Genomic DNA, 56,114 nt, shown 5'->3' on the forward strand with positions numbered 1-56,114 from the left:
AGCAGGCCAGCGACCTGGTCGCCGGTTTCCCGCTCTACCCCACCGTCGACCTGGGCTGACGACCGGCCGGTCGGGGTGACGCCGGAGCACGGCGTCACCCCGACCGGGTCAGATCGTCATCGGCCGCTTGAGGTGGTAGCGGTGCACCTCGGTGCTGCCCTGGACGTTGTTGACGTCCTCGGCCGCGGAGACCAGTTCCCACCCCTCCCGGCCGACCCGGTTGAGGTGGGCGATGGCGGTGTCGCCGTAGGGGGTGACGTCCCGGCGTGAACCGTCCGGGCCGTACCAGGTGAACGTGACCTCGAAACTGCGCCCCTGCCCTTGGTAGCGGCGGACCAGTAGTGCGTACTCCCAGGCGACCATCGTTCCATTATCGCCGTCCACAGCGGAGCGTGTCGCGGCGAGGCGGAGCGTGTCGCGGCGCACGCGTCAGGTGACCGCGCGCCGGTCGAGGACGTCGGCGAGCAGCGCCGCCAGCCGGTCCAGTCCGAGGTCGATCTGCTCGGCGGTGACCGCGCTGACCGACAGCCGCAGGGCCCCGACCGGGACGGTGTCGTCGTAGAAGTGGGCCATCGGCGTCCAGAGCACGCCGTACTCCTGCGCCGACCGGGCCAGCAGCGCGTCGTCGACCGGGAACGGAACGGTCACCACCGCGAAGAAGCCGCCGGCCGGGACGTTCCACCGCACCGGGGACGGCGGCGGGAACCGCCGGGCCAGTCCGGCGACGAGGTGCCGCAGGTTGCCGGCGTAGACCGCCCGTTCCCGCTCGTTGGCCCGGGCCAGGCTGCACCCGTGCGCCAGCAGCCGGCCGCCGACCACGGCCTGGGCGATCGGCGAGGTGTTCACGGTGACCATGCTCTTGATCTTGGCGAGCTGGTCGGCGAGCAGCCCGACGCTCCCGTCCGCGCCCCGGACCCGCTGGTCGGCCAGGACGTAACCGACCCGCGCGCCGGGCAGCACGGTCTTGGCGAACGAGCCGAGGTAGACCACCCGGCCCCGCTCGTCGAGCGCCTTCAGGGTGGGCAGCCGGGCCGTGCCGTCGGCCGGGAAGAGGCCGTACGGGTTGTCCTCGATCAGCAGCAGGTCCTCCGCCTCGGCCAGGTCGAGCAGCCGGCGACGGTCGGCGAGGCTGATGCGCGCCCCGGACGGGTTGGCGAAGTCCGGCATCACGTAGCAGGCCCGGGGACGTTCCCCGGCGGCGCGGGCCTCGTCCAAGCGGCTCCGCAGGTCGGCCAGGTCGATGCCGTCCGGCCCGCCCCGGACCGGCCGGACCGGAAAGTCCAGCAGCCGGGCCGCCCCGGTGAGCCCGACGTAGGTGGGCGAGACCGCGAGCAGGACGTCCCGGGCGTCGGCGCGCAACGCGCGCAGCACCAGGAACATCGCCTCCTGACAACCGACGGTCACCACCACCGCCTCCGGGTCGACGGTGACGCCCTCGTCCACGGCCAGGTTGCGGGCGATCAGCTCGTGCAGGACGCCCTTGGTGCGACCGTACTGGAACAGGGTGCGCCGGACACCCGCCTCGTCCTGGCCGAGCTCGTCGGTCAGGTACCGGCGGAACCGGTCCAGGTGGCGGGGCAGGTCGTCGGCGTCGAAGAACTCCTCGTACGGCCGGCCGGCGGCCAGGCTGACCGCGTCCGGATACCGCTGGGCCACCTCGTTGAGGAAGTTCATCGAGTTCAGCGCGGGATCGTCCACCGCCGGATGCAGCGCGGCGACGTCGATCTCCACCGGCGCGTTCATCGGTGCCCCCCGGTCAGCGCGCGCAGCTCACGGGCCTCGGCCGGATCGGCGCAGCCGGCCAGGACCAGCGCGTCGCGCAACTCCTCGGCCAGCAACGACAGGGCACGTTCCGCGCCGGAGCGTCCGCCCACCGCCAGCGCCCAGAGCATCGGCCGGCCGACCAGCACGCCGCTCGCGCCGAGCGCCAGGGCGCGCAGCACGTCGGTCCCGCCGCGCACCCCGCTGTCCAGCAGCACCTCACCGCGCCCGTCGACGGCCGCGAGGACCTCGGGCAGCATGGTGACGGCGGCCGGCGCCCCGTCGAACTGCCGGCCACCGTGGTTGGAGACCACCACCGCGTCCGCGCCGACCGAGGTGGCGAGGGCGGCGTCACGGGGGTCGAGGATGCCCTTCACCAGCAACGGCAGCCGGGTCTCCAACCGCAGCCACTCCAGGTCCGACCAGGTCAGGGCGGGAGCGAACACCGCGTCGGTGTGCGCCGCCACCGCCGACACCCCGGGCGTGCCCTGGTGGGCGAGGTCGTTCCGACCGCCGGGCAGGTTCGCGGCCACCACCTCGGCCGGCAGGCGGAACGCGTTACGCAGGTCCCGCAGCCGGCGGCCGAGCACCGGCACGTCGACGGTCACCATCAGCGCCGAGCAGCCGGCCTCCTCGGCCCGGGCCAGCAGGTCGACGACCAGAGCCCGGTCCCGCAGCCAGTACAGCTGGAACCAGACGTCCGCGCCGGTCGCGGCGACCTCCTCGATCGGGCAGCTGCCCAGGGTGCTGGCCACGTAGGGCACGCCGGCCCCCCGGGCCGCCGCGGCCAGGGCCAGCTCCCCGTCCGGGTGCACCAGCTTCTGGTACGCCATCGGCGCCACCGCCACCGGCAGCGCCGCCGGCCGACCGGCGAGCACGGCGTCCAGTCGGGGGGCACCGGAGCCACGCAGCACCCGGGGCAGCACGGCGACCCGGTCCAGGGCCGCCCGGTTGGCGGCGAGGGTGGTCTCCGCGCCGCTGCCACCCGAGACGAAGTCCCACACGTCGGCGGGCAGCACCGCACGGGCCGCCGCCGCGAAGTCGGCCAGGCACACCGGCGGCGCCCCGGTGGTGGTCCCGGGTCCGACCGGCGCGTCGGCGGGGGTCACGACGGGCTCAGCCATCGGCCCGCCTCGCGCCCACCGGTCCCCGGTCCGGGCCGACCGACTCCGCTCCGGCCGCCGGGGCGTGCAGGCGGGCCCGCAGCCAGCCGGCCGCCCGGTCGAGGGCGTGCCGGCCCCCGTCGAGGACACCGGACATCGCGAAGAACCCGTGGATCATGCCGCTGTAGCGGGCCAGCTCGGTCGGCACGCCCGCCTCGCGGAGCCGTTCGGCGTACCGCTCCCCCTCGTCGCGCAGCGGGTCGTACTCGGCGGTGATCACCAGTGCCGGGGGCAGGCCGCCGAGGTCCTCGGCGAGCAACGGCGAGGCGAGCGGGTTCCGCCCGTCCGCCGGGTCGGCCAGGTAGTGCCCCCAGTACCAGTCGACCGAGGTCCGGTTGAACAGGTACGGGTCCTCCGACTCGCGCATCGAGTCGGTCTCGCCCCGGTGCAGGGTGTTCGGGTAGACCAGCAGCTGCCCGGCGAGCGCCGGCACGCCGTCGCGGCGGGCGAGCAGGGTGACCGCCGCGGCGAGGTTCCCGCCGGCGCTGTCCCCGCCGACGGCCAGCCGGGCCGGATCGACGCGCAGTTCGTCGGCGTGCGCGGCGATCCAGGCGGTGGCGGCGTGGCAGTCCAGCACCGCCGCCGGGAACCTGTTCTCCGGGGCGAGCCGGTAGCCGACGGTGATCACCTGGCAGGGCACGGCGTTGGCCAGTCGACGGCAGATGCCGTCGGCGGTGTCGATGCTGCCGAGGGTCCAGCCGCCGCCGAAGAAGTAGACCAGGGTGGGCAGCGGCCCGTCGCCGGCCGGGCGGTAGATCCGGATCGGCAGGTCCCCGCCCGGGCCGGGGACGGTCCGGTCGCGTACCTCGTGCACCGGCTCGGCGTCGCCGCCACCGGCCCGGATCGCGGCCAGGTCGGCGGCGCGGGCCTCGGCGAGGGTCTGGGTGTAGAGCTGGGGCGTACCGGCCGCCGCCCGGCGGGCGCGGTACGCCAGGACCTGCGGGTCCAGTGGCATGTCGGTCTCCTAACCGCCGGTGGTGACGAGCAGCTTGTCGATGCCGCGCAGGAAGAGGCTGCCGCTGTAGGTCGGCTCCTCGGTGACGGCCATCCGGGGGAACCGGGCGAGCAGCCGGGGCAGCGCGAGCCGCCCCTCCAGCCGGGACACGGCGGCACCGAGACAGAAGTGCAGGCCGAGGCCGAAGGCGAGCGACGCCGGTCCGGCCCGGCGCGGGTCGAAGCGGTCCGGGTCGGGGAACCGCGCCGGGTCCCGGTTCGCCCCGGCGAGCAGCAACAGGACGTTCTCGTCCCGGGCGACCGGGACGCCGTCCAGGTCGAGGGCGCGCGGCGCGGCGCGGGCCAGGAAGTGCACCGGGTTCTGCATCCGCAGGATCTCGTCGACGCAGCCGGCCGCCAGGGTGTCGTCACCGGGCAGCGCGGCGACCGTGTCGGGATGGTCCAGCAGGATCGGCAGCCCGTTGCTGAGCAGGTAGACCGTGGTCACGAAGCTGGCGTTGAACAGGACGACCAGGTTGCTGATCAGCTCGTCCTCGGTGAGCCCGACGTCGCCGGCGTCGACCGCCTCGACCAGTCCGCTGATCAGGTCGTCGGCCGGGGTGGCCCGCCGGTGGGCGATCAGGTCACGGTAGAACTCGCGCAGCTCGGCGGCGGCGGTGTTCGCGGCGGCCAGCCGTTCCGGGGTCTTCCCGGCCACGTCGAGGAACGCGTCGATCGACTCCACCCGGTCCCGGTACCAGGACAGGTCCCGCGCCGGAATGCCGATGAACTCCGCCATCACCAGGGCGGGCACCGGATGGGCGAAGTCGCCGACGAAGTCCACCACCGTGCCGCCCGCGCCGGCCTCGGCCATCCGGTCCAGAAGCGTGTCGACGACCCGCACCACCACCGGTTCCAGCGCGCCGAGGCGACGCGGGGTGAACGCCTTCGCGAAGACCTGCCGCATCCGGGTGTGGTCCGGCGGGTTGACGAACATCATCGAGGTCTGGAGCGTCCGCAGCACCTCGTGGTCCCGCCAGTTCGGTGGCGGCTGCTTGACGAACTCCGGGTCGCGCAGGATGCGGGCGACGGCGTCGTAGCCGACCGCGACGGCGGTCACCGTGCGGTGTTCGCCCCGGTCCGGCACGGCGGCCACCGGCCCCAACTCGTGCAGGGCGGCGTAGTACGGGTACGGGTCCTGGCGGCCCTGTTCGCTGTAGAGGCCGGTCAGGATTGTGTGGACGTCCACGTGTGGTGCTTCCTCCCCAGGAATGACGGCAGGAAGCGGCGGGGGATCGCCCCGCCGCTTCCGACGCGCTGTTACAGGTCGAGCAGCCGCAGGTTGACGGCGTCGGCCATGGCCTTGTTGCCCAGGTCGTTCGGGTGGATGTGGTCCCCCGAGTCGTACGCGGGCAGCAGCCGGCTCGGCTGTGCCGGGTCGCGGAGCACCTTGTCGAAGTCGAGCACCCCGTCGAACTCGGTGCTACCGCGCAGGTACGCGTTGACCGCCTGCCGGGTCGCCTCCTTCTCCGGCGTCCAGACGCCCTCGGCGCCGTGCCCCTCGTACGGGGTCAGCGTCGCGACCAGGCTGGTCAGCCCGCGCTGCTTCACCTGCTGGTTGATCTGCCGCAGGCTGGCGATGATGCTCTCGGCGGAGTCACCCGACATCCAGATGTCGTTGATGCCCAGGTGGGTGACGACGGTCCGCACGCCGGTCTGGGCGAAGACGTCCTCGTTGAGTCGGGCCACCGCGTTCGGGCCCAGCTCGTGGTAGCCGGGGAAGCCACCCGCGCCGGGCTCGGTGCCCTCGTGGTTGAGCCGGTTGCCGGCAAGACTGGCGTTGAGCACGCCCGGCGTGCGGACCTCGGAGCGGGTGTCGATCAGCCGGTCGGCGAGGAAGTCCGGCCAGCGCTTGTTGGCGTTGACCGTGGCCTTGTTGCCGTCGCCGATCGAGTCGCCGAGGACCACCACCGCGCCCGGGCTCTTGCGCCGCTCAACGTCCACGCCGGAGAGGAAGAACCAGCAGCAGTCCGGGCGGATGGTGAAACCCGCGCCGCCGGCCGCGCCGGTCAGGTCGGTGGCCCCGATGTACGTGGTCTGCCGCGACTGGCCGTGGAAGGTGACCGGCCCGGTCGAGGTCGGGAAGTGCAGGGTCACCACCAGGTCCTGCTGCTCGCCGACGGGCAGATCGACCGGGTCGCTGAGCAGTTCGCCGCCACGGTTCATGGTCGCGGTGGCCGAACCGCCGAAGGTCAGCTCGCGCAGCGTGGTGGTGTCGATGTCGGACAGGTCGTCCGGGGTGCTGGTGTTCGGCTTGGCGACGGTGGCCCGGCCGAGCTTGACTGCCTGCTCACCGAAGATGTTGCTGAGCCGGATGCGCAGCCGGTCACCACCGACGGTGGTGTGCACGACCATCCGGACACTCTGGTTGTTCAGCCCGGTGTTGGTCAGCCCGACCGAGTTGCCCCGGGTGACCGCGGCGGCCCAGGTGCCCGCCCACACGTCGCGCGATCGGTCGTTGCGGTTGACCTCAGCCGACGGGCCGGCGCTGGCCACGACGGCGGGTGTGCCCGTGACCAGCAGCGCCGTGGCGGCAGCCACGACGTGCCATCTTTTCGGGGTCGACATTGAACCTCCATTATCGGCAGCCCGGGGCCGTCCGCTGGTCGGCGGCGCCCGGACGATGGTCCAGAAACCTAACGGCGCTGCTGACAGGGGTCAATCAACCGGAACGACATGATCAAATACTGCCCGGACGGCGCCCTCCGACGATCGGCTCTGGTCCGTGCCGACACCGTCCACCTAGGCTCGACGAGCGGCGGTGCGGGTGGTCGGCGGTGTCGGCCGGGGTCCCGCCACCGGCCGACACCCTTCCCCGGACGCGTCCACATCAGGTTCCGTGTGGACCTCGCGTCCGGCGATCAACCCCACACGGATGGGAGCTGCCGCATGGCCGACGGGTCCACGCACCGGACGAGCTACGTACACGACGCCCTGGCCCTCTTCGCCGGGTTCGGCGACCGGGAGGCGCTGGTCGCCGACGGACGACGGCTCTCCTACCGGGACGTCGCCGACGCGGTCCGCTCCCTCGCCGGCAACCTGCACCGGCACGGGGTGCGGCCGGGCGCGGCCGTGCTGGTGATGGCCGGCAACGTGGCCGAGGCGCCGCTGCTCCAGCTCGCGCTGCACCTGCTCGGCTGCCGGTCGATGTGGATCGCCCCGGTCACCTCCCGCCGGGAGGTCGAGGAGTTCGCCCGGCGTTCCCGACCGGACGTCTTCGTCCACGACGCCCGCGACGGGGAGCGGGCCGCGGAGGTCGCCGCCGTGCTGCCCGGCGTACCGGTGCTCTGCCTGGGCACCGGGGCCGGGCCCGACCTGACCGCGCCCGCCGACCCGGCCGACGTCGCCGCGCTGCCCACGTCGGCGCCGGAGCCGGAGTCGTTCCTCCAGACCAGCGGCAGCACCGGCCTGCCGAAGCTGGTGCACCACCGGGAGAGCTTCTACCGGCAGGTCCTCGCCATCGCCGGAGCGATCCGGGACAGCGGCGCGCCGCTGCTGCGGCACCTGTCGCACTCCCCCATGTGGATCGCCAGCGGGCAGGTCACCACGCTGGTGAACCTCTTCACCGGCGGGGTGCTCTTCCCCGCCGAGGGATGGGATCCGGCCCGGTTCATCGCCACCGTGCACGCCGAAAAGATCAACTCGACCTTCCTCACCCCGCCCATGCTCTACGAGGTGCTCGACCACCCGGCACTGGCGGACGCGGACTTCTCCGCCATGTTCATGTTCAACGTGGGCGGCGGTCCGGCCGCCCCCGCGCGGCTGCGCCAGGCCATCGCCCGGTTCGGCCCGGTGATGCGCATCGTGTACGGGCTCAGCGAGGCCGTGATCGTCACGGCGCTGCCGCAGTTGACCGAGGACCCGGCGCACCCGGACCGGCTGCGCTCCTGCGGCCGGCCGTACGGGGACGTCGCCGTGGAGATCCGCGACAGCGACGGACAGGTGCGTCCCTGCGGCGACCGGGGCGAGGTGTGGGTACGCACGAAGCTCAGCTTCGTCGGGTACTTCGGCCAGCCGGAGCTGACCGCCGACACGCTGGTCGACGGCTGGGTACGCACCCGCGACATCGGGTACCTCGACGCCGACGGGTACCTCTACCTCGTCGACCGGTGGTCCGACCGGATCCTCACCCAACGGCGGGCCTGGCCGATCTACAGCCGCCCGATCGAGGACGTGCTCGCCGGGCATCCGCAGGTCGCCGCCGCGGCGGTGGTCGGGGTGCCGGCCGGCGACGGTGCCGAGGCCCCGCACGCGTACGTGGTGCGGACCCCGGGAGCGACCGTCACCGGGACCGACCTGGTCGACCTGGTCACCCGGGAGCTCTCCGACCTGTGGGCGCCGCAGGGGGTGGAGTTCGTCGACCGGCTGCCGGTGAACCGGTCCAACAAGGTGGACAAGCGTGCCCTGCGCGACCGGCACGCCGCCGGTCGAGGCGTGTCCGGCACCGGAGACCACCGTCGGTGACGGGTAGGGTGGTGGGCCCGCGCCGCCTGCTCCGGAGGGTCCGATGACCACGTCCACCGCCGACCTGCCCGACCTGTTGGTCGCCGGGGCGGTCACCGGAGCGGACGCTCCACTGCTCACCTTCTACGACGACGCGACCGGCGAGCGGACGGCGCTGAGCGCCGCACAGCTCGGCGGATGGGCCGCCCGCACGACGGGGCTGCTGCGCGACGGCTGCGGGCTGGGCCCGGGGAGCCGGGCCGCCGTCCTGCTTCCCCCGCACTGGCAGACCGCCGCCGTGCTGCTCGGCGCCTGGGCGGCGGGGGTGTCGGTGTCCTTCCGGGGCTGGGCCACCGCCGGACTGCCCCGGTTCGGACCGGGCGCGGACGAACCGCTGGACGCCAGCTTCGTCGCCCGGCACCGGGTCGACAACTGGTTGGACAACCCGCCCGAGGCCACCCACCGTTTCGTCCTCGGCCTCGGGCCGGTCGGCGTGCCACCGGCCGAGCCGCCCGCCGGCTACCGCGACTTCCTCACCGAGGTGGGCCGGTACCCGGACAGCCTCCCGCCGTACGCGGCGGTCCGCCGGTCGGACGCGGCCAGCGTCGACGGCACCAGCTACCGGCAGTGGGGGGAGGTGGCCCGGGGCGTCGCCGAGGCGTGCGGCCTTCGTCGGGGCGACCGCATCCTGGTCGACGCGGCCACGCACGAGGAGCCGGTGACGTGGCTGCTGGCCCCGCTCGCGGTCGGCGCGTCGGTGGTCGTCTGCGCCGACCTCGACCCCGACCGGGTCGACGAGCGTATCGCCGCCGAGCAGATCACCCGCGTGCTCTAGCCGACGCCCCGAACGTCACCCACGGTGGCGACGCTCTCGCGTCACGGAACGTGTCGCTCGCAGCCGGACCGACCGCTGCTCCCGGGCAGCGGTGGACGGTCCGGCGCGGCCGGGAAGGTCTCCGGCGCCAGCGGCGACAGTGGACCGAGGTCGGCCGTCCGGACGCTGGTCCGCACGGCCGGGGTCCACTACGGTGCCGAGCATGCCGTCGACGCTGACCGAGTCCACCGATCCGTACTGCCTGCGCGACGGGGAGAGCGTCGCCCTGCTCACCGGTCACCCGTGGCGACGCTTCGTGGTGCTCGGCGACAGCGTGGCCGAGGGACTCTGCGAGCCCGTGGAGGGCTACAGCACCCTCCAGTGGGCCGACCGGATCGCCGCCGAACTGCGGGCGGTCCGCCCCGAACTGGTCTACCTGAACCTCGGGCGGCGCGGGCTGCGGGCCCACGAGGTGCGTGCCGAGCAACTGGGTCCGGCGGTGGACTTCCGGCCGGACCTGGCGCTGGTGGTCTGCGGCGGCAACGACGCGTTCCGCCCCGCGTACGACCCGGAGGCGGTCGACGCCGAGCTGGACGTCGTGGTGACCGCGTTGCAGCGGGTCGGCGCGGACGTGATCACGGTCGGCATGTTCGACGTGTCGCACAGCCCGGCCGTGCCGGACAAGGTCCGCGCCGGACTGGGTGAGCGGATGCGCCGCCTCTCGGCGCACACCGCCCGGCTCGCCGACCGGCTCGGCACGCTGCACGTGGCGCTGACCGACCATCCGCTCACCGCCGACCCGTCGATCTACAGCAGCGACGGCCGGCACGGCAGCGCCCGCAGCGACGCCATCGCCACCGCCGAGACCCTGCGCCGTCTGGCGGCGTACCTGAACGCCCCCGCGTCGGACGGACGGACCGCGTGACGGGGCACTTCCGCAACGGCCACCGCGTGGTCGGCAGCATCTCCCCCGACGTCGTCGAGCGGTACGGGACGATCGTGCCGTTCGCGATGGAGCGGGCCTGGCGCGACGAGGGCGCCCTGATGACGGCGGACGGCTTCGTCCGGCTCATCGACCCGGCACTGCTGCTGCCGGTGATGGACCTGGTCCTGCCCTCACACCCCGGCGCGTTGCCGGTCTTCGCCACCGCCTGGGGCGACCTGGTCGTGCAGCACCGGGGCCGCTTCCTGCTCGTACGGTACGCGCACGGCTTCCACCGCGAGTACGTCGACGTCGTCTCGGATCTCGTCTTCGACCATCTGGAGCATCCGTACTCCAGAGCGCTTCCCCGCCTGTGCTACGCCGACGCGGTGGCCCGGCTGGGTGTGCCGGACATCGACGAGTGCTTCGGGTTCACGCTCCCGCTGGCGATGGGCGGCAGCGAGGACGCGACCAACGTGAGCCGCCGGAAACTCAGGGAGCACCTCGTGTTCCTGGTACAGGCCGCCGGGCCGCCGTACGCCCTGCCGAAGCCGGCCCCGCTGTCCGATCCCCCGATGAACCAGTCGGTCCTGACCGAACGCGAACAGCAACTCGCCGAGCGGGGCAAGCAGCAGCTGGCCATGATCCAGCCGAGCGACCGGTACGGCGTGGCGCCCTATCCGCAGGACCGGGCCGTCTACGTGTGGCAACTCCGCAAGGGTGGCGTCCAGATGTTCGTCGGCCACGACGGGACACTGCTCCTCGGCGCCGCGGAGTTCGCCGACGAATCCATCCTCGACCTGTGGCGGTCCGGCCGGCGCTCGTCGGCCGCTGACCTGGAGGCGGAGGCCGCCCGTCGCCGCCCCCGGTCGTAGCGCCGGCTCGTGGGGCACGACGGCGGACCGGCGTGCCCCACGAGTACTCAGTCGACCAGCAGGATGCCGGAGAGCAGGACGCCCCGGGAGAGGTTCAGCACGCCCTCGCAGCCCGGGAAGCCGGACCGGACACACGCGTTCGCCAGTTCCCGCCCGAACAGGTACGGCGCGATGCTGTACGGCACCTCCTCGGTCACCGTCTCCCCGGTCTCGATGTGCACGAAGTCCATCGGGACCACGTCGGCGTGGGCGTACTCCTGGAGGATGTAGCCGCCCCGGTCGACGCCCCGACGCAGCGCCGCACGCCAGGTGTCCGCGTCGGACTCCCGGCCGATGACCACGTCCACGCCGGCCGAACCGTCGGCGGGCTTGGAGACCAGGTCGTGCTGGCCGGCCACGGCCGCGTCGTACCGGTCGGCGGTGAGCAGTTCGGTACGGGGCAGGTGCCGACGGACGATCGCCTGGTCGTTCGCGTCCAGACCGTCCAGGTCGGACCAGAGCCAGGCGAGCAGTTGCTTGTTGCCGAGCAGCCAGGCCGCGCCGGAGGTGAACGCCGGCAGCCGTCCGGAGAGCACCAGGGTCTCCAACGCGTCCAGGCCGGGACCACGGGTGACCCGGTTGAGCACGAAGAGCCGGAAGACCCCGTCGACCGGTCGGCCGGCGACCAGCGGGCCGCCGTCGTCGGCGACGCTGACCGAGGTGACCGCCTCGATCGGCATCACCAGGCCGAACCGCGCGGCCCGCTCGGTGACCGGGGCGAGCACCCGCCGCATCAGGTCCGGGTCGTCCAGGCCCGGGTAGTCGGCCTCGAAGTCCAGCAGCAGCGGCACGACCGCCCCCTCGGGCAGCCCGAGCGTGGAGCGGATCGCCGCGAACCGGGTGTCCATCGCGGACGGGGCCGGCCGCATCGGGGCCGCGTCGAGCAGGCCCCGCTCCCGGTAGACCCGGGTGAACCGGTCGAGCACGGTGTCGGCGTCCAGGACCCCGCCGATGCTGCTGTCGATGTTGAACTCGACGACCCGGGGCACCCCGCCGCTGAGCAGCACGTCGGGGCGGACGGCGGCGAGCAGGTGCGCGCCGAGCGGCTCCTCGGTGGGCAGCATCCGGGTGTCGACCGGGTCGACGCCGAGCAGCCCGGCCAGCTCACCGGCGGTGCGGGCCCGCCGCTGGGCGGCCTCCAGGAGCAACTGGGCAAGCCGGTCGACCACCGCGACCATCACCCGGTAGCTCTCCGCGGTCAGGACCGGCGGCCGGGCCATCCGCCACTGCTTGTTGTACGTGGCCCGGCCGTGGAAGATCTCCGCCCAGTTCTCGGCGCCGGCGGCCACCATGCCGGCACGGACGGACTCCGGCAGGTCGAACCACGCCTGCCCGGCGGCGGGCCAGTCGTACGTCGCGTCGATCATCATGCGTCCTTCGTGACGTGGTGGATGGCGGCGGTGAGCTGTTCCCGGCTGGGCTGCACGGCCCGGTCCAGGACCTGCGCGAACGGCAGCACCGCGCCGTCCGGGCGGGTGACCCGGGCCGGGGGCGCGACCATCGGGACGCGTTCGGCCATGGTCGCGATGATCTCCCCGGCGATGCCGCAGGAGCGGTTCGAGTCGTCGACGACGACCAGCCGGCCGGTCCGAGCCACGGACGCGGCCAGCCCGTCCCAGTCGAACGGGTAGAGGGTGCGCGGGTCGAACACCTCCACCGACACCTGGCCGGCGAGGTCCTCGGCGACGGCGAGCGCGTCGTGCACCAGGTGACCGACGGCGACCACGGTGACGTCGGTGCCGGGACGGCGTACCGTGCCCACGCCGAGCGGCACCGGGGCGAGGGCGGCGAAGTCCACGTCGGCGCGGACGCCGAGCGCCCCGGCCGGGGCGAACACCACCACCGGGTCGTCGTGCCGGATCGCCGAGACCAGCAGCCCGTACGCGTCGGCCGGGGTGGCCGGGACGACGGTGGTGATCCCGACGTGCGCGAAGAGACTGTACGGGTGGTCGGAGTGCTGCCCCGCCCAGCCGGTCCGGGACCCGGAGCCGGGCACCAGGTAGGTGACCGGTGCGGCGCACTGCCCGCCGGTCATCAGCGGGAACTTGTGCGCGTGGTTGACGATCTGCTCGAAGACCAGGAACAGCAGGGACGGGATCTGGAACTCGATCACCGGGCGCATCCCGGCCAGGGCCGCGCCGGTGGCGAAGCTGGTGAACGCCTGCTCCGAGAGCGGGGTGTCGAGCACCCGGTCCGGGCCGAACCGCCTGAGCAGTCCGGCGGTGACGTTCGACGCGCCGACGCGGATGTCCTCGCCGAGCAGGAACACGTCCTCGTCGCGGGCCAGTTCGTCGCCGAGCGCCCGGTTGAGCGCCTTGAGGTACGACAGCCGTGGCATCAGTGGCTCCCCGCCCGGGCGACCAGCCCGCTCGCGTACAGGTGGTCCAGCGCCCCGGCCGGGTCCGGTTCGGGGCCGGCGAGGGCGACCTCCACCGCCCCGGCAAGCAGCGCCTCGACCTCGGCGTCGACCCGGTCCCGCACGTCGGCGGCGAGCCGGTCGCCCTGGATGGTGACCGGGTCGCGGGAGCGGCCCCGGGCCACCTCGCCCGCGTCGCGGTAGTCGAGGCGTACCGCGTGTTCGAAGGTGTGGTGGGCGTCGAACCGGTAGGTGCGGGCCTCGATCAGCTCCGGTCCACCGCCGGCGCGGGCCCGGGCCACGGCGGCGGCGGTGACGTCGCGGACCGCCTCCGGGTCCTGGCCGTCCACCACGGACGCCCGGATGCCGAACGCCTCCGCCCGGCCGGTGATGGTGCCGGCCACCGCGCCGTCGACCGGCATGGTGGTGGCGTAGCCGTTGTTCTCGCAGACGAACAGCACCGGCACCCGCCAGAGGGCGGCCAGGTTGAACGCCTCCAGCAGCATGCCCTCGTTGACCGCGCCGTCGCCGAAGAAGCTCACCCCGACCTGGTCGCCGCCGCGTCGGCGCAGCGCCCAGACCGCCCCGGTGACGATCGCCCCGGAGGCGCCGACGATGGCGTTGGCGCCGTAGACGCCGACGCCGAAGTCGGCGGCGTGCATCGAGCCGCCCCGGCCCCGGTTGAGGCCGTTCTCCCGACCGCACAGCTCGGCGAGCATCCGGGCCGGGTCGGCGCCCTTGGCGAGCACGTGTCCGTGGCCGCGATGGGTGCCGGCGACGATGTCGTCCGCCCGGAGGGCGCCGCAGACACCGGCCGCGACGCCCTCCTGCCCGAGGTACGGATGGATGCCGCCGACGATCGCGCCGGAGCGGACGAGGTCGATCGCCCGCTCCTCGAAGCGTCGGATCAGCCGTACGGTCCGGTAGAGCCGGACCGCCTCGGGCTCGGCCACTATCCCCGTCCCTCCTTGACGGCGGCGAGGATGTCGTCCCAGAGCCGGGCCCGGGCGGCGAGCGCGGTGTTGACCGTGTCGGCGCACTCCTGCCACTTGGTGTCGTCGTCGCCGCACAGGTCGGCGAGCATCTGCATGGCCATCGGGGTGTGCTGCTCCCCGTCGACCTCGATGTGCCGCTCCAGGTAGTCGACGAACTTGTTGAGCTTCTGGCTGCGCTCGTTCACCGCGACGACCTGGGTGAACATCTCCGGGATGAGGTCCTCCCGGCCGAACGCGAAGGCCGCCGCCTGGCAGTGCACCGGGGTGTTCTCGATGATGTTCCAGGTGGTCCCGGCGAACGCCGCCGACGGGGCGGGCACGCCCGCCTCGGCCAGCGCCTCGGTCACGCCCCGTCCGGCGCGCAGCAGGTCGACCAGGTTGTCGACGGCGGTGGTGTCCGCGCCGGCCTCCCGCATGCCCTGCACGTACAGCTCGAAGTGGCTGATGTAGCCGTCGCCGAGCTCGTCGCTCTCCTCCACCATCACGATGTCGTTGATCAGGCGGCGGCTGCCGGTCGGCCCGGTGGGGATCCACGGGACCGTCACGCAGGTGAGCTGCCGCTGGAGCGACTTCAGCAGGGACATGAAGTCCCAGACGGCGAAGACGTGGTGCTCCATGAAGGTGACCAGCGCGGCGTGGGTGTCCAGGTTGGCGTAGAGCGGGTGCTGGACCACCACGTCCCGGCGCGCGGTGACCGCCTGCTCCAGCCGTTCGATCCCCGGGTGGGTCTTACCCCAGTCGTACCGTGACATTGTCAGCCTCCTTGCTGGGCGCCAGCGCGCCAGATGACCGGGCAGAATTCGGGGTCGGCGTAGTCCGGCCGCCCGTCGGCGGTGCGGCGGACCAGCACGTCGTGGTTGTACGCGGCGAGCGTGCCGTCGGAGAGCGGGTACTCCCGCCAGCCGTTGTCGCCGTCCTGCAGATGCAGCGAGACCGCCCGGCGCGGGCGTCCGCTGACGTTCGCACCGCTGCCGTGGTAGGTGCGGCAGTGGTGGAAGCTCACGTGTCCTTTAGGGATGACCACGGGGACCTTGCGGATCTCCGCGCCGTTGTGGGCCGCGTTCTCGGCCAGCATCACCTCGAGCTGGCTGCGGTCGCGGTCGGCGAAGTGGCGCACCACGGTGTCGTCGGCGCCGATCTCCCGCCAGCGGTGCGAGCCGTCGACCATGGTGATGGTGCCCATCTCCTCGCCGCAGTCGTGGAACGGGATGAACGCGGTGAGCATGTTCTCCGACGACGAGGACGCCCAGTAGTGCTTGTCGAAGTGCCAGGGCACGATGTTGCTCGGCTCGCCGGAGATCGGCGGCTTGTAGATCAGCGTGGACTGGAACACCCGGATCTCGTCGGCCCGGGCGAGCCGGGCGGCGACCGCGCCGAGCAGCGGCTTGCGCAGGATCCGGCTGAGGGCGTCGTGCTCGTGGTGGACGTAGTCGTTGTGCCGCTGCACGTCGCCCCTGGCCGGCTCCCAGTAGGCGAGCTTCGGCGGGCGCACCGGCAGCCGCCGGTCCCGCTCGCCGGCGTAGTACCGGTCGGAGGCGGCGACGAGCTCGTCGACCTCGGCGTCGGTGAAGAGCTTCTTCGACAGGTACCAGCCGTGTTCGGCGTAGAAGGCGACGTCGTCGTCCGAGGGGAGCAGTGCCTCCTCCTCGGCGGTCAACGCCGGGGTGATGTCGGTCGTGGTCGTGGTCATGCCCCCACCTCCTGGGGAGCTGCCGCAGTGGCGGCCAGCTCCCGTTCCTTTGCCTCGTAGAGCGCCTTGATGTTGCCGCTGCCGAAGGTGAGCGCCCCCCGGCGCTCGATCAGCTCCAGGAAGAGCGTCCGGCGGACGTGCATCGACTCGGTGAAGATCTGCATCAGCTGGCCGGCGTGGTCCCGGTCGACCAGCACCCCCAGGTCCCGCAGCCGGTCGATCGGGGCCTGGAGCCGGCCCACCCGCTCCTCCAGGGCGTCGTAGTAGCTGCCCGGGGTGCCGGCGAAGCGGACGCCCCGGGCGGACAGCTCCTCGACGGCGGCGATGATGTCGTCGGTGCGCAGCCCGAGGTGCTGCACCCCGGCGCCGGCGTGCTGGGTGAGGAAGGTGTCGATCTGCCCCGGGCGGCGGGTCACGTCCGGCTCGATGATCACCAGGGTGACCTGTCCGGACGGGCTCTGCACCACGCGGGAGTGCATGCCCTGGCCGGCGACCTCGATGTACTCCTCGAAGATCTCGGCGAAGCCGAAGACCTCCCGGTAGCGCCGGATGGTGTCGTCGAGCTGGCCGGGCGGCACGCAGATCGCCAGGTGGTCGATGTCGGTGAGCGGCCCGCCGTCCGTCCCGGCCGGGACGGGCAGCATCTCGACCGCGCCGGGCAGGAACTCGCTCCGGTCGCCGTCGCGCTGCACCAGGCGGTGCCGTACGTCACCGAAGCCGCCGACCTCGGCGACGACCACCGTGGCGTCCGTGCCGGTGAAGGCGCGCGGCGCGCTCACCCCGGTCGCGCCCCGGGCCAGCAGCTCCGCGTACGCCCCGGCGGCGTCGTCGACCTCCAGGGCCACCACGGCGATGCCGTCACCGTGCCGCTGCACGTACGTCGCGGCGGGGTGCTCGGCGGTCAGCCCGGAGGTGAGCACCATCCGGACGTCGGCCTGACGCAGCAGCAGCGACCGCTGGCCGGTCAGCCCGGTCTCCGGACCGCCCTGCCCGCAAAGGTGGAAGCCGACCGCCGTGCCGAAGTAGAAAGCCGCCTGTCGGGCATCCCCCACGAACATCTCGATGTGGTCAATTCCACGGATCTCCATTGCTCAACCTCTCCACAGATCCCCCGTGAGGTTCGGACCGGGCGTCTCGCCCGGGTGCTGCGTCGATCACCTCCCCGGCCCCGCCCGGCCGATCAGCAGGCTGACGTTCTGCCCGCCGAAGCCGAAGGAGTTGGACAGCGCGTACTCCGGCGCGGCCACCCGGGCCTCGGCGCGGACGTGGTCGGCCGGGCAGTCCGGGTCCGGGTCGTCCAGGTGGTACGTCGGCGGCAGCAGCCCCCGCCCGAGCGCCAGCGCGGTCACCGCCGCCTCCAGCGCCCCGGAGGCGCCGAGCAGATGCCCGGTGAGCCCCTTGGTGGAGCTGACCGGCACCGCGCCGGCACCGAAGACCGCAGCCAGCGCGGTGGTCTCGGCGACGTCGCCGAGTTTCGTGCCGGTGCCGTGCGCGTTGACGTAGCCGACGGCCGTCGCGTCGACGCCGCCGCTGGCCAGGGCGCGGCGCATGCTCTCCGCCGCGCCGGCGCCGTCCGGGCGGGGCGCGGTCGGGTGGTGGGCGTCGGTGGTGACGCCGTACCCGGCGAGCGTGGCGTAGCCGGTTACCCCCCGGGCGGCGGCGTGGTCGGCGCGTTCCAGCACCAGCAGCGCCGCCCCCTCGGCGAGGACGAACCCGTTGCGTCGCCGGTCGAACGGACGGCTCGCCTCGGTCGGGTCGGCCCAGCCCCGGGCCAGGGCACGGGCGTTGCCGAAGGTGTCGGCGAAGGTCGGGAAGAGCGGCGCCTCGCTCGCCCCGCAGAGCACCACGTCGGCCTCGCCGGAGCGGATCAGCCGGACCCCGTCGGCGACGGCCTGCGCGCCGGACGCGCAGGCGGTGCCGACCGACGAGGCGTAGCCACGGATGCCGTGGGCGATGGCGATCCGGGCCGCCGGCATGTTCGGCAGGATCCCGGTGAGCAGGTACGGGCTCACCGCCGCCCGGCCCCGTTCGGCACGGGCGACGGCCTGCGTCTCCAGGGTGGCCATACCGCCGACCCCGCCGACGATCACCCCGATCCGGCCCGGGTCGACGTTTCGTCCGACCTCGATGCCGGCGTCGGCGAGCGCCTCGGCGGCGGTGAGCAGCGCCAGCACCACGGTCCGGTCCAGCACCCGGGTCTCCGGGCCGGAGGCGACGGTACGCGGGTCGACCTCCGGCAGGAACCCACCGACCTCCACCGACGCCTCGGCGGGGTGTCCCGCCGGGGGCCGGCCCAGCCCGGAGCGCCCGGTGGTCAACGCGTCGAAGGTCTCGGCGACGCCCCGCCCGGCGGGGGTGAACAGCCCCATCCCGGTGATCAGCACCGTCATGACGGTGTCTCCGTCAGGTACCGCTCGCGCAGCACCACCTTGCGGACCTTGCCGGTGACGGTGACCGGGATGTCCTCGGCGCCGACCGGCACCACCCGCCGCAGGGTGGGCCCGACGTCCGGGCCGAGCGCGGCGCGCACCGCCTCGGTGCGGTCGGCCGTCGGGTCCGCCCCGGCGGCCAGTTCCAGCAGCACGTCGGTGACCACGCCGTCCGGCTCGCGGACGATGACCGCGGTGCAGTCGACCACGTCGGGGCAGGCGGCGAGGATCCGTTCCTCGCTGAGCGCGGTGAAGAACCGCCGCCCGTCGCCGGCGTCGACCGAGTCGACCGCCCGGTCCAGGTGGTAGTAGCGGCCCTCGTCGTCGGCGTACACCAGGTCGCCGGTCAGGTACCAGCCGCGCAGCCGGGACCGGTAGGTGGTCACCGAGTCGTTCCAGTAGCCCCGGAACAGCGACGGCGAGTCGATGCCGAGCCAGCCGACCTGGCCGGGCGGGAGCGGGTTGCCCTCGGCGTCGAGGACGGCCACCTTCGTGAACTGGTACGGGCGGCCGACGCAGCGGCCGTACCGGTCGGTGTCGGCGCGGTGGGTGACGTGGAACATCGAGTGTCCCATCTCGCTGGAGCCGAGCCCGTCGATGAAGACCGAGCCGGGCACCCGCCGCACGCCCTCGCGGGTGACGGTGTCCCGGGAACCGACCGCGACCAGTTTGCGCACGTGCGGCTCGTGGGAGCAGTCGCCGGTGTTGAACCAGAGCCGCACCGAGTCCAGGTCGTACCCGGTCAGGTCGAAGCGGGCCAGCTCCGCCCAGGTCACCGAGAAGCCGAACACGCCGTCGGGCCGCCAGCGCTGGATCGCGTCGAGCACCCGTTCGCCGTTCTGGTCGGAGAGCAGGAACATCTCCGCGCAGTTGCCGAGGGCCTGGTTGACCATCAGCACGGTGGCGGTGTGCGGGGCGGGCAGCGCGTTGAGGATCCGGCTGGTGCCCTGCGCCTGCGGCATGGTGAGCAGGTGCCGGGTGGCGGCGAAGAGACTGGCGTGCGAGTGCAGCACCGCCTTGGGGATGCCGGTGGTGCCGGAGGTGTGGGTGATCACGACCGGGTCGTCCGGGTGGTGCCGGTACGGCGTCCCGACGGCGTCCGGGTCGCCGGCGCCGGCCTCGGCAGGCTCGCCGATCAGCGGCGCGCCCAGGTCGTGCCCGGCGAGCAGGGCGGTGTGCTCGGCGTCGGCGAGCACCCCGGCGGCCCGCAGCCGACGGATGTACTCGGCGGCGATCTCCGGGCGCAGCTTGCCGTTGATCAGCGCCGGGATCGCCCCGACGCGGGTCAGCGCGAGGTAGCTGAGCACCATGTCGGCGGCGGTGCCGGCCCAGACCGCGATCGGGTCGCGGGGGCCGACGCCGTGGGCGCGCAGCCAGGCCGCGCGGGCGTCGACCATCCGGTCGAGCTGGCCGAGGGTGAGCGGTGCTTCGGCCGGGTGGCCGTCGACCGGCGTGTCGAAGGTGAGGCCCGGCCCGTCCGGGTCGGCGCCGTGCGCCAGCACCCGGGCCAGCACGTTGCCGGCGCCGATCAGGTCGTCGGCGGCGAGCCGTCCGCGAAGTCCCCTGGAACGCATTCCGTTTCTCCTTGCCCCAGCAGCACCGCGACCGCGTGGTCGCCGTCCGCCGTCTGTTCGATGAGGACCAGCAACGCCTCGTCCGCGTCGCCGTCGTGCAGCAGCAGGTCCGCCTCGGCGGTCGCGTCGGCGCGGGGGTCGCCGGTGGGGCTCAGGCACACCACCGGCCCGCCGAGTCCCCAGCGCGCGGCCACGTGCCCGGCGACGCTGTTCGGCACGGACTGGAAGAAGAACAGCGGGCCCGGCCGGCCGCCGGCGGCCACGGTGTCGTGCACGTGCGCCGCGCTGGCCCGGTCGCCGCTGGCGCTGACCAGCAGCACCGCGGTCCGCGCGCCGACCGGCGGCGGGGCCGGCGCGTCGCCGTGCCGTCGGGTCAGACAGCGGTCGGCGACCGCGACGACCAGCGGCGGGAACGTGGAGTGCACGAACCCGGGCACGGTCGGTGGAGTGGCGTCGCCCGGCTCGGGCCAGCAGGCCTCGGCGAGCACCCGCAGCCGGCCGGGCCCGCCCGCGGCCTGCCGTCCGCCCGGCCCGTCGCCGGCCGGTCGCCCGGCGGTCGGGCCGGCGGCCGTCGCGGTCGTGCCAATGGTCGTCGCGGTCGCGCCGGTGCTCGTCGCGCTCATGCCGCACCGACCAGCAGGGCGGTGTTCGCGCCGCCGAAGGCCGCGTTCAGGCTGAGCGCGTACGGGGTCGCCGCCGGGCGGGGCGCGTCCAGGACCACGTCCAGGGGGCACGCCTCGTCCGGGCCGAGGAAGCCGGCGTTGACCGGCAGCTTCCCGTGCCGTACGGCGAGCACGGTGACCACCAGTTCGAGCAGGCCGGACGCCTCCAGGGCGTGCCCGTGCAGCGCCTTGGTGGAGCTGACCGGCACCCGGTCGGCCGCCGGGCCCAGCGCCAGCCGCAACGCGTTCGCCTCGGAGGCGTCGCTGAAGCCGGTGCCGGTGGCGTTGGCGTTGACGTACCCGACCGCCTCGGCGGGCAGGTCGGCGCGGCGCAGCGCCGCGTCCACCGCGCGGGCCAGGCCGCGCCCCTGCGGGTCGGGCCGGCAGGCGTGGAACGCGTCCCCGGCCCGTCCCCAGCCGAGCAGGTCGGCGAGGGGTCGCCGGGCGAGGGTGGCGGACTCCAGCACCACCGCCGCCACCCCGTCGCCGAGCAGCAGCCCGGTGCGGCCGGCGCTGAACGGCCGGACCGTCCCGTCGGTGGCGAGCGCCCGGCCGGCGTCGAAGAGCGCGTACTGGTCCGGTTCGACCAGGTAGCCGGCGGCGACCACGACCCGGTCGACGTCGCCCCGCCGGATCAGCGCGGCGGCGTCGGCGACCGCCGTACTGGCCGACACGCAGGCGGTGGTGTAGACCCGTCGCCCTCCACCGATCCCGGTGCGCCGGGCCAGGCCGGCGGCGAGCGGGCCGGCGGCCGGTCCGCCGTGCACGGCCAGCAGCAGGGCGGCGGCGGCCCGGTCGGCGGCGGTCAGGCCGGCGTCGGCGCAGGCGGCGTCGACCGCCTCGGCCAACTCGTCGGCGAGCGGACCGACGTCGGTCCGGGTCGCCGCCCGGTCCACCCGCCGGGCGGTGGTGTCGAAACGGGACACCGGCCCGAACGCGGGTTCCCCGGCGAGCACGCCGGCGAGCTGCGCCTCGGCTCCCCGGCCGAGGGCGCTGGTCGCGTGGACACCGGTGATGCGGGCGACGGCACGCCGGTCAGCCATCTGCGGGGGCGGTCAGCCAGGCGCGGAAGACCTCCTGGGCGTCGTCGACGGTGCGGATCCCGGCGAGCTGGTCGTCGGTGAGGTCGAGGCGGGTGTCGTAGCGTTGCTCGACGAGGTGCACCAGCCAGGCCAGCTCCATCGAGCCGAGCCGCTCGGGCACCTCGGACGCCGGCCGGTTGGTCAGTTCGGCGAGCATCTCGACCAGTTCCGCCCGTTCGGGGCCGGGGCGGGCGGTCATCAGGCGACGTCGCTTGTTGTGGCCTTGGCGGAAACCCGGTCGGCCACCATGCGGGTGAACTCGCCGACCGTCATCAGGGCCAGTTTCTCGTTCTCGTCGTCGGCGAACTTCAGGCCGTACCGGTCCTCGACGCGCACGGCCAGGTCGGCCAGGGCCAGGGACTCCAGGTCGACGCCGGCGGGGCCCAGCGTGGTGTCGTCGTCGATGTCCTCGACGTCGTAGTTCATGTCCGTCAACTGCTCGATGACGAAGGTGCGGACCTCGTCGGACATGGGGTTAACCTCTTTTCCGTGAACCAGTTACCGGTGCCCGGTCGGGACGCCGTGTACGTGTGGATCAGCCGTGCCTTCGACGGTCAGCCGGAGGTGACGCGGCGGCTGCTGGTGAGTGCGGGGGTGGCGCTGCTCGGCCGCGACGGGGCGGAGATCTCGGTGGAGCGGGACGTCCGGGGTCGTCCCCGGGTCCGGGGCGGCGGCGTGGAGCTGCCGGTGAGCGTGAGCAACGTCGACGGGGTGGTGGCCGTGGCCGCCTGCCGGGACGCCCCGGTCGGGGTGGACGTGGAGCGCCGCCGGCCGGTCCCGGCGGTGGCGCTGGCGCGACGGTGGTTCGAGCCGGCCGCCGTGGCGTGGCTGCGCGGTCGGCCGGACGCCGACCGGTCGGCGGGTTTCCTGCTGCTCTGGACGGCCAAGGAGGCGGTGGGCAAGGCCCTCGGCGTCGGCCTGCGCGACGGCGGGCTGACCCGCCCGGTGCCCCGGCCGGACGGGGCGGGGCCACTGCTGCGTCCGGTGCCCGGCGTCGGTGGCCTGTGGGTGGGTCACCCGCCGGCCGGGCCGGAGCTGGTGCTCGCCGTGGCGGTCGGCGGGGCACCGCGCGAGGTCGTCGTGGTCGACGCCGGGGCCGCCGGTCACGGGGTGGCCGCCCGCAGCACCTCGGTGGCCCGGACCAGCTTGCCGGTGGTGGTGCGGGGCAGTTGGTCCAGCAGGTGCAGGGTGCGCGGACGCTTGTAGCCGGCGAGCCGCTCGGCGAGTTGCTTGTCCAGGGCGTCCTCGGTGAGGGGGCCGTCCGGTTGGACGTAGGCGGTGATGCCGTTGTCGTACACGACGACGGCGGCGGCCACCCCCGGCAGGGCGGCGACGGTCGCCTCGACCTCGGTGAGGTCGACCTTCAGGCCACCGACGCTGACCTGTGAGTCGAGCCGTCCCCGCACGGTGACCAGCCCGGTGACCGGGTCGACGGTGCCGGCGTCGCGGGTGCGCAGCCAGCCGTCGGCCCACCGGGTCGGGTCGGACGGTCCGACGTACGGCGAGGCCGGGCAGCTGATCAGCAGCTCACCGTCGACCGCGCGCACCTCGATGCCGGGGGCCGGCGTGATCGACGGGCGGTGCCGGCCGTACAGGTCGGTGCCGATGACGCCGACCTCGGTCATTCCGTACATGTTGCCCAGCGGCACACCGTGCCGGTCGGCGAAGGCCTGCGCGACGGCGGCCGGCACCAGCTCGCCGCCGGTGGTCATCCGCCTGAACTGCGGCAGCGGGGCCGGCGGTCGGGTGGAGGCGAGCAGACCGATGTGGAACGGCACACCCAGGACGGTGGCCGGTGAGTCCTGTGCGGCGATGGCGGCGAGCACGGCGTCGCCGCTGAGCCGCTCCGGCGGCACCAGCTCGACCCGGGCGTGCAGCCCGTAGAGCAGGCCGCCGACCAGCCCGAGCACGTGCACCATGGACGGCAGCAGGATGATCCGCTCACCGGGCCGGGCGACGCCGTCGATCTCGGTGTAGCGGCGTACCTCGGCCACGAGGTCCTCGGCGGTGCGTCCGATGACCTTGGACGGTCCGGTGGAGCCGGAGCTGAGCTGGACGACCGCGTGCGCGCTGCCGGCCGGGCGGTCCGAGTAGGCGGTCAGCCCGGCGGTGACGTCGACGAAGACCCGCAGCGCGCCGCCACCGACACGCACCGGCGCGACGACCACCTGCGGGTGGAGGCGTTCCAGCGCGCGGTCGACCTCGTGGTCGGTGAGCCGGTGGTCGAGCAGGACGGCCTGGCCGCCGCTGCGCCAGACCGCCAGCAGGTGGACCACGTAGGACAGTGACGGCGGCAGGCGCAGCGCGACGGCGCCCCCGGGGCGCAGCCCGGTCCCGGCGAGGCGGGCCTGCGCGTCGGCGACCAGCCGGCGCAGGGCGCCCCGCTCGACCGGTTCGGGCAGTCGCAGACAGACGTCCGTGGCGGGGCCGGCGAGCAGGACGTCGTCCACCCAGCCCGCATCCGTCGCCGCAGGATCTTCCGCCGAACGCATCATCGTCACCGCCGTCCAGCGCGCAGCACAAAACAGGGCGTATACGCCCATCCAGTGCGTCTGATTGGTTGTTGCCGGGAACCCTACGACAGCCGTCCGAGGCGTGACCAGATGCGAATGGCTAGATCAATTAGAGCGCCGGACCCTATTGCCGGAAGCCGGTCGGCACGGCAGGATCGTCCAGCTGAGCACCCCTGGGGCGGCCGTCCCTTGTGACCGTCCGATCAGGCAGGCGGCACCGATCGCACGACTGATCGGCATGCATCGTTGTCCTGCCGGTCGACGGACGACGCCGGACGGATGCCGGCGGACGACGCCGCGTCGGAGCGCGGTGGACCGGTTCGGGCACACGGACGGGCCCGGCGGTGCCCGCCTCACCAGTGGGCGACGTCCACCTCCGCCGGCACCGCGCAGACCGCCTCCGGCGCGGGGGTCTGCGCGTGCACCAGGAACCGCAACGACCGCGCCTCGGTGAAACACTCCCGCATCGGCCGCAGCAACTCACGGTGCCCGGCACTGCGCTCCCACGCCTCGAAATCGGCCAGGGTCGCCCACTCGCTGGTCACCAACCACTGCTCCGGATCGACGGCCGACCGGCAGACCTGGTCGACCAGGTGCCCCGGCACCCCGTTGACCTGGTGCCGCACCAGCTCGTACGCCTGGAGGAAATCGGCGGTCCGCTCCACCGCCACCCGCACCAGGAACAGCACACGTGCCCGTCGTTCGATCATGGTCCCCCGCTCCCTTCCCCAGATGGCTGCGCCCCGCGCAGCACCAGTGCGCTGTTGAACCCGTCGAAGCCGCGGGCGCACACCACCGCGACCCCGGCCTCCGGCCGCCGTGGCCGGCGCAGGAAGTCCAGCTCGCAGCCGTCCGCCGGGCGCGCCGGCCCGGCGGAGGCGGGCAGCTGGTCATGATGCAGGGCGAGCAGCGCGGTCGCCACGTCCAACGCCGACCCGCCCTGGTGGGCCCGCCCGGTGAGCGGCTTCTGCGTGCTGACCGGGGGTGGCCGGGTGCCGAACACCGCCCGCAGCGCCTCGGCCTCGGCCCGGTCGTGACGCGGCGTGCCGAGGGCGTCCGGCAGCACCACGTCCACCTCTTCCGGACGCGCGCCGGCCCGACCGAGGGCCAGCCGGACGGCCCGGGCGTACTGGACCGGGTCGCCGCCGCTCTCCGCCGTGGTGTGCGCCGCGTCGTGGGTGGCGCCCCAGCCGCTCACCTCGCCGTAGATCCGCGCGCCCCGGGCCAGGGCGTGCCCGTGCTCCTCGACCACGAAGACCGCGCCGCCCTCGGCCGGCACGTACCCGCTGGCGTCGACGTCGAACGGGAGGTAGGCGCGCTCCGGGTCACCGACCGGACTGAGCAGTCCGGAACGGAGCTGACAGGCCAACGCGTACGGGCTCAGTGGACACTCGGTGGCCCCGGCGATCACCACCGGGGTGCCCCGGCGCACGGTACGCACCGCGTGCGCCAGACTGTCCAGCCCACCGGCGGACTCGGTGACCAGCACCCCGCTCGGTCCCTTGAACTGGTGGTGGATGGAGAGCTGCCCGACGCTGGCCGCGTAGAACCAGGCGATCGACTGGTACGCCCCGACCGTGCGGGACGACCCGCCCCAGAGCCGTTGCAGTTCCCGCTGCCCGAACAGGTTGCCCCCGGAGGAGCTGGCCAGGGTGACCGCGTAGCCGTACGGGTCGGGGGCCCGCGCCGGCAACCCGGCGTCGGCGAGCGCGAGCGCCGTGGCGGCGAACCCGAGGTGCGTCCAACGGTCGGTCTGCACCAGCCGACGGTTGTCGGCGTACCGGGCGGCGTCGAAGCCGGACACCTCACCGGCGATCCGGGTCGGGTACCGGCCGTCCGGGTCGAAGAGGGTGATCGGCCCGGTCACCCGGGTGCCGGCGGTCACCGCGCGCCAGTGCGCGTCCACGCCGATGCCGCTCGGGGCGACCACCCCGATACCGGTGACCACCGCCCGGGGGCTCACTCCCGCACCGACCCGGAGAGCCGGCGGAACACCAACGCGGACTGGAAGCCACCGAACCCGCTGCCCACCGAGAGCGCCACGTCGACCGGCAGTTCCCGGGCCACGTTCGGCACGTAGTCCAGGTCGCACTCCGGGTCCCGGGTGCTCCAGTTCGCCGTCGGGGGCACCACCCCGTACTCGATGGCCAGGGCGCACGCGGCCATCTCGATCGAGCCGATCGCGCCGAGCGAGTGCCCCACCATCGACTTGATCGAGCTGACCGGCACCCGGTACGCGGCCTCACCGAGCGCCCGCTTGAACGCGGCGGTCTCGTGCCGGTCGTTCTGCCGGGTTCCGGAGCCGTGCGCGCTGACGTACGACACGTCGGCCGGGTCGATCCGGGCCTGCCGCAACGCGTCGGTGATGGCCAGCGCCATCTCCACCCCGTCCGGGCGCAGCCCGGTCATGTGGTAGCCGTTGCTGCGGCTGGCGTACCCGGCCACCTCGCAGTAGACGTGCGCGCCGCGCCGCCGGGCGTGCCCGGCCTCCTCCAGCACCAGCACGGCCGCCCCCTCGGCGAGGACGAACCCGCGCCGGTCGTTGTCGAAGGGCCGGGAGGCGTGCGCCGGGTCGTCGTTGTCCGGGCTGGTCGCCTGGATCGCGTCGAACGAGGCCACGGTGACCGGGGAGATCGGCGAGTCGGAGGCCCCGGCGAGCACCACGTCGGCCTCGCCGTCGACGATGAGCTGGTGGGCGTAGCCGATCGCGTCGATGCCGGAGGTGCAGCCGGTGGAGACCACCTGGGCCGGACCGTGCAGCCCGTGCCGGCACGCCACGTCCGCGGCCAGGCTGCTGGGCACCAGCGCCTGGTAGAGGTACGGCCCGGCCCGGCCCGGGTCGACCAGCCAGTGCGCGCCGTGGTCGCTGATGCGAACGTACTCCTGTTCCAGGGCGGTGGTGCCGCCCACCGCCGAGCCGAGCACGACCCCGGCGGCGTCCCGGAGCGCGTCGGTCAGCTCCAGCCCACTGTCGGCGAGCGCCTCGGCGGAGCAGGCGAGCGCGAACTGGACATACCGGTCGGCGCGGCGGCGTTCGTCGAGCGTGATCCCGGCGGCGTCCGGGTCGAAGTCGCACTCCGCGGCGATCCGGGAGCGGAACGGGGACGGGTCGAAGAAGGTGATCCTTCGGGTGGCGGTGCGCCCCTCGGTGATCGTCTTCCAGAACCGGTCCCGGGTGGCGCCGCCCGGAGCGACCACCCCGACACCGGTCACCACCGTGCGGCGCCCGGTCATGGCGTCGCCTCCACGACCTCGGTGTCGACGTGCCCCAGCTCCGGTCGGGGCGCCAGCGGCCCGAGGTGGAACACCACCTCGGCCGGTTCGTCGCCGGTGTTGCGCAACCGGTGCCGCACGTTGACCGGCACGAACAGGGCCTCCCCGGCGGCGAGCGGCACCGGCCGGTCGTCGAGGTCGACGGTGATCGCGCCCCGGGTGACGTAGAGGAACTCCTCGCTGTAGGGGTGGTAGTGCTCGGCGATGCGCTCGCCCGGCAGCAACGCCGCCACCCCCATGAACCCCGAGGTGGAGCCGACGGTCTTCGGTCCGAGCAGCACCCGCAGCTCCGCGCCACGCCGCCGGTCGGCGGGAACGTCGTGGGCCGCGACGACCCGGTCGGCGGTCTCACTCATCGTCGTCCCCCTCCAGTCCCCGACGCCGGGCGATCAGCTCGACCTTGTCGCGGATGATCGCCATCTGCTCCCGGGTGCCGGCGTTGAGCCGGTCCTCCATGCCACGGTCGTCGACGGGCGCGTCGGGCCGCAGGTGGAAGTCCTGGACCCAGGTCATCCGGGTGCCCCCGTCCGGCGTGGTGTCGTAGCGCCAGTGCAGGCGCATGTACTCGAACGGTCCGGTCTCCACCCGGCGCGCGTGCACCTGCCAGGTGTCCGGGTCGGCGGTGCGTTCGCTGACCCAGCTCCACACCGTGCCGTCCGGGTCGGGATGCATGGTCAGCCGGAACCGCACCGTGTTCCCGTCCCGGTGGAGCACCTCCACCGAGGCGTACTCGGTGAACAGGTCGGTCCAGTTCGCCACGTCGTTGGTGAGGTCCCAGACCAGCCGCCGGGGCGCGTCGATCACGATGCTGTTCTCCGTGTGGCCGGGCGGGTCGACCGGCTCCGGGGAGTCGGGCGGGTCGCCCTGCTCGGCGACCAGGTCGGCGACGGCGGGAATGCTCAGGTGGCCCGTCTCGGTGGGGATCCGCGCCCCGTACCGGTCGGCGACCACGGCCTGCAACTCCAGCAGGGCCAGGGAGTCCATGCCGAGTTCGGCCAGGGAGGCGTCGGGGGCGCGGGACGCGGTGTCGGGATCGAGCCCGCAGTGCGCGACCAGGATGTCGGTGATCTCGGTGGCCAGGGCCGCTCCGGCCGGTCCTCGGGTGACGGTCATGGTGATCCTCTCAGCTGTGGGCCGCAGCCACGGCGACGTTCGCGCCGGGCCGGTACGGGTGCGGGGTCGTGCCGTCGGGCACGCGGGCCGGGGCACTCGCGGGTCACCCCGACGCGGGTCGGCCGGTCGCGGTCACGGCCGCCGCCCGTCCCCGTTGGCGTCCCAGCGGTAGAAGCAGCGCGCCATCGCGTCGCGGGGAGACCGCCAGGTCGGCAGGTACGGCGAGACGTACGGCCGCAACCGGTCGCTGATCCGGGTGAACTCGGGGTGCCGCCGGGCGGTCTCCACCGCGCCCTCCCCCGCCTGCTCGGTCTCGAGCAGGTGCACGTAGAGGTCGTGCAGGCGGTACAGCGACCGGTGCCGGACCCCGGCCAGGCGCGGCAGTTCCGTCGCGTCCGACTCGGCGAAGATCTCGGCGACCCGCGGCTCCGCGGTCGGCAGCACCTTCGCGACGATCAACGAGCGGTCCATGGACACCCCTCCCGGTGGCGGACGCCGGGCCGCACGACGACCGGGCGGCTGCCGACACGATGCCGAGGGCAGCGTCATCGGAGCGTCACCACAGACCGTCCACTCGCACCCCACCTCAGTGACGCTGGGTTGACGATGGACGAGCAGGATGCGTCCCGGACCCACCGGCCAATCGGGAGCGGCTATCGCATAACCCCAGGTCAGAGACGGTTTCGGGAACGCTTCCAAGGAGGTCGGAATGACGACCGTCAGGTTGACCCAGCGTAACCGCTATTGATAATCTTCGTCGCTACCAGCCCGGCGGCGGCGCTCGCCCCGACGTGCGCGACCGGACACCGTCGTCGCGGGCGGCCGGCGGGCACCGTGAACGACGGAACGAGAGTTCCGCTGCAGGGGGTGCGGCCGTGGGCTCTGACACCAGCACGCCGGCGACCACTCCCCGGGTACGTCTGCTGCTGCTCGGCGGCTTCCGCCTGCTGCACGACGACCGGCCGGTGGTCGTACCCCGTGGACTACAACGGATCATCGCGCTGATCGGGCTGCGCCCCGGAGCCACCCGCAGCCACCTCGCCGGCCTGCTCTGGCCCGACGCGCCCGAGGACCGCGCCCTGTCCTCGCTGCGCACCGCCCTGTGGCGACTGCGACAGGACCCCTGCTGTCCCATGCTGACCACCGGCGACACCGTACGGCTCGACCCGGCCGTCCACCTCGACGTGGACGAACTGGTCCGCACCGCCGCCCGGGTCGGCGACAACGGCGACCCGGGCGCCGCCGCCGCGGCCCTCGCCGCCGGCCGCCACGACCTGCTGCCCGGCTGGTACGACGACTGGGTGCTGCTGGAACGCGAACGCCTACGCCAACTCCGCCTGCACATGCTGGAACACCTCGCCCGCACCCACCTGGCCGCCGGCCGGCACGGCGAGGCCCTCCAGGCGGCCCTGGAGGCGATGGCCGCCGAACCCCTGCGTGAGACCCCACACCGGCTGGTGGTGCAGATCCACCTCGCCGAGGGCAACGCCTTCGAGGCGCTGCACGCCTTCTACGTCTACCGCGACCTGATCCTGCGGGAACTGGACCTGGAACCCTCGGCGGCCATGTGCGCCCTGCTCGACGACACCCTCGCCCCGATCCGCCGCCGCCCCGCGCCGCCCAACGCCCGACGCCCCACCCGCCCCGCGCCCGGCCCGTCACCGCCGTCGACATCCGGGTGACGGCACGGTGACAGCCCGGCCGGCAGGGTGGGCCCACCAGGCTCCCCACAGGCCCGCGGGACGCCGGTCGCGAAAGGGGAACCGATGACTCGGCTACTGATCGTCAGCAGGATCGTCCCGGGGACGGAGGACCAGGTGGCGGAGATCTTCGCCGAGTCCGACGCCACCGGACTGCCCGCCCTGACCGGCGTCCGGCACCGCTCCCTGTACTGCCTGCACGACGTCTGCATCCACCTGATGGAGACCGACGTGGACCCCGGCTCGGTCGGCGAAGCCCGCACCAACCCGCTCTACCTGCGGGTCAACGAACGGCTCGCCGAACACACCTCCCCGTACCTGCCGACCTGGCGCTCCCCCCGGGACGCGATCGCCGGGTGCTTCTACCGCTGGGACGCCGCCCCCGCGCCGTCCGTCGGCACCCTCGACTGACCCGCGCAAGGAGCTGCCATGTCCTCCAGCCGCCCACACGTCCTGGTGATCGGTGCCGGCACCGGCGGGATGTGCCTGGCCCACGGCCTGCGCCGGGCCGGGATCAGCGTCGCCGTCTACGAACGCCACCGCACCCGCACCGACGGCCTGCTCGGCTACCGGGTCGGCATCGGCCCCACCGGCAGCCGGGCCCTACGCGAGTGCCTGCCGCCGGACCTCTTCGACACCTTCGTCGCCACCTGCGCCCGCTCCCCGCGCTACTTCAACGTCATCACGCAGCGGCTGCGCCAGACCGCCTCCTTCGAGCTGCGGCCGGACACCGACCCGGTGAACACCGACCGCTCGGTCTCCCGGATGACACTGCGGCAGGTCCTGCTCACCGGCATGGAGGACGTCGTCCACTTCGACAAGACCTTCACCCGGTACGAGCAGCACGACGACGGCACGGTCACCGCGTACTTCGCCGACGGCAGCTCCGCCGTCGGTGACCTCCTGGTCGCCGCTGACGGCACCCACTCCGCCGTCCGCCGGCAGTACCTGCCGCACGCGGTGACCCGGGACGCCGGCAGCATCAACATCGCGGTGAAGATCCCGCTCACCGAACACACCCGCAGCCTGCTGCCACCCCGTGTCCTGGAGGGCATCTCCCTCATCTTCGGCACCCGCGGGATGATGGGCATCCTCCACGTGATGGAGTTCAAGTGGGACAGCGGGGGCGGGCTCAAGTCCGGCATCGGCGGCGCCGACGCCCACCTGCTGGACCGCTGGCCGGGCCTGCTCTACGACAACACCCGCGACTACATCAACATCATCATCTGGAGCACCGCCCGCCGGTTCCCGCCGGACGTGATGCGCCGACGCGGCGACGACCTCGTCCACCTCGCCCTGCAACTGACCCGGGGCTGGCACCCGCACCTGCGCGAACTGCTCGCCCGCAGCGACCCGGGCAGCTGCCTGCCGATCAAGGTGGCCACGTCGGAACCGGTCCCGCCGTGGAAACCCAGCACCGTCACCCTGCTCGGCGACGCCATCCACACCATGACGCCGGGACGCGGGGTCGGGGCGAACACCGCGCTGCGCGACGCCACCCTGCTCTGTCGGCAGCTCACCGCAGCCGCGGCCGGTGACAAGCCGCTGCTGGAGGCGGTCGGCGACTACGAGGCGCAGATGCTGCCGTACGGCTTCGCCCGGGTGGCCGACTCGCTGAAGAACAACGGCACCAACGGCGACGACCCGCTCTACCGCCCGGTGGTCGGCCGAATCGCGCTGCTGGGCGCCCGCGGCTACTTCGGAGTGACCAGCCGGGTGCCGAAACTGCGTCGCAAGTTCGTCGACGACCTCTACGCCTACCGGGGCGCAGAGGACTGAGTCCCCTCCCCACGGCGGTGCCGGCACCTGTCTCCCCTGCCGACGAGCAGGGTGCCGGCACCGCCGTCACGGTGCGCCACCATGCGCCACGCACCGTTCCGGCGCTCCCGCGTCGACCCGCTCCGAGCCGCCCGACCCGACCGGCGGTAGCGGGATCCTCCCGGCCAGGCTGAGGCCGGTAACACGCGTATGCGAAGCTGCGGCGGACTTTTCTCGCACTTTCGCCGTACGCACTGGGAGGTACGCCGTGGCGTGGACGTTCGGACACTCATTGTTACTCATCCTGGCGGTGGTGGGTGGTGCCGCCGCCGGTTGGGCGCTCCGCGGCCGGCAGACCACCGGCCGCCCGTCGTCCGGGGTGGACCCGGTCTCCCCCCGACCGGCCCGCCCGGCCACCACCACCCCGACGCCGACCCCGGGCACCTCGGCCGACCGGTCCACGGCCGGTGCCGCCGCCCCCACGGCGGACACCACCGACGCGCCGACGGACTCCGCCGTCCGGCCGGAGGCGGTCGACGCACCCGCGACGCCCGACGGGTCCGGCCACACCCCGGACCTCGCCCTCGTCGCAGACCCCGACCCGGTCCGTCCCACCCCGGCCGCCACGGCGCACACCGAGCCGGTGGACGCTCAGGCCGAGCCGGTGACGGCGCAGACCGAGCCGTCCGCCCTGCCGGCCGGGCGGACGGACGCGCGGGTCGAGCCGGCGGACGCACGCGTCGAGCCGGCGGAGGCGCAGCGTGAATCCGTCGACGCGCCGACCGAGCCGGTGGCCCCGCAGTCCGGCCCCGCCGACGGGGAGCCCGAGCCGGTGACCGCGCGGACCGAGCCGGCCCCGGGGACCCGGCCCCTTCCCGCGCCGGTGGCGGAGGCCACGCACCCGGAGCCGACCACGGTCGAAACGGCCGAGGTCGAGCCGACCACGGTCGAGCCCGCCACTGCCGGACCGACCACCACGGAACCGGCCGAAGGCGAGTCGGTCAAGAGCGAGCCGATGGCGGCCGAGCCGGCCGAGGTCGAGCCCGCCACCGTCGAGCCGGCCAAGACCGAGGTGGCCGAGGTCGAGGTCGAGGTGGCCGAACCAGCGGCAGCCGAACCGGTGGCGGCCGACCGGGCCGAGCCCACGGCGGGGCCGGCCGACCCGACGGACGACCAGACCCAGCCGGTCCAGCCGGCGGCCGGCAGCGTGCCGGCCGAGGCGGACACGACGGCCGGACAGCCCGACACGGCGGTGCCCACGCCGCGCGACGCGGAGGACGGCCCGGACGACGACTTCCGTCGGATCCAAGGCATCGGGCCGAAGATCGCCGCCGCCCTCCAGGCCGCCGGCATCCGCACCTACCGGCAGTTGGCCGAGCGCGACGAGGCCGGGCTGCGTGAGGTGATCCGGGGCGCGGGCCTGCGGGCCGCCCCGGGCCTGGCGAGCTGGCCGCAGCAGGCCCGTATCCTCGCCGACGCTCCCGCCGAGGCCGACAAGGTGTTCCCCGCCCCCACCGCCTGACCCACCGCCGCTCCCGCCCCGCCACCGGTCACCACCGTCGCGTCGGATCGCCGTCGCGCGTCGTCCCCGGCGACGGCCGGTGGCGGCGCGGGGTGGCTGGCGCGGGGAGCCCCGCGCCGGCCAGGCCGGTCCACGCCACACGCGGTTTGGCCGTTCACCGCCTCTGGGTACAACCCGCCTCACTCGACCCCACCATTACGAGGAGGCAGCCATGCGGCGTGGCCCGTCGATATTCGGAGTTCTCTTGGTGATCTGGCTCGTCATCGGCGCGATCGCCGCCGGACAGCGCGGCTACTTCGAGGGCGAGGACACCAACTGCGCCGAGGCCGGCACGATCCTGGTCACCGTCGTGGCCGGGCCGCTCAACTACGTGGGCGCCAACCCGAAGGTCGACTGCGAACTGCCCCAGCCGTCCCAGTAGGCCCCACTCCCCCGCCCCGGCCCGCGCCCACCGTCCCCGGTGGACGCGGGCCGGTTCCCGTCCTCGGTGTCACCGGTCGCGACGATGCCTCCGGCCGCCAGGGCGGGCAGCAGTTGACTGAGGTAACTGCCGGTGGCACCGAGGTCCACGCCGAGGCAACGGTGTGACCAGTCCTGGTACCAGTTGCCCAGGGCGGTGACCGCGTCGAACTCGGACCGGGACTTCGCGGCCGCGAGCAGGAACGCGGGCGCGGAAACCCCCTTCGGGAAGGCCGGCGGGGCGTTGCCGGATCTCGTCCCCGGTTGCGGCGACCAGCGCGCGGATCCGGCGCTTGTCCCGCCCGACGCTGGCCCGGTAAATCTTGTCCGGGTCGATCTCCAGTTCCTGCGGGTCCTGCTCCGGCGACAGCGCCATCCAGCCGGAGCGGCCGCAGTGCCGGCAGTAGATGGCCGGCAGGCGCGGGTAGCGGTTGTCCGAGACCACGACGTCGGCAGCCGGCGCGTACGGGTCGGGTTCACGCGGTGCTTCCCCGTACCAGCCGAACATGGGCTGGTGGGAGGTGCCGCGCAGCAATCGGGAGACGGCGCGTACCCACAGGTGGGTCTCGATGTTGAGCAGCGGGCGACCCGGCGCCACCGGGTTCTGCGCCATCGAGATGCCGGACGATGAACTCGCCCGGCGCGTAGCGGTCCTCCACCACCAGTGACCCGGCGTCGAAGCACCACGTACGCCGGTTCGGCGTCCTGCCAGAGCGGCACGTCGTCGGCGCGCTGGAGCAGCAGGTCCAGCATCTTGTAGTTGGTGATCAGCATGTCGGGCGGGGTCCGGCGCATCTCCGACCGCTTGGTCAGCACGTGCGGGTACTCGATCGCCGCCACGTCACCGATATAGAGGCCAGCGGTCACCCCGGCCAGCGCCGGGTCGGTGAGCAGTTCGTTGATGCGCTGCGTCTGGCCGGTCGCAAGGGCATTCATCGGGTAGAGCAGGAGCGCCTCGACGCCGGCCCGGCCCTGCTGCTTCCGTCGGCGGCAGTGGTCGAGCACCGGGATCCGGAACGACTCGGTCTTGCCGGAGCCGGTGCCGGTGGTGATCAGGGTCGGCTGGGCCGAGCCGTCCTTTGTGGAGAGCCGGGCGAAGACCTTCGCCTGGTGGAGGTAAGGGTGAAGTCGGCCGGAGCCCAGTCCAGGCACGTCCGCCAGCCGGCCTCCGCCGGGCGGAAGAGCGTGCGGATCCGCAGGTACGGCCCACGGAAGATGCCCTGCTCCGCATGCTACGTCGGCATCCACAGTGGCGCGGCCGGCTGCCGTCTCCAGTGGAGTAGAAGCGGTCCGCTACATCGTGGCGCTTCGAGCTTTCCGTAGGATCCGGTCTCATGCCCCAAAACCGACCAAGGACTCGCCGCGAAGTCTTGCTCAACGGACGTCGGGTCCGAATCTCGGACCTTATCAACGCTGACCTGCTACAACCCGGCACCGTCCTGTACTACCGCCAGTACATCGGGTCGGAGCCGTACCAGGCAACGGTCACCGAACGAGGAAGACTGCGCCTGGACGACGGACGAGAGTTCGACACACCTTCGGCGGCAGCGGCGGCGGCGGCCGAGTTGGTCGCGGTGCCGGGCTGGGAGGTGTGGCGGGTCGGCCCTGACGGCCCTCACCTGGGAGAACTTCGCCTCGACCTGATCAAATCTGTCGCTGCCGAGGTGGCCGCCGATAGCCAGGAGCCGAGGGCGGAGGCAGTGGGAAGACGCATGGTGGTGCTGGAGGAGGCGCGGCAGGACGCCGAAGCCGGCACGCCAACAAGGATGACCGTTCGCGACCTCATCGGCCTCTGGGGCATCGAGGACCGGGACAGCGACGCTGCTCCTCAGATCCGCGCGGACCTGACCAACTACGGACTGACGACCGTACCGGACTTCAACGCCGTCGATCTCGATCAGGTGATCCAGATCCACCGGTTCGGCGTGGCAAAGCCGCCCCCCACCGACCAGGCGGGTACCGAGATCGAGGAGCAGACGGACGGGGTGGACGAGGAGGCGCGCAGTTCCATCGGCCTGACCTTGGGCAATCTGCTGTCAAGTCGTCCGCGCCTGGTGTCGGTGGCTCCGACCTCCACCTTCGACGAGGCCATCACCGCCATGGAGTTGGATGACTTCTCGCAGCTCCCGGTTCTGGCCAACCCCCACAAAATCCACGGCGTCGTCTCGTGGAAAACCATCACCAAGGCCAGAGCGCACAACCCAGAGGCCACGTTCAGCGACGCAATCGATCGCGACGTCCAGGTGTTCGACTACGACCGGCGTCTGGTGGACGTCCTTCACGTGCTCCTGGAGTACGGGTTCATCTTCGTGCGAAACCATGAGCGAAAGATCGCCGGCATCATCACAGCCGCTGATGTCGTCCAGACCTACCACAAGACTGCAACGCCGTTTATTCTCATCGGCGAGATAGATCGCGAGTTGCACGAATTGATCATCAACACGTTCGACGAGACAAAGATCAGGGAGGTATGCGACCACGCCAGCCTGAAATTCGACGGACTCGACAAGATGTCGATGTCTCACTATGAGGCGGTGCTTGGAAATGAGGCGTGTTGGAATGACATCGGTTGGAGACTCGAACGCAAGCGCCTCGTCAACCGTCTCAAGGATATCCGCGAGATCCGAAACCGGGTCATGCACTTCAGCAAGGATGCTGTCAGGGCCGGCGACGTGGACATGATCCAGAACTTCCTGAGAACGATCCGCAGGTACAACAGGTCGTGATACACGAGTTCCGAATCAACGGTCGGCCGTACGGCATCGACGCGGATCTGGTCCGGGCTAGGTTGAGCAGCCAACTCCGGGAGAACATCCGGGACCACTGGGTCGAGGTCGACGGTGTGCGGTGGCCGGTCAAACAGGCGTTCGGGGCTACTGTGGATCTTCCCCGCGACGCGTTCACCTCGCACACCGCTCTGCGTCATCTGCAGGCACTGGGTTTCCAGACCAGCCGGCTGCCTGCCCAGAGCGACCGGAGGCGGCGAGATTCTTACCTGTACCCGGGACGCGTAGATGGTCCGTTGACGGCGGCGGCGTACGACAAGGGCGAGACCACCCCGGCAGAGGCCTTCTCAACGCTGCTGGCGTTCTTCAACACCGGCGACCTGACCTCGCGAATCGCCCGCATAGAGGCCGATGTCGAGGGCGCCGACAAGATCACCGCCGCCGAGGTTGCCGGGGCGTCAGGGTTGGGATTCGACGTCCTGCACGCTGCCCTGCTGGTCCGGAAGCACGCGGGTCGACTCAACGACATCATCCACGCGGCAGTGATCATGCAGGCCCTTCCGCTGATCCTCGAAGCCGGAGAGCACGTGTTGCGGCGACCGTCGCTGGCGGCAGGGAACGATCCCGGGCGGAAGTTCGACCTGGAAACGGACCGACGTGTAGCCGAGTTCAAGATGGCGGTGTGGAAAGGGCGGGACACCATGCGCAAGCGCGGCGTTTTCGCCGATCTGGTGCACCTCACGCTCGCCGGCATCGGGCGCAGGGCTCAACTCTACGTATCCGGCCCGTTGCCCATCAACTATCTGCGTACCAGCGAGGGGTCGGCAGCCTGGGCACTCGGCCGCTCCTCGCCGCGCCTGCGACAGCAGTTCGAGGAGCAGTTCGGGTCGCTGAACTTGTCGGTCCGCGCCTTACCGCCAGGCACGCTGCTGACGTCGAACTGATCGATCTGACGGGCCTGCTGCCGGCGCTCCGACCGTTCACCTCGTGAGAGATCGGGTAGTCCCACACCCCGGTAGCGTCAACAGTCGGGAGAGAAAGTTGCTCAGGCTGTCGGCCCTCGCCCGCGAGCACCTCATGGTCGGTAACGGCCAGGGCCAGGGCCTCGTCTTCGAACGTCGGCCGGGTTATCGGTCGGTGAGCGGACATCCGTTACCGCACGCAGATATGGCAGCTCAGACATACGACACGCCGAGCGGATCACACCTCAGGCAGCCACGAAGCCTCGGGCACCCAGTGTCGGGGCGGGCGATCCGTGCCGAGTACTGCGGGCACCTCGTCGGCGACCGGGGGTGGCGTCCTCGACCTGGCGGCCGGGCGGCGGCACAACCTGCGGAGGTGCCGATCAGCCAGGACGGCCCGAGGCCAGCAGGTCTGTGGATCGCGGCGATGGGCAGACTCAGGTCAGTCGTCCCTCGCCCAGAAGCCACTCCTCGACCGCCGACAGGAAGCGGTGGCGCTCTGCTGCCGTCAGGCTGCCGACGATCTCGAGGATGGTCTGCTCGGGGGAGACCACCAGGACCTTGCGGTCCCGCAGCACCTCCTCGCCCCGCTCGGCGACGATCCGGCTCAGCTCCTCCCCAGGGTCCGGATCGCGGACGACGATCGGGTTCCCACCGAGCTCTTCCAGGTCCTTGCAGGCTATGAGGATCTCCAGTAGGTACTGACGAACCTTGTCGTCGAAGCCCCACACGGCGGATCGTTCGAGGATCTGGTGGACGATTCCGGCGGCCTCGGGATAGCGGCGGGCCGCCCGGTGGACGAAGCAGATGTTCTCCATGGCGATGATCTCGCCCGCGCCGTCGCCGCAGCGTCGGTAGCAGTCGCGGGCCAGACCGAGCAGGTCCAGCGCCAGCGGCAGCCGACCGGCCTGGAGGTGGAGGTAGCCGCGTTCGTTGAACAGACGGGCCTTCGTCGCAAGCTCCCCCACCTCCTCCCCGCGACGTTCGCATGGTTCGTTCCGGCTCCGTTCGTGGGCGAGCGCGGCCTCGTCGGCGGCGTGCGCCTCGGCGTCCCGACCGAGGACGGCGAGGATCCGGGCCTGTTCCAGGTAGGCGACGGAGAGAGAGTCCAACGCTCCCGTGCGTCGTGCCACGTCCTCGTACAATGCGACGGCCAGATCGGCATGGGCGAGGGCGGCCTCCGGCTCACCTGCGGCGAACCGCAGGCCGGACAGCGTCCGCAGGGTCGTCCCGAAGTAGCGCGCGTGCATCGCGAGGTGGCGCTCATCGAGCTGCCGGTACAGGGCCACGGCCCGCTCCAGCCCGGGCACCGCCTCGTCCAGCCGGCCGAGACCGGCCAGGACCATCCCCCGTACGCTCGCCGAGGCGGCGAGCCGGGCGATGTGCTCGGCGTGCCCGTCGGCGGCCAGCTCCGTCCAGATGGCGATGGCCTCGTCGAGCATGCCCAGCGCCTCGGGCAGGGTGTCCGTCTGCATCAGACCGATGGCGGAGCCGTGCAGCACCATGGCGAGGTTGAACCGCGCGGTGGGCGGACCGCCCACCGCGACCTCGCGGGCGAGCGTGACGGCCTCGGCCACCGTCGCGCGGCCCGCCTCCCGTTGCCCCAGCCGCGTCAGATCGACCGCGAGGCTGTTCAGCGCCACGATCAGCGGCCCTCGGTACGCGTTGCCGGCGTCCGCCACCAGTTTCCGGCAGATGTCCACCGCCCTGCGGGACGCGCCCAGCGCGTCCTCGTGCCGCTCAAGGTCCGTCAGAACCTCGCTGTACGTCAACAGGAAGGAAGCCAGTCGGGTTGCCCGCGACCTCACCCCACGTGGGACCTCGCCGAGTTGTCGAGGCTCCTGGTCCGGCAGGGCGAGCAGCCGTTCGTGCGGTTCGCTGGACTCGGCGAGCAGAGCTGCCGCCTCGACGGGTCGACCGGTGGCGATGCGGATCCGCGCGGCCAGCACAGCACTGCTGGCGAAGTCGAGACCGTGGGCGTCCTCGTTCACCTTGGCCAGCCGCCGTCTGATCTGGAGAGCTTCGGCAACCGACTCCTCGGCGGCGGTCAAGTTCTTCACCGCCGCCTGCGCCTCGCCGACGTCGTGTAGGGCTTTGGCCAGGTCCGGGGAGTAGGTGTCCGGGGATGTTCCGGTCAGACTCCGGTACAGCCGGGCTGATTCCGTCAGTGGCGACAGCGCATCCTGAGGGCGGTTCAGGTTGAGCAGGGTCGATCCCCGGGTGCCGAGTGCCATCGCGTACCTCGCCCGGTGATCGGCGCTGCTGTCCGCCGCCAGGGGTTCGAGGATGCGAACGGCTTCTTCGATCACCGTGAACGCGTCGTCGCTCCGGCCGGTGTGGTTCAGATCCACGGCGAGGTTGTTGAGCGCGACGCCCAACTGGCTTCCCCGGTCCCGCCCGACCTGCGGCAGGGCACGCAGAATCGCCACACTCTCGCGGGTGGCGGCGAGCGCGTCCCCGTCCCGGCCGACTCCCGTCAGTCGGAAGCCGAGGTTCACCAGGGCCGCGGCGAGCAGTTCCGGGTACGGATCGAATCCACCCCGGTTGAGCGAGCGGAGACGTTCGACGACCTTCTCGGCCGCCGCCAGGGCATCGTCGTGCCGGCCGGCGTAGGCCAGTCGTTCACTGAGCCGCGAGTACCAGTGGTAATGCTCCCTGATGTCGGCTGTCCGGCCCACATGGTGCTCGGTCAGGCGCCGGAGGATGACCGCGACAGCCGGGTCGAGATCCACGTGCCGCTGCGTCGGCAGCGCGGGTTCGATGGCCTGGAGCACCGCCACGGGCGCGCACTCCGCCACGACCGCCAGGGCGGTGCCGCCCATCCCCAGGATCATCGCCGGCTCGGCGATGAGCAGCGGATACACGTAGTTCTCGAACACGTGCGGCCAGCGGCGCCCGGTCTCCGTCAACACCGTCCAGGCAACGTGCCGGTAGGTCGCGGCAGGGCCGTCGGCCCCCGGCGATTCGCCATCGGAGGCGACGGACCCTGTGCCGTCGGCGCCCTCGACGAGCAGACGCCTCGGCAGGTCGGCACACCACGGGTCGCCGCCACCTCCGCTGGCCGGCAGTTGCCGGGCGATGAAGTCCTCACCGAGCCGGTCGGGGTACAGCGGCTCCAACGCCGTGTCCGGCCGCGTCGGAGGGTAGCTGCGCTGGTGGTCGTCGAGCAGTGATTCGGCCGCCTGCGGTGAGTCCGCAAGTCGCACCAGGGTCAGCATCCGCGCGGCCCGGGGCCGGGGCACCGGTCGGGTCAGGGTCGCGACGCTCACGAGCCGTCCCATCACCTGCGGGCCGACCTCGACGTGGCCGCCGTCGTGCAGGGCCGCCCAGTGCGCGTACTCCCGGTCGAGCAGGTAGTCCGACAGCGCGCCCGGGTCGGCGGGCGGCGTCTCGCCCCGGGCCGCCGCGTCGACCGCGACCAGCGCGGACATCTGCAGCGTCAGGACCGACCGGTACGACGGGTCACCGAGCGGACCGGGCGGTTCCGGCTCCGACACCTCAGGCAGCCGGTACGCCTCGCGGAACCGACGTACGGCAGCCGCGTACACCTGCTGCCGCTGCTGTTCGGTCCCGCCGAGCGGAGCGAGAGCCTGTTCGCCCAGGCGGTAGCCGGCCCGGCGCAGCGCGTAGCGTACCGCCAGCCACCAGGGCCCGGCGGTACGGGCCAGCAGCAGCACCTTGAGTTCCGCGCCGAGCGCGGGACCGGGGTCGCGGCACAGGACCCGTTCCAGGGTGGTGCGCGGCCAGCGGTCCGCGTAGTCCACGATCAGCAGGGTCCGCGCGGCGGCCTTCCCGGGGCTGGGCGGCCGGGCCGCGCCGGGGTGCTGGGCGACGAGGACCGTCCACCCGTCGGCCACCGAGCGGGTGGCGAACTGCCGGGCCAACCGCGTCTTGCCCTGCCCACCTGCGCCGTGGACCAGGTGCAGCCCGGTGCCGGAGGCGTCGCGCCACCGGACCAGCTCGGCCAGCTCCCGTTCGCGGCCGACGAAGTCCACCACCTCGTTCTGGCCGGCCAGCAGTTCGCTGGGAGGCCGGTCGGTCCAGTCGACGTCCGCGTCGTGCAGCGGAACGAAGCGGTCCAGGACGTAGTCGGTGAGCCCGAAGTGCTGGGTCCGCGCGACGTAGAGGTCGCGGCCCGCGTTGGCCGTATGGATCTCGATCGGCACCTGCTCGTCAGCGGTCATCGCGCCGACCGTCGTGGTTCGTCGGGCCGGTGGTGCTCGCCGCCGAAGTACATGTCTCCGCCGGCGATGGTGATGTTTCCTCCGGCGTTGAGGTTGCCGGTGCGAATCGACCCGGTGCCCGTGGGGTCGCCGGCGGTCGGGCCGGCAGCCGCCGGGCCGGTGGAGGACGGCGATCGGCTGGCGCGCCAGGCCAGCCAGCCGGCCAGGGCACCGGCGATGCCCGACGCCACGCCGACGACGTTGAGGAACAGGCTGAGGACGCTGGCCAACCGGTCCCCACGTTCGAGATCGGTGTGCGCGAAGAAGATGCCGAGTCCGACCAGGACGGCGGCGAGGAGGATCAGTCCTGCGGCAACGCTACGGCGCGTCATCGACGCATCCTGACACACTCTGCCGTCGCGCCGGTACGGACGGTAGGTGGATGCACGCTGCCGGTTCGGCCCGCCGTCAGAGCACTGCCTACCCGTCGGCAGGGGACGCGGACACCCCCTGCCGACGGTTCGGCGGCGCCTACGTGACGGGTGGAGTCACTTGCCGTTCGCCGGGTAGACGGCGTCCACCTCGACCTCGACCAGCCAGCCGTTCACCGGCAGGTTCTCGATTTCGAGCGCGAACCGCGACGGCCGGGCGGGGTTGACCACCATCGGCGTGGCCGGCGCGGCCGACCCGAGTGGCACGAGCACCGGCTTACCGGTCGACAGGCTGGTGTTGGCGAAGAACTGGCGGTAGGCCCGGTTCCAGCCGTTGAAATCCATCCGCTCCTGGCCGGCGGGGTTCTGGAGGAACACCCGCATGCTGATCACGTCCTCGTAGGACAGGCCCGCCCGGGCCAGGTTCTCCCCGATGCGACGCAGCACGTTGATGCCCTGCGCCTCGGTGATGGTCACACCGGGTGGCAGCACACCACCGGGGAACACCTCGGTGTCGATGTAGCGCGCCTCCGACCCGCCCGGCGCGGCCGTGTTGAGCGCCGCCGGGCCGAGGCCGCTGGTCTTGTAGAGCGCCGCGCCCTTACCGATGGCCACCCCGTCGGCGATCATCGGGTTGTCCTGTCCGGCGGGGAGCACGCTGACCGTGGTGCCGGGTCGCGGTGGGAACAGCCCGCCGGCGACCGCGACGGTCGGGACGGCGAGGATGACAACGGCGGCGGGGACGAGGATGCCGAGTCGGCGCATGGTGAATGCCTTCCTGGTGGGGCTGCCGGAGGTGACGGGCGTGCTCATGCGGCCGTGACCCGGGTGTGAAGGGACTCGACGGCGACGCGGGCGGAGACCATCGCGCCGTGCTGCCAGGCGATGGCGTGGCTGAGGTGGTCGCCGGCGAAGTAGACGTTGCCGGTCGGCTCCAGGAGGCTGCGGTACCCTGCGCCGGTCTGTCCCCCGACCGCGCCGGGCCAGCCGACCCATGCCCCTTCGGAGAACGGCGTGGAGGCCCAGTCCTGGGAGAACGACGCGGTGATGCCCTTGCCGTACACGTCGCCGAAGATCTTCTTGCCCTGCGTGACGGCCTCGGCCAGCCGCTGCGGCGGGGTGAGGTTGCCGTAGAAGTTCGCGTTCGCGCCGGTGTTGTAGTAGCCGATCATCGTGCCCCGCTCGCCGTGGTAGCCGTACGACGGGTGCCACATGTTCGCCAGGTTGGTGTTGGCGTTGGTGATGCCGCCGTAGATGCGGAAGTCCTCCTCCCACCACCGGCGGTCGTACTCGATGCCGATCTTGCCGGCGTTGGTCACGCTCACCGACCCGAGCGCGGTGACGATCGCGGCGGGCAGGTTGGACTTGATCTTCGCAGCGATGTGCGGGGGCATGGTGTTGATCGCGAAGTCGCCGACGACCTTCTTCGTACCGCCCGGGGTCGTGTAGACGACCTCGACACCGTCGGCCGTGTTGTGGTACTCGACGATCCGGGCGTTGTAGCGCAGTCGGCCGGCACCGACCGCCTTCGCGAGGGCGTGGGCGATCCGGTCCATGCCGCCGACCGGCTGGTACATCATCATCGCCTGGTCGAAGCCCATCTCGAACGAGAAGTAGTTGCCCAGCGTCGAGGCGAAAAGGTCGGACATCGCGTACGCCGGGATGGGGGTGCCCGCCTCCAGGCCGGCGCCCGGCTGCGGGTCGTAGCCGCGCCGCCCGCCGCCGTTGTACTTGAAGCTGGCAGCGGGGTCACCGGCGACCCGGGACCCGATGGCCCCGAAGCTGCGCAGGTAGGAGAGCAGCCGCTCCTTGTCCTCGGCGGTGAGGTACTGGTCGAGCGATCCCTGGTCGGTCGCCTTCGCGAGCAGCTCGGCCGTGTAACCGTAGGCGTCCGCCTTGACGGCCCGCTGGCGGACCGGGACACCGTTGAGCGCGCCCGGCACGTTCTCGCGGTAGAGGAAGGCGTCGGCGTTCGCGTTGGTGAAGACCTCGATCGGGACGCCGAGTTCCCGACAGTAGTCGAGGGTCACGTGCATCTGGGGGATGCGCCCGGGGCCCGCGTTCATGTACTGCCCCTTGGCGAAGGTCGCCTTCTGGGTCCGGCCCTTCAGGTCGGTGAAGGTGTCCCCGCCCCGCACGGTCCAGTTGCGGCCGCCGGGCCGGTCGCGCCCCTCCAGGACGGTGACGTGGTAACCGCCCTTCAGCAGCTCGTAGGCGGCGGTGAGGCCGGCGATGCCGCCGCCCATCACGATGACCGTCTTCCTCCCGTGCCGGCCGAGGTCGCTCTTCTTCAGCGGTGTGAACGGGGGTGTCTCGGCGGCATGGGCGCTTGTCAGGCCGAGCGCGCCCATGCTGTGCAGCATGACGCCGGCGCCCCCGGCGATGCCGACGCGGCGAAGGAAGTCCCTGCGGGTCTGGCTCAAGTCAAGCCTCCGGGTGTGGGGGTTCGATGATCACCCCGGACGCTAGGAAGCCTTCGTTAAGGCCGTGGATCACGGACGCGTCGGCCGCGTCACGTACCCGCTGGTAGATCGCTGTTTCGATTACGGGAGTGGTACCGCGTCGGTGCTACCGTCCAACTGTGGGCGCTCGCCACTCTGGCTGGCTTCCCCGATTCTCGGTCACCGACTGAGGCGGGCCGGCACGCAGACGGCGGGCGCAGAGGTGGTGGTCAGGCTTCGAAGGCCCAGATGCCGTCCTCGTTGGGCACGAGAACGAGCGGGCCCGCGACGGCTGGGTTCGGCGCGCGGTACTCGGCGGTGATCGGATGCTCCCAGACGACCTCGCCCGTCGCGGCGTCGAGGGCGTAGAGCTTCGTCGGATGGCCCTTCGCATTGGGGGCGACCGTGACGAACAGCTTCCCGGAGTCCAGAAGCAGGGTCGATACGTACCGGATGTCCAGCGACTCGGTACGCCAGCGCCGGGCGCCCGTCGCGACGTCGAAAGCGTAGACCGCGTCGCCGGCGAAGAAGACGGTCCGGTCGGCGAACACCACCGAAAGGGCGGAGAACAGTTCGGCCCGGCCGGCCCGTGCCCGCCACCGCACGGTTCCCGCCGCAGTATCGACGACGTAGAGGTAGCCGGCCGGGCCGCGACCGTCCGCGGTGAACAGGTACAGGAGACCACCGCCCAGGTGCAGCGGATCGACGTCGACGAGGAGCGGAAGGCTCCAGCGCTGCCGCCCGGTGTTCGCGTCCCAGGCGAGCAGGGTGGTGTGGCGGCTCTCGACCGCCGAGTACCCGAAGGTGACGTCGCCGTCCGACCGCAGCGCCCCGATGTACTTGCCCGCGCCCTCGATCCGCCACTTCTGGCGTCCCGTCGTCACGTCGGTGGCGACAGCCAAGGGAGGGACGTCGTCGTCCTCATCCCCGAAACTGCTGGAGTACAGCACGCCGTGCGACAGGAAGTCGACGTTCTGGTCCGGTGGCAGCTGGGCCGTCGGGGTCGGCTTCCCCTTCGCGTCCAGCGAGAGCAGGCGCTGATCCTCCCCGCTGACCACCAGGCGGAAGGCCCCGTCGCTGACGCCGACGAGATCGACCGTGGCGTCGGCGACCTGGTAGGACCAGCGCCGCTGACCGCTGGCCGCGTCGAGCGCGTGGACGTAGGTGGTCGTGCCGTCGTCGACCTTCGCGTACACCGCCCCGCCGTCCACGATGACCGAGTCGGCGGTGTCCCCGGTGGGGAAGGTCCACCGCTGGGCACCGGTGGCCGGGTCCAACGCGACGATCGCGGCGCTCGACAGCACGTCGGACACCTTGGAGGCACCCGTGACGTAGGCCAACCCGTCCCTGACGAAGAGGGTCACGAGTTGCTCCAGCCCCAGCGAGGCTTTCCACCGCCGCTTCGGGGTCGGCCGTTCCGGCCGGCCGCCGAGCCCCGGGGCACCGGCGAGCTTCCACGTCAGGGCACCGGCACCCAGGGCGCCGGCACCGATGATGGCGTTGCGGCGGGTCAGACCGCGCCGGAGCGCTTCCGGCAGGCGGTCGGCGGGAGACGAAGGGGACGTCGCCGAGGCGACCGGCGCGACGGATTCCCCCGCACCCGGCACGTCCTCCAGCGGCGGGGCCTCACCCGCGAGCAGGGACGGCTCACCGGTCTCCACCACCGACGCGGCGTGCTCGGGTCGCCTCTTCCCCGGCTCGGGTCGCCTCTCCCCCGGCGCCGGCGACAGGTCGCGGCCACGCGGAGCGGCCGGCTCCCCGCCGTCGCGACGGGTGCGGGCGGCATCTTGGGCCAGGAGCCGACGGTGGTCCCCGACCGTGACGCCGCTCTGGGCCAGGTGGGCACCTGCCTGGGCCACCGCCGACGGCAGGCAGCCCAACTCGGCACAGATCTCGACGGCGTCGGCGGGATCGACGACGCCCCCGCCCCGGGTGACGATCCCGGTGAGCAGTTCGACCGCCTGGCGCGGTTCGAGGACGTCCAGGCGGAGCGCGGTCACGACATCCGGCCAGCCGGTGGCATGGCGGCTGGTCAGCACGATCCGACCTCGGGGCAGCCGGGCCAGCAGGCCGGTGAGGTGGCCGGGATCGGTGACGCCGTCGAGGATCAGCAGCCACCCGTCGTGGCAGGCCAGCCACCGTACCGCCCACTCCCGCAGCGCCCGCGACGGCAGGACCGCGCCGAGGCCCGCCTGGAGCGCGACGGCCAGCGCGGCCAGGCCGGCGTCGAGGGCAGCGGGACTGTCGGCGGTGATCCACCAGACCGGACGGTGGTCCTCGCGGCGGTCCGCCGCCCACCGGGCGACCAGGGCGCTCTTGCCGACCCCGGCGGGCCCGTGGACCGCCTGCACGACCACCGCAGCAGGATCCTCGGCGGCCCCGTCCAGCCAGCCGAGCGCGTCCGCACGGCCCACGAAGTGCCGCAGTCGCGCCGGCAGGTTCACCAGCCCGGCCGGGGCCGGCACCGCCTCCGGCGCGACCAGCGCCTCCGCCGACACCACGGTGACATGCTGGGTGTTGGTCGCGTGGTCACCGGTGGACGCGATACCGGAGATGTTGCCGGCCGTGGTCGCCCGCGACCCGGCCGGCCCGTCCACCGGCTCCGGCGTCGTCGGTTCGACGCGCGCGGATGTCGACCGCCCACGTCGGGACCACCAGCTCACCGGTGCTGGGTGTTCGTCGTGTCGTCGCCGGTCGACACGATCCCGGTGACGTCACCCCGCACGACGACCGACCTCGACCCCGCCGGTGGCCGTACCTCGCCCGACGCCGCCGGTGCGGGCTTCGACGCTCCCGACGGGGCCAGCAGGACCGCGGTGACCGCGACCACCAGGCTGGCGACACCGGCCAGCCAACCGGCCACCTCCACCCCCCGCAACCCGAACAGCACGGCCGCCACCACCAGCCCGGCGGCGACCGCCCCACCCACCCCGACGACCACCCAGCGTCGCGAACGCATAGCGACATCATCGACCACCATTGCCAGCACAACCAGATCGGGCCGGTCACGTGCCGGCCGGCGGGCCAGCCCGGGAACCGTTCACCGTACGGGGTTCCACGGCCGCGCCGGGTCGGTGGGCACGCCGCCTGCCGTGGTCCGCATCGCGTAGGTCGGGCGTTCGGTGCCGTCGACCGGGCCGAAGTAGGTGTGACCGGTGAGGTGACACCAGGCCGCCAGGTCCAGCGGCGCGGCGGGCTCAGTGGCGACGAGGCAGATGACGGTGCCGGGCGGCACGGCAACGGTGAGGCGGCGCAGCTCGATGAGCATCTGCACGCACCGACCGGCACCTTGACGATGCCTGGCACATTGGCGCCGACAGCAGGCCCCCCGGCCCACGGATCCGACGGGAACGAGCCCATGTTCTTCCGCTTCTCGCACCGCAACTGGGTCAAGACCACCGGCAAGGTGCTCGACTCACGGGTCCACAGCGTCCGGAACTCGAACGTGAGGTGGGCCTACATCGTCCAGTTCACCGGGCCGAACGGACAGCACACCAAGCTTGAGGTCCTGGAGGACTCCCGCACCCTCGGGGTCGCGGTCAGCGCCACGGTACCGCTGCTCGTCAGCCCTGACGGCAGGAAGGCGGTCTTCGACAGGAGCGATCCGCAGATCAACGCGATGGAAGTGGTCAAGAGGCACGAGAAGGCCGACGAGGAACGCTTCCGCCGGCAACTCGGAGACTGAGCCCCCCGCACCGAGGGCGAGAAGAGCCGGACGCCATCGCCTGCGACTTGCCGCCGTCGCACGGGACGGGGCCGCGGTGCGCGAGTACCGCGGCCCCGTCGGACGGGCCGGACCGGTCCGGGTCAGACGAGCAGGTAACCCGTGAGACCCTCGACGATCTGGCCCTCACAGTTGGCGTCGGTCGAGTCGAAGTGGTCGGCGTTGCTCCGCACCAGGCACCGGTAGAACGCCTGGTGCGGCTGGGACGGCGGCGAGTCGTACACGTAGCCGATGAGGCCGGCGCGGCCCTGGCCCTCACAGTTCGAGTCGACAGAGGTCATGTAGTCCCAGCCACCGACGACGCACTGGTAGATCGGCTTTGTGCCCGCGACGGCCGTGTTGTGCACCTTCCCGAGGGGACCCTCACGCGTGTAGCCGCCGACCGAGAGGCTGGTGCTGCTGACGTGGTCGGGGCCGTTCACGTGCCGGTAGATGGTGGCCGTGCCGGGCGTGACGGTGCCGGAGGGAACGTGGAGCAGCCGGTTCGGCGAACCCGTACCCGGGTTGGTGATCTTGTTCAGGGTGGCGTTGGCGTAGAGGGTGTCGGCGACCTGGGCCGGAATCAGGCCCGGGTTGGCACCGAGCACCAGGGCGGCAGCGCCGGCCACGTGCGGGGCGGCCATCGAGGTGCCGCTGATGGTGTTGGTCGCGGTGTCGCCGGTGTGCCAGGCCGAGGTGATGCCGTCGCCGGGGGCGAAGATGTCGGTGCAGGTGCCCCAGTTGGAGAACGACGCGCGTGCGTCGGTGCGGGTGCTGGCGTTGACTGTGATCGCCTCGCCCACCCGGGCCGGGGTGAAGTTGCAGGCGTCGCTGTTGTTGTTGCCCGAGGCGAGCGCGTAGACGACACCGTCGGCGATCGAGTTCCGGACCGCGTTCTCCAGCGTGGCGTTGCTGCCGACGCCGCCGAGGCTCATGTTCGCCACCGCCGGCACCCCGGGGGCGTGGTGTGCGGTCACCCAGTCCACCCCGGCGGTCACCCCCGCCCAGCTGCCCGAACCCGTGCAGCCGAGGACCTTGACCGCGATCAGGGACACCCCCTTGGCCACACCGTACGCCGTGCCGCCGATGGTGCCCGCCACGTGCGTGCCGTGGCCGTTGCAGTCGGAGTTGTTGCCGTCGCCGGTGGTGTTGGTGCCCCAGGACGCCCGGCCACCGAAGTCCGTGTGCGTGGTCCGGATACCCGTGTCGATCACGTACGCCCGCACGTTGCCCGCCGTGTTCGGGTACGTGTAGCTGCTGTTCAGCGGCAGGTCCCGCTGGTCGATCCGGTCGAGCCCCCACGACGGCGGGTTCGGCTGGGTCGCGGTGGTCCGCACCTCGGCGTTCTGCTCGACGTACGCCACCTCGGGCTGGGCCGCGAGCCGGCGGGCGTCGGCCGGGCTCATCGTGCCGGCGAACCCGCGCACCGCATGCGAGTAGGTGTACTCCACCCGCACGTCGAACTCCGCAGCCAACTGACGCGTCATGGCCTGCGTGTCAGCCGCCCTGCTCTCCTTGAGCACCACGATGTAGCTGTTCGGGATGGCGTCCGGGTGGCCGGCGCCGAGAATCCGGCCCTCCTCCGCCGCCACCGGGGACGCGGTCGCCGAGAGGAACAGGGCGGCCATACCGGCTGTCGCGACCGAACCGACCAACCGCCGTCGCCGGGCTACGCCGACATCCTTCATGGTGATCCCTTTCCGTGCTGACGCTGGGTGTGGGAGACCGTGGCGAACGCAGATCATGATCTGCCGCGCCAGGATATCGACGTTCTTAACTGTCAGTCAATTGATGAGCTTGACTGGAATCTTGTTCATCTCGGCAATCACCCGATCAAGCACTCCACCTGCGACCCGCCTCCGGCGGAGTGCAGCCAGTCGCCGATCAGGGGCACCGCCGGTCCGCCTCGTTCGACAGGAAGCGGCAGGTCGTCGTAGTGGGCGAGGAGAGTCGCCTCGTCACGGTGGGGGTCGTCGACCTCGACGAACACGCCTCGCCCCAGTTTCGACCCTGTAGAGGCGCTGATCAGTTTCATCTGCTTCGGTCAGTCGGACGGGAAGGCGCTGACACTGGCGACTGCGGGCCACTGGCGGTGTCGGCGACGGCGAGTGCCGGTGCAGCGGACCTCTCCTCTGCCGGCGGCCGTGCCGCCACACCAGCACACGACGGGCGCAACGAGCTGGCCGAGGGTCGAACGGCAGAGGACTGGCACGTCCACAACGAAGAGCGACAGCATTCGTCGTGTGCTATTTGCGCACGCGGGAATTGCGCCTGAATATCAGTGCCCGGGAAACTCCGGTCGGTCTGACGTGGTATCGCCGATGCGTGAAGGGCGGTCCGGCGAACCGTTCCGATCCGGTGGAACCGCGCTCCACCGACGGCCGCCCGATGCAACAGCACACATCACGGAGAGGGTGGCGGATGGCCGTAGACATGGGATCGACCGTGAAGACCCAGCCGGGCCGACCCTCCCCCTCTCCCCCACCGCCTGGTCCACCTCCGTCCGGCACGAGGACGCCACGCCGGTCCCCGACGAGGCACCCGCCATGCTCGGCGCGGATCGCCCGCACCGACGCCAGGCGTCCGGCCTTCGTGGCTGCCTGAGGTGTGATCCGCTCGGCGTGTCATACATCTGAGCTGCCACGACTGCGCGCGTAACGGGTTTCGGCTTGAGCGCACACATCCTGTATAGCGTCCTAGGAGGATGGGTTACTGGAGCAGCGCGCCCAGCGGCGAGAGCAGCAGGCGGCCGAGGCGGGAGGCCGTGCCGTCGAGACGGTCACGTTCACGCTCCCGGGCGTGGGCGTCGTGCCGTACCCGCCAGATCCGCTGGGCGTTGCGCCAGGCGACGTCCCGGGTGTACTGCACCAGCTCCCCCTGGTACCAGTCGTCCAGGTCACCGTTGAGCGTGTCGATGATCAGCTGCCACCGGTCCAGGTAGCCCCGGCGCAGCGTGGGGATCGACTCGGCGAAGATCTCGTTGATCTGGAGGTAGTCCCGGTGCTGGTCACCGTCGTCGGCCGGCTCGGACTCCAGGTGGTCGAAGGTGGTCACCAGCGCGAACGGGAGGTCGAAGTTGATGTGCGCGTTCACGCCCGCCGCCGCGGCCGGCAGCGGCCGGACGTCCGGCCCGTGCATCCGCTCGAAGATGCACGCCCAGGCCTGGGGCGTGTACGTACTCGACTCGGTCCAGAGCCGCAACGCGTCGAAGTAGCGGGCGGCGAACTCCACGTCCAGGCGGGACAGGAACGCCGGGTCGGCGAAGCGGCCGTCGTAGAGCCGCTCCAACACCTTCGCCGTGATCGTCAGGTAGAGCCCGTTGAAGTCCGCCAGGGGGCAGCTCTGGTGCAACGGGGGCAGCCGGACCAGGACGTCCTGGAGTTTGGTCAGGTGGTCGACCACCGCCGGCACGTCGGCGGGATGGTCGGCGAGCAGGTCGGCGATGTCCTGGTGGACGGGTCCCCAGACCGGTGCGGTCATGTCTTCCTCCCCTGTGGTCGCGGCGCCCCGTGTCGCCGCGGTGCACAGCGTGGCAGCCCGGGGTGGGGTGGGAATCAGTAGAACGACGTATTCCGGCGCCGCCCGGGAGGCGTCGACGGACCCTCAGCCCGGACGGTGGCGCAGGTGGATCGCGCTGGCCTGGACCCTGGTGCGGACCTGGAGCTTGTCGAAGATGTGCGAGACGTGCACGCCGATGGTCCGTTCGCTGATGAACAACCGCTGGCCGATCTCCCGGTTGGTCAGCCCCTCGGCCACCAGCGCCAGGACCTCGCGCTCGCGCGGGGTGAGCGCGGACAGTTCGTCGTGGACTCCTCCGGACGTTCCGGCGCGGTCGCCGTCCCGCTCGGCCGTCGGGTCCGGCACCGGCACCCGGGCACGGGTCGCCAACGCGGCGATCTCCTCACTCAACGGCCGCGCTCCCAGCCCCTGGGCCGCCTCGTACGCCTCCCGGAGCAGGGCGGCCGCGGTGGCGTCCCGGCCGCGCCGGGCCAGCAGCGCCTCGGCCTGCCGCAGCCGGGAGTAGGCCGCCGGGTAGGGGTGCCGGCGCCGGTCCCAGACCTCGGCCGCCCGCGCCCAGAGGACCGGGTCACCGGGGCCGTCGAGCCGGCCGACCTCGGCGGTGCAGAGCGCGAGGAAGGCGTCGACCACGTCGCGGACCGGCCGGGCCGCCTGGACGCTGGTGCGCCGGACCCGGTTGGTGACCTCCCGCAGCCGGCGCACCGCCGTCAGGTCGACCCGACCGGTACGGCTGGCGTACGCCTCGGCCTCCGCGCGCAGCCCGTGCCAGGCGAGGGTGGCCAGCAGGACCAGGTCGTCGGAGCGGGTCTCGGTCAGACCACGGGCGACCGCCTGCCGGGCCTCGTCGTGCCGGCCCTGCCACATGGCCAGCCCGGCCCGCAGGGTGAGCAGCGGCAGGACGTGCCGGGCCCCGCCCCCGGCGAGCAGGGTGGCCACCGCCTCCAGGTCCCGGTCGGCGGCCCCGACGTCGCCGTACGCCACCGAGAGCCGGCAGCGGGCGAGCAGCAGTTCGGCGGCGTCGGCACCGGAGGGGCGGTGCCGCAGCGCGTCGGCGATGACCTTCTCCGCCTCGGCCCACTGTCCCACCCGGAACAGCCCGTTGGCGGCGACGGCCAGCAGCCGGGTCTCGAACGTCCGGCCCAGCCCCAGCTCGGTGACGCGTTCGGCGCCCCGGCGGGCCACCACGACGCCCTCCTCGATCACGTTGAGCGGACCGGTGAGCAGTTCCGCGAGGTGCAGGTAGGCGAGGGCGACGTCCTCGGGCCGGCCGGAACGCTCGGCGGTGGCCAGCGCCTCCCGCATCACCGGCAGGCCGGCGTCCGGGTCCTCCAGGTACGCCTCGCTGAAGCCGAGGGCGGCGCTGGCCAGCACCACCTCCGAGGTGGAGCCCGCGACCGACGCCGAACGGGCCAGCGCCTCCCGGGCCCGGCGGCCGGCCTCGGCGTACCGGCCGAGGTGCAGCAGCAGTTCGGCCAGGTGCGCGGCGGCGGTCGCCCGCTGGCGGGGCGTGCAGTCCGGCGCGTCCAGGGCGCGCTGGTACTCCGCCTCGGCCAGCGCGGAGCGGCCCGCGTGGGCGAGATAGCGGGCCCGCCGGATGTGCAGGACGCAGGTGGACCCGCCGGCGAGAGCGGCCTGTTCCTCCAGCAGGGCCAGGGCCCGCGCGTGCTCGCCGCAGTGGTGGGCGGCCTCCGCCGCCTTCTCCAGCAGGGTCACCCGCTCCGGCGTGCCGAGCCCGGTGTCGGTGGCCGCGTCGAGGGCGAGCGACCAGTGCCGGTGCGCCTCGGCGTAGCCGTGCAGCCGTTCGGCCTCCTCCGCCGCGGCCATCGCGGCCCGCAACGCCCGCACCGGCTCGCCGGCCAGCCGCCAGTGGTGGGCCGACCGGGCGTGGCGCAGTTGCGCCGGCCCGGCGCCGAGCGCGTCGGCGTAGCGCCGGTGCAGGGCGGCCCGCTCGGCCGGGAGCAGTTCGTGGTCCAGCACCTCGGCGACCAGCCGGTGCCGGAGGTGGTACGCGTTGTCGACGCAGACCAGCAGCCGGTGCGCGATCGCCGCGTGCACCGCCTCGATCAGTTGTTCCTCGGGGAGCCGGACGACCCGGGCGAGCAGGTCGTGTTCCACCGGTTCCACCCCGACGGCGACCGCCTGGACCACCTCGTGGGCGTGCGGGGGCAGGGCCTCCACCCGGTCGAGGAAGATCTCCCGGAGCGTGTCGGAGAGCCCGTCCCGCCCGTCGCGCAGGTCGCGGGCCAGTTCCTCCACCACGAACGGGTTGCCGCCGCTGCGTCGCCACACCTGCTCGGTGGCCTCGGGCGCGAGCGGCCGGCCGACGATCGCGGTGGCGAGCTGCCGGGTGGCGACGCGGTCCAGCGGGGCCAGGTCGAGCACCCGCACCGACCGCAGCCGCCGCAGTTCGGTGAGGACCCGACGCAGCGGGTGGGCGCCCTGCAACGCCTCGGCCCGGATCGCGGCGAGGACCGACAGCTGCATGTCGCCGAGCCCGGCCAGCAGGTAGAGCAGGAGCTGCCGGGTGCTGCGGTCGACCCACTGGAGGTCGTCCAGCACGAGTACCAGCGGGCGGCCCTGGGCGATCAGGTGCAGCCCACGGGAGACCCGCTCCAGCAGGGTGCCGGCCCCCTCCCGGCCGGGGGTCTCGTCGGCGAACATGTTGAGCAGGCTGCGCACGGCCGAGCAGGTGCGGGCGTGGGAAGCCTCGGTCTCGAACCGGCGCAGCGCCTGGAGCAGCGGGTGCAGCGGTGAGGCGTCGCCGATGTCGAGGCAGCTTCCGGTGAGCACGACCGCCCCCGCGTCACGCAGTCCCGCCGCCACCTCGCCGAGCAGCCGGCTCTTGCCCACCCCGCTCTCCCCGTTGACGAAGACCGCTGCGGTGTGGCCCTGCGGGACCCGGTCGAGCAGGGCGGTGCGCACCATCGCGACCGTGTCGGCACGGCCGACCAGCGGGGCGGCGTCCACATCGCTGGCCATGGAAAGCAGCCTAATGGGATCGGCCAGGGCGTTCATAAGGGTAAATCGGCCCTGTGGTACTCCTCGCGTCGGAATGGCGACGGAAAGTTGCATGAGGCCGACATACGTCGTTCGGCAGATCCGCCGTCGGGCCGGTGGTGCGAATCTCGGACATGTCGTCCGGCACCACGGGGGAAAGGTGAACGCGATGCACGTCAGCACAGTCACCCAGCCAGCAGCGGCGACGGGCGGGGCGCGGCTCTGGCCGGTGCCGGAGGAGCGGCGTACGGTCAGCGTCCTCTTCGTCGACATCGTCGGGTCGACCGCGCTGGTCGACCGGCTCGACCCGGAGGACGTCCGGGCCCTGCAACAGGAGTACTTCGGTGCCGTCGCGGCGGTCCTGCGCCGGTGGAACGGGGTGGTGGAGAAGTTCGTCGGCGACGCCGTCATGGCGTTGTTCGGCGGCGTCGAGTCCGACGGGTTCGACGCGTACCGCGCGGTGGGCGCGGGGCTGGAGATCCAGCGGGTCCTGGACGGGCGTCGGCTGGACTGCGGGACGGTGGTGCGGCTGCGGGTCGGCGTCGCCACCGGCGAGGCCGTGGTGGACCTGGCCGCCGCACGCGACGCCGGGCACGGCGCGGTCAGCGGCGCGGTGGTCACCCTGGCCGCCCGGCTCCAGGAGCACGCTCCCCGGGGCACGGTGATCGTCTGCGCGGCCACCCGACGGGCCACCGCCGACCTGATCGGGTACCGCGACCTGCCGCCGGCGTCGATGGCCGGCAAGCCGGCCCCGGTTCCCGTCTGGCGGGCCGCCGGGGTCGCCCCGGCCCGGCCGACCGGGGGCGAGACGCCGTTCATCGGCCGGCGGCGGGAGCTGGCCGCCCTGCGGGACCAGGTCGTCCGGGCGGTACGGGACGGAGCGGCCCGCTGGGTCTCGGTGGTCGGCCCGGACGGCGTCGGCCGCAGTCGGCTGCTGGCGGAACTGGCCCGGACGGTGCGGCAGGTCGACGGGATGCCGGTGCGCTGGTGCGGGGCGCAGTGCCCGCCGTACCCGGACGTGCCGACCGCCCCGCTC

General features: G+C 72.7%; 52 protein-coding genes and 1 pseudogene (2 of these 53 cut by a window edge). 15 read left to right on the top strand and 38 right to left on the bottom strand.

Translation table 11 applies throughout. The features are described from left to right. A protein-coding gene (locus QSK20_RS09300; RefSeq protein WP_285788174.1) for a glycine hydroxymethyltransferase crosses the window boundary here: on the top strand, positions 1-59 show its 3' end. Its footprint begins 1,384 nt before the window's first position; the window shows 59 of its 1,443 coding nt (coding positions 1,385-1,443); the start codon falls outside the window, past its left edge; its stop codon occupies positions 57-59. Positions 60-108: 49 nt separating this feature from the next. Here the strand turns inward: QSK20_RS09300 and QSK20_RS09305 are convergent, their stop codons facing one another. From QSK20_RS09305 to QSK20_RS09330, 6 genes are all read right to left on the bottom strand, one after another. Further along, positions 109-363, bottom strand: a complete 255-nt coding sequence (locus QSK20_RS09305) for a hypothetical protein (RefSeq protein ID WP_285788175.1) — start codon at positions 361-363, stop codon at positions 109-111. Positions 364-429: 66 nt separating this feature from the next. After that, positions 430-1,743, bottom strand: coding sequence for an aminotransferase-like domain-containing protein (locus QSK20_RS09310; protein ID WP_285788176.1), 1,314 nt, complete (start codon positions 1,741-1,743; stop codon positions 430-432). Then, the gene (locus QSK20_RS09315; protein ID WP_285788177.1) at positions 1,740-2,885 is read right to left on the bottom strand and encodes an alpha-hydroxy acid oxidase; all 1,146 of its coding nucleotides are present in this window, start codon (positions 2,883-2,885) and stop codon (positions 1,740-1,742) included. The genes QSK20_RS09310 and QSK20_RS09315 overlap by 4 nt, the downstream gene beginning before the upstream one ends. Further along, complete coding sequence (gene lipP1 / locus QSK20_RS09320) at positions 2,878-3,879, bottom strand: LipP1 family hormone-sensitive lipase (RefSeq protein WP_285788178.1); 1,002 nt, start codon at positions 3,877-3,879, stop codon at positions 2,878-2,880. Before lipP1 ends, QSK20_RS09315 begins: the two co-directional genes overlap by 8 nt. A gap of 9 nt (positions 3,880-3,888) precedes the next feature. Beyond that, positions 3,889-5,106 carry a cytochrome P450 gene (locus QSK20_RS09325; protein WP_285788179.1) on the bottom strand — a complete coding sequence of 406 codons (1,218 nt, stop codon included), beginning with the start codon at positions 5,104-5,106 and terminating at the stop codon, positions 3,889-3,891. A 71-nt stretch (positions 5,107-5,177) separates the two neighbouring features. Beyond that, on the bottom strand, positions 5,178-6,458 hold the full coding sequence (locus QSK20_RS09330; protein ID WP_285788180.1) for an SGNH/GDSL hydrolase family protein: 1,281 nt from the start codon (positions 6,456-6,458) through the stop codon (positions 5,178-5,180). Positions 6,459-6,806: 348 nt separating this feature from the next. On the opposite strand from QSK20_RS09330, the gene QSK20_RS09335 reads away from it, so the two are divergent. The 4 genes from QSK20_RS09335 (at position 6,807) to QSK20_RS09350 (ending at position 10,971) form a co-directional block, all read left to right on the top strand. Continuing rightward, positions 6,807-8,381: a class I adenylate-forming enzyme family protein gene (locus tag QSK20_RS09335; RefSeq protein ID WP_285788181.1), complete on the top strand. Its 1,575-nt coding sequence runs from the start codon at positions 6,807-6,809 to the stop codon at positions 8,379-8,381. A 43-nt stretch (positions 8,382-8,424) separates the two neighbouring features. Continuing rightward, positions 8,425-9,195, top strand: a complete 771-nt coding sequence (locus tag QSK20_RS09340; protein ID WP_285788182.1) for a TIGR03089 family protein — start codon at positions 8,425-8,427, stop codon at positions 9,193-9,195. 202 nt (positions 9,196-9,397) lie between these two features. Beyond that, complete coding sequence (locus tag QSK20_RS09345; RefSeq protein ID WP_285788183.1) at positions 9,398-10,099, top strand: SGNH/GDSL hydrolase family protein; 702 nt, start codon at positions 9,398-9,400, stop codon at positions 10,097-10,099. Then, positions 10,096-10,971, top strand: a complete 876-nt coding sequence (locus QSK20_RS09350; RefSeq protein ID WP_285788184.1) for a T6SS immunity protein Tdi1 domain-containing protein — start codon at positions 10,096-10,098, stop codon at positions 10,969-10,971. The genes QSK20_RS09345 and QSK20_RS09350 overlap by 4 nt, the downstream gene beginning before the upstream one ends. A 47-nt stretch (positions 10,972-11,018) precedes the next feature. Here QSK20_RS09350 and QSK20_RS09355 read toward each other — a convergent pair whose 3' ends face one another. The 12 genes from QSK20_RS09355 to QSK20_RS09410 all read right to left on the bottom strand — a co-directional run bounded on the left by QSK20_RS09355 (position 11,019) and on the right by QSK20_RS09410 (position 22,269). Then, entirely contained in the window at positions 11,019-12,377 is a 1,359-nt protein-coding gene (locus QSK20_RS09355) for a hypothetical protein (RefSeq protein ID WP_285788185.1), read from the bottom strand. Further along, positions 12,377-13,348, bottom strand: coding sequence for an alpha-ketoacid dehydrogenase subunit beta (locus QSK20_RS09360; protein WP_285788186.1), 972 nt, complete (start codon positions 13,346-13,348; stop codon positions 12,377-12,379). The genes QSK20_RS09355 and QSK20_RS09360 overlap by 1 nt, the downstream gene beginning before the upstream one ends. Next, complete coding sequence (locus QSK20_RS09365; protein WP_285788187.1) at positions 13,348-14,319, bottom strand: thiamine pyrophosphate-dependent dehydrogenase E1 component subunit alpha; 972 nt, start codon at positions 14,317-14,319, stop codon at positions 13,348-13,350. The genes QSK20_RS09360 and QSK20_RS09365 overlap by 1 nt, the downstream gene beginning before the upstream one ends. After that, positions 14,319-15,113: a DUF3050 domain-containing protein gene (locus QSK20_RS09370; RefSeq protein WP_285788188.1), complete on the bottom strand. Its 795-nt coding sequence runs from the start codon at positions 15,111-15,113 to the stop codon at positions 14,319-14,321. The genes QSK20_RS09365 and QSK20_RS09370 overlap by 1 nt, the downstream gene beginning before the upstream one ends. A 2-nt stretch (positions 15,114-15,115) precedes the next feature. Then, complete coding sequence (locus tag QSK20_RS09375) at positions 15,116-16,051, bottom strand: phytanoyl-CoA dioxygenase family protein (protein WP_285788189.1); 936 nt, start codon at positions 16,049-16,051, stop codon at positions 15,116-15,118. Further along, a complete protein-coding gene (gene hppD / locus QSK20_RS09380) occupies positions 16,048-17,139 on the bottom strand; it encodes a 4-hydroxyphenylpyruvate dioxygenase (protein ID WP_285788190.1) in 1,092 nt (363 codons plus the stop codon). Before hppD ends, QSK20_RS09375 begins: the two co-directional genes overlap by 4 nt. Before the next feature lie 66 nt (positions 17,140-17,205). Continuing rightward, a complete protein-coding gene (locus QSK20_RS09385; RefSeq protein WP_285788191.1) occupies positions 17,206-18,441 on the bottom strand; it encodes a beta-ketoacyl-[acyl-carrier-protein] synthase family protein in 1,236 nt (411 codons plus the stop codon). Beyond that, a complete protein-coding gene (locus QSK20_RS09390; RefSeq protein ID WP_285788192.1) occupies positions 18,438-20,054 on the bottom strand; it encodes a class I adenylate-forming enzyme family protein in 1,617 nt (538 codons plus the stop codon). Before QSK20_RS09390 ends, QSK20_RS09385 begins: the two co-directional genes overlap by 4 nt. After that, on the bottom strand, positions 20,009-20,542 hold the full coding sequence (locus QSK20_RS09395) for a beta-ketoacyl synthase chain length factor (RefSeq protein ID WP_285788405.1): 534 nt from the start codon (positions 20,540-20,542) through the stop codon (positions 20,009-20,011). Before QSK20_RS09395 ends, QSK20_RS09390 begins: the two co-directional genes overlap by 46 nt. 131 nt (positions 20,543-20,673) lie before the next feature. Next, positions 20,674-21,759: a beta-ketoacyl-[acyl-carrier-protein] synthase family protein gene (locus QSK20_RS09400; RefSeq protein ID WP_285788193.1), complete on the bottom strand. Its 1,086-nt coding sequence runs from the start codon at positions 21,757-21,759 to the stop codon at positions 20,674-20,676. Continuing rightward, complete coding sequence (locus QSK20_RS09405) at positions 21,752-21,997, bottom strand: acyl carrier protein (protein WP_285788194.1); 246 nt, start codon at positions 21,995-21,997, stop codon at positions 21,752-21,754. The genes QSK20_RS09400 and QSK20_RS09405 overlap by 8 nt, the downstream gene beginning before the upstream one ends. After that, positions 21,997-22,269, bottom strand: coding sequence for an acyl carrier protein (locus QSK20_RS09410; protein ID WP_285788195.1), 273 nt, complete (start codon positions 22,267-22,269; stop codon positions 21,997-21,999). The genes QSK20_RS09405 and QSK20_RS09410 overlap by 1 nt, the downstream gene beginning before the upstream one ends. Before the next feature lie 18 nt (positions 22,270-22,287). On the opposite strand from QSK20_RS09410, the gene QSK20_RS09415 reads away from it, so the two are divergent. After that, positions 22,288-23,004 (top strand): 4'-phosphopantetheinyl transferase family protein, encoded by a 717-nt coding sequence (locus tag QSK20_RS09415; protein ID WP_285788196.1) that lies wholly within the window; start codon positions 22,288-22,290, stop codon positions 23,002-23,004. On the opposite strand, the gene QSK20_RS09420 is transcribed toward QSK20_RS09415, so the two are convergent. The 7 genes from QSK20_RS09420 to QSK20_RS09450 form a co-directional block, all read right to left on the bottom strand. Continuing rightward, on the bottom strand, positions 22,902-24,293 hold the full coding sequence (locus QSK20_RS09420) for a class I adenylate-forming enzyme family protein (RefSeq protein ID WP_285788406.1): 1,392 nt from the start codon (positions 24,291-24,293) through the stop codon (positions 22,902-22,904). The genes QSK20_RS09415 and QSK20_RS09420 overlap by 103 nt on opposite strands. A 371-nt stretch (positions 24,294-24,664) precedes the next feature. Continuing rightward, the gene (locus QSK20_RS09425; protein ID WP_285788197.1) at positions 24,665-25,021 is read right to left on the bottom strand and encodes an antibiotic biosynthesis monooxygenase family protein; all 357 of its coding nucleotides are present in this window, start codon (positions 25,019-25,021) and stop codon (positions 24,665-24,667) included. Continuing rightward, positions 25,018-26,274, bottom strand: coding sequence for a beta-ketoacyl synthase N-terminal-like domain-containing protein (locus QSK20_RS09430; RefSeq protein ID WP_285788198.1), 1,257 nt, complete (start codon positions 26,272-26,274; stop codon positions 25,018-25,020). The genes QSK20_RS09425 and QSK20_RS09430 overlap by 4 nt, the downstream gene beginning before the upstream one ends. Next, a complete protein-coding gene (locus QSK20_RS09435; RefSeq protein WP_285788199.1) occupies positions 26,271-27,545 on the bottom strand; it encodes a beta-ketoacyl-[acyl-carrier-protein] synthase family protein in 1,275 nt (424 codons plus the stop codon). Before QSK20_RS09435 ends, QSK20_RS09430 begins: the two co-directional genes overlap by 4 nt. Next, on the bottom strand, positions 27,542-27,940 hold the full coding sequence (locus QSK20_RS09440) for a cupin domain-containing protein (RefSeq protein WP_285788200.1): 399 nt from the start codon (positions 27,938-27,940) through the stop codon (positions 27,542-27,544). The genes QSK20_RS09435 and QSK20_RS09440 overlap by 4 nt, the downstream gene beginning before the upstream one ends. Then, complete coding sequence (locus QSK20_RS09445) at positions 27,933-28,697, bottom strand: SRPBCC family protein (RefSeq protein WP_285788201.1); 765 nt, start codon at positions 28,695-28,697, stop codon at positions 27,933-27,935. Before QSK20_RS09445 ends, QSK20_RS09440 begins: the two co-directional genes overlap by 8 nt. A 132-nt stretch (positions 28,698-28,829) precedes the next feature. Beyond that, a complete protein-coding gene (locus tag QSK20_RS09450; protein WP_285788202.1) occupies positions 28,830-29,168 on the bottom strand; it encodes a TcmI family type II polyketide cyclase in 339 nt (112 codons plus the stop codon). A 404-nt stretch (positions 29,169-29,572) separates the two neighbouring features. On the opposite strand from QSK20_RS09450, the gene QSK20_RS09455 reads away from it, so the two are divergent. From QSK20_RS09455 to QSK20_RS09475, 5 genes are all read left to right on the top strand, one after another. Next, entirely contained in the window at positions 29,573-30,379 is an 807-nt protein-coding gene (locus QSK20_RS09455; RefSeq protein ID WP_285788203.1) for an AfsR/SARP family transcriptional regulator, read from the top strand. A gap of 84 nt (positions 30,380-30,463) precedes the next feature. Further along, complete coding sequence (locus QSK20_RS09460) at positions 30,464-30,808, top strand: TcmI family type II polyketide cyclase (protein WP_285788204.1); 345 nt, start codon at positions 30,464-30,466, stop codon at positions 30,806-30,808. An 18-nt stretch (positions 30,809-30,826) separates the two neighbouring features. Continuing rightward, entirely contained in the window at positions 30,827-32,176 is a 1,350-nt protein-coding gene (locus tag QSK20_RS09465) for an FAD-dependent oxidoreductase (RefSeq protein ID WP_285788205.1), read from the top strand. A 292-nt stretch (positions 32,177-32,468) separates the two neighbouring features. Continuing rightward, positions 32,469-33,677: a helix-hairpin-helix domain-containing protein gene (locus QSK20_RS09470; protein WP_285788206.1), complete on the top strand. Its 1,209-nt coding sequence runs from the start codon at positions 32,469-32,471 to the stop codon at positions 33,675-33,677. Positions 33,678-33,888: 211 nt separating this feature from the next. Beyond that, positions 33,889-34,098 (top strand): hypothetical protein, encoded by a 210-nt coding sequence (locus QSK20_RS09475; protein ID WP_285788207.1) that lies wholly within the window; start codon positions 33,889-33,891, stop codon positions 34,096-34,098. 69 nt (positions 34,099-34,167) lie between these two features. Here QSK20_RS09475 and QSK20_RS09480 read toward each other — a convergent pair whose 3' ends face one another. Together QSK20_RS09480 and QSK20_RS09485 are read right to left on the bottom strand one after the other, a co-directional pair. Continuing rightward, positions 34,168-34,749, bottom strand: coding sequence for a hypothetical protein (locus QSK20_RS09480; RefSeq protein WP_285788410.1), 582 nt, complete (start codon positions 34,747-34,749; stop codon positions 34,168-34,170). Between the two features lie 179 nt (positions 34,750-34,928). Further along, a pseudogene (locus QSK20_RS09485) lies at positions 34,929-35,384 on the bottom strand (DEAD/DEAH box helicase); the annotation flags it as partial. Between the two features lie 122 nt (positions 35,385-35,506). On the opposite strand from QSK20_RS09485, the gene QSK20_RS09490 reads away from it, so the two are divergent. Then, positions 35,507-36,862, top strand: coding sequence for a restriction system modified-DNA reader domain-containing protein (locus QSK20_RS09490; protein WP_285788208.1), 1,356 nt, complete (start codon positions 35,507-35,509; stop codon positions 36,860-36,862). After that, positions 36,859-37,806, top strand: a complete 948-nt coding sequence (locus QSK20_RS09495; RefSeq protein ID WP_285788209.1) for a hypothetical protein — start codon at positions 36,859-36,861, stop codon at positions 37,804-37,806. Before QSK20_RS09490 ends, QSK20_RS09495 begins: the two co-directional genes overlap by 4 nt. A gap of 455 nt (positions 37,807-38,261) precedes the next feature. Here QSK20_RS09495 and QSK20_RS09500 read toward each other — a convergent pair whose 3' ends face one another. The 7 genes from QSK20_RS09500 to QSK20_RS09530 form a co-directional block, all read right to left on the bottom strand. Continuing rightward, positions 38,262-42,008 (bottom strand): tetratricopeptide repeat protein, encoded by a 3,747-nt coding sequence (locus QSK20_RS09500; protein WP_285788210.1) that lies wholly within the window; start codon positions 42,006-42,008, stop codon positions 38,262-38,264. Beyond that, positions 42,005-42,379, bottom strand: a complete 375-nt coding sequence (locus tag QSK20_RS09505; RefSeq protein WP_285788211.1) for a hypothetical protein — start codon at positions 42,377-42,379, stop codon at positions 42,005-42,007. Before QSK20_RS09505 ends, QSK20_RS09500 begins: the two co-directional genes overlap by 4 nt. 156 nt (positions 42,380-42,535) lie before the next feature. Continuing rightward, complete coding sequence (locus QSK20_RS09510) at positions 42,536-43,231, bottom strand: Rid family hydrolase (RefSeq protein ID WP_285788212.1); 696 nt, start codon at positions 43,229-43,231, stop codon at positions 42,536-42,538. Beyond that, complete coding sequence (locus QSK20_RS09515; RefSeq protein WP_285788213.1) at positions 43,228-44,841, bottom strand: flavin monoamine oxidase family protein; 1,614 nt, start codon at positions 44,839-44,841, stop codon at positions 43,228-43,230. Before QSK20_RS09515 ends, QSK20_RS09510 begins: the two co-directional genes overlap by 4 nt. Before the next feature lie 248 nt (positions 44,842-45,089). Next, on the bottom strand, positions 45,090-47,522 hold the full coding sequence (locus tag QSK20_RS09520; RefSeq protein WP_285788214.1) for an outer membrane protein assembly factor BamB family protein: 2,433 nt from the start codon (positions 47,520-47,522) through the stop codon (positions 45,090-45,092). Further along, positions 47,519-47,818 carry a hypothetical protein gene (locus QSK20_RS09525; protein ID WP_285788215.1) on the bottom strand — a complete coding sequence of 100 codons (300 nt, stop codon included), beginning with the start codon at positions 47,816-47,818 and terminating at the stop codon, positions 47,519-47,521. The genes QSK20_RS09520 and QSK20_RS09525 overlap by 4 nt, the downstream gene beginning before the upstream one ends. A gap of 81 nt (positions 47,819-47,899) precedes the next feature. Further along, a complete protein-coding gene (locus QSK20_RS09530; protein ID WP_285788407.1) occupies positions 47,900-48,127 on the bottom strand; it encodes a sulfurtransferase TusA family protein in 228 nt (75 codons plus the stop codon). A gap of 90 nt (positions 48,128-48,217) precedes the next feature. Between QSK20_RS09530 and QSK20_RS09535 the strand changes: the two genes are divergently transcribed. Beyond that, the gene (locus tag QSK20_RS09535) at positions 48,218-48,544 is read left to right on the top strand and encodes a DUF3592 domain-containing protein (protein ID WP_285788216.1); all 327 of its coding nucleotides are present in this window, start codon (positions 48,218-48,220) and stop codon (positions 48,542-48,544) included. Between the two features lie 122 nt (positions 48,545-48,666). Here the strand turns inward: QSK20_RS09535 and QSK20_RS09540 are convergent, their stop codons facing one another. From QSK20_RS09540 to QSK20_RS09555, 4 genes are all read right to left on the bottom strand, one after another. After that, the gene (locus tag QSK20_RS09540) at positions 48,667-50,250 is read right to left on the bottom strand and encodes a S8 family peptidase (protein ID WP_285788217.1); all 1,584 of its coding nucleotides are present in this window, start codon (positions 50,248-50,250) and stop codon (positions 48,667-48,669) included. Positions 50,251-50,387: 137 nt separating this feature from the next. After that, complete coding sequence (locus QSK20_RS09545; protein ID WP_285788218.1) at positions 50,388-50,552, bottom strand: hypothetical protein; 165 nt, start codon at positions 50,550-50,552, stop codon at positions 50,388-50,390. 719 nt (positions 50,553-51,271) lie between these two features. Next, positions 51,272-52,042, bottom strand: coding sequence for a DUF5995 family protein (locus QSK20_RS09550; RefSeq protein ID WP_285788219.1), 771 nt, complete (start codon positions 52,040-52,042; stop codon positions 51,272-51,274). A 123-nt stretch (positions 52,043-52,165) separates the two neighbouring features. Next, positions 52,166-55,060, bottom strand: coding sequence for a helix-turn-helix transcriptional regulator (locus tag QSK20_RS09555; RefSeq protein WP_285788220.1), 2,895 nt, complete (start codon positions 55,058-55,060; stop codon positions 52,166-52,168). A gap of 187 nt (positions 55,061-55,247) precedes the next feature. Here QSK20_RS09555 and QSK20_RS09560 point away from each other — a divergent pair, with 187 nt between their 5' ends. Next, positions 55,248-56,114: the 5' portion of an adenylate/guanylate cyclase domain-containing protein gene (locus QSK20_RS09560; protein WP_285788221.1), read on the top strand. Its footprint extends 1,026 nt past the window's final position; only the first 867 of its 1,893 coding nucleotides appear in the window; its start codon is at positions 55,248-55,250; its stop codon lies beyond the right edge, outside the window.

The organism is Micromonospora sp. NBRC 101691, assembly GCF_030269285.1.
Classification (GTDB): domain Bacteria; phylum Actinomycetota; class Actinomycetes; order Mycobacteriales; family Micromonosporaceae; genus Micromonospora; species Micromonospora echinospora.

What these genes read in the sequence shown, in the direction of transcription:
- QSK20_RS09305 (WP_285788175.1), bottom strand. Translation starts at nt 363, where the DNA reads ATGGTCGCCTGGGAGTACGCACTACTGGTCCGCCGCTACCAAGGGCAG.
- QSK20_RS09310 (WP_285788176.1), bottom strand. Translation starts at nt 1,743, where the DNA reads ATGAACGCGCCGGTGGAGATCGACGTCGCCGCGCTGCATCCGGCGGTG.
- QSK20_RS09315 (WP_285788177.1), bottom strand. Translation starts at nt 2,885, where the DNA reads ATGGCTGAGCCCGTCGTGACCCCCGCCGACGCGCCGGTCGGACCCGGG.
- lipP1 (WP_285788178.1), bottom strand. Translation starts at nt 3,879, where the DNA reads ATGCCACTGGACCCGCAGGTCCTGGCGTACCGCGCCCGCCGGGCGGCG.
- QSK20_RS09335 (WP_285788181.1), top strand. Translation starts at nt 6,807, where the DNA reads ATGGCCGACGGGTCCACGCACCGGACGAGCTACGTACACGACGCCCTG.
- QSK20_RS09340 (WP_285788182.1), top strand. Translation starts at nt 8,425, where the DNA reads ATGACCACGTCCACCGCCGACCTGCCCGACCTGTTGGTCGCCGGGGCG.
- QSK20_RS09345 (WP_285788183.1), top strand. Translation starts at nt 9,398, where the DNA reads ATGCCGTCGACGCTGACCGAGTCCACCGATCCGTACTGCCTGCGCGAC.
- QSK20_RS09355 (WP_285788185.1), bottom strand. Translation starts at nt 12,377, where the DNA reads ATGATCGACGCGACGTACGACTGGCCCGCCGCCGGGCAGGCGTGGTTC.
- QSK20_RS09360 (WP_285788186.1), bottom strand. Translation starts at nt 13,348, where the DNA reads ATGCCACGGCTGTCGTACCTCAAGGCGCTCAACCGGGCGCTCGGCGAC.
- QSK20_RS09370 (WP_285788188.1), bottom strand. Translation starts at nt 15,113, where the DNA reads ATGTCACGGTACGACTGGGGTAAGACCCACCCGGGGATCGAACGGCTG.
- QSK20_RS09375 (WP_285788189.1), bottom strand. Translation starts at nt 16,051, where the DNA reads ATGACCACGACCACGACCGACATCACCCCGGCGTTGACCGCCGAGGAG.
- hppD (WP_285788190.1), bottom strand. Translation starts at nt 17,139, where the DNA reads ATGGAGATCCGTGGAATTGACCACATCGAGATGTTCGTGGGGGATGCC.
- QSK20_RS09385 (WP_285788191.1), bottom strand. Translation starts at nt 18,441, where the DNA reads ATGACGGTGCTGATCACCGGGATGGGGCTGTTCACCCCCGCCGGGCGG.
- QSK20_RS09390 (WP_285788192.1), bottom strand. Translation starts at nt 20,054, where the DNA reads ATGCGTTCCAGGGGACTTCGCGGACGGCTCGCCGCCGACGACCTGATC.
- QSK20_RS09400 (WP_285788193.1), bottom strand. Translation starts at nt 21,759, where the DNA reads ATGGCTGACCGGCGTGCCGTCGCCCGCATCACCGGTGTCCACGCGACC.
- QSK20_RS09405 (WP_285788194.1), bottom strand. Translation starts at nt 21,997, where the DNA reads ATGACCGCCCGCCCCGGCCCCGAACGGGCGGAACTGGTCGAGATGCTC.
- QSK20_RS09410 (WP_285788195.1), bottom strand. Translation starts at nt 22,269, where the DNA reads ATGTCCGACGAGGTCCGCACCTTCGTCATCGAGCAGTTGACGGACATG.
- QSK20_RS09420 (WP_285788406.1), bottom strand. Translation starts at nt 24,293, where the DNA reads ATGATGCGTTCGGCGGAAGATCCTGCGGCGACGGATGCGGGCTGGGTG.
- QSK20_RS09425 (WP_285788197.1), bottom strand. Translation starts at nt 25,021, where the DNA reads ATGATCGAACGACGGGCACGTGTGCTGTTCCTGGTGCGGGTGGCGGTG.
- QSK20_RS09435 (WP_285788199.1), bottom strand. Translation starts at nt 27,545, where the DNA reads ATGACCGGGCGCCGCACGGTGGTGACCGGTGTCGGGGTGGTCGCTCCG.
- QSK20_RS09440 (WP_285788200.1), bottom strand. Translation starts at nt 27,940, where the DNA reads ATGAGTGAGACCGCCGACCGGGTCGTCGCGGCCCACGACGTTCCCGCC.
- QSK20_RS09445 (WP_285788201.1), bottom strand. Translation starts at nt 28,697, where the DNA reads ATGACCGTCACCCGAGGACCGGCCGGAGCGGCCCTGGCCACCGAGATC.
- QSK20_RS09450 (WP_285788202.1), bottom strand. Translation starts at nt 29,168, where the DNA reads ATGGACCGCTCGTTGATCGTCGCGAAGGTGCTGCCGACCGCGGAGCCG.
- QSK20_RS09460 (WP_285788204.1), top strand. Translation starts at nt 30,464, where the DNA reads ATGACTCGGCTACTGATCGTCAGCAGGATCGTCCCGGGGACGGAGGAC.
- QSK20_RS09465 (WP_285788205.1), top strand. Translation starts at nt 30,827, where the DNA reads ATGTCCTCCAGCCGCCCACACGTCCTGGTGATCGGTGCCGGCACCGGC.
- QSK20_RS09475 (WP_285788207.1), top strand. Translation starts at nt 33,889, where the DNA reads ATGCGGCGTGGCCCGTCGATATTCGGAGTTCTCTTGGTGATCTGGCTC.
- QSK20_RS09480 (WP_285788410.1), bottom strand. Translation starts at nt 34,749, where the DNA reads ATGGCGCAGAACCCGGTGGCGCCGGGTCGCCCGCTGCTCAACATCGAG.
- QSK20_RS09500 (WP_285788210.1), bottom strand. Translation starts at nt 42,008, where the DNA reads ATGACCGCTGACGAGCAGGTGCCGATCGAGATCCATACGGCCAACGCG.
- QSK20_RS09505 (WP_285788211.1), bottom strand. Translation starts at nt 42,379, where the DNA reads ATGACGCGCCGTAGCGTTGCCGCAGGACTGATCCTCCTCGCCGCCGTC.
- QSK20_RS09510 (WP_285788212.1), bottom strand. Translation starts at nt 43,231, where the DNA reads ATGAGCACGCCCGTCACCTCCGGCAGCCCCACCAGGAAGGCATTCACC.
- QSK20_RS09525 (WP_285788215.1), bottom strand. Translation starts at nt 47,818, where the DNA reads ATGCGTTCGCGACGCTGGGTGGTCGTCGGGGTGGGTGGGGCGGTCGCC.
- QSK20_RS09530 (WP_285788407.1), bottom strand. Translation starts at nt 48,127, where the DNA reads ATGCTCATCGAGCTGCGCCGCCTCACCGTTGCCGTGCCGCCCGGCACC.
- QSK20_RS09535 (WP_285788216.1), top strand. Translation starts at nt 48,218, where the DNA reads ATGTTCTTCCGCTTCTCGCACCGCAACTGGGTCAAGACCACCGGCAAG.
- QSK20_RS09540 (WP_285788217.1), bottom strand. Translation starts at nt 50,250, where the DNA reads ATGAAGGATGTCGGCGTAGCCCGGCGACGGCGGTTGGTCGGTTCGGTC.
- QSK20_RS09550 (WP_285788219.1), bottom strand. Translation starts at nt 52,042, where the DNA reads ATGACCGCACCGGTCTGGGGACCCGTCCACCAGGACATCGCCGACCTG.
- QSK20_RS09555 (WP_285788220.1), bottom strand. Translation starts at nt 55,060, where the DNA reads ATGGCCAGCGATGTGGACGCCGCCCCGCTGGTCGGCCGTGCCGACACG.